Here is a 57,671-nt window from a genome sequence, read left to right on the forward strand (position 1 = left end):
AACTCGCAAAATTTTCAACAGTATTTAGTATGCTATTATCACTTGGGGCATATGCGGCTATATATGGATGGAAATTTGGTGTAGCACTGATTTATCTGCTTTTTGTTCATGAAATGGGACATTTGTGGGCAGCGAAACGAAAAGGTATACCTACGTCTCCAGCAATCTTTATTCCGTTTATGGGTGCTCTTATTGGAATGAAAGAGATGCCAAAAAACGCAAAGGATGAGGCTTACCTTGCTTATATGGGCCCTCTTTTTGGTCTGTTATCATTTTTACCAGCAATTCCGCTCTATATGATAACAAAGGAACCATTTTGGGCTCTTGTTATTTTACTTGGAAGTATGTTGAACTTTTTTAACTTGATTCCAGTTTCTCCGCTAGACGGGGGACGAATTATTTCTGTTGTAAGTACAAAAATTTGGATGCTAGGTCTCGCTGTATTACTTGGATATTCTATTTTCTTTAAGAGTATTATGGGTGGGTTCATCTTTATAATCGGTTGTATGGAGCTCTATCGGGTGATGAAGCGAAATAAACCAATTGAAGAATTAGGATATAAAGTAGATGTGATGAGAGTTTATCTTGCGAAACTTCAAGAAGAACTAGAGGAAACAGAAGCTGTTCACCGAACGCTCTATATGATCCATCATGAAATGAAGCTGTTAAAACAAAAAGAAAAAGAGAAGCAACTAGAAGTAGGAGAGCGTCAAAAGATTGAAGTGTTGGAGTACGTATTACCAAAATTTGAACCGCTTGACTATGTACCATATGAAGATGAAAAAGAAGAATATTTCATTCGGATAAGAGAAGCTTTAGAAGTCTCAGAAAGAAAAATGAACGAATGGGGAAAAGAAAAGAAACAACAAGAAGATTATTATAAAGTAGATGCTAAAACAAGGTGGACGGTGTTTGCTTATTATATTGGTTTACTTGCGATACTTGGTTACACTGCTTATGAAGGATATGCAATTTTACAAGAATATTTGCCACAGCGAAATGTGTAGAAAAACAGTGTCGAAATGGTCAGAAGAATTTATACAGGAATTTTGCTTCTACAAGAGAATGTTACAAATATAACGGCATATAGAAATAGATGTAACATTCATGGTAGAAAAGGAGTTTGGTGTATGAAGAGAGTGTGGGCGATACTTGGAATTGTGATTGTGATGGGCATTACAAGTTATAGTTTAATGAGAGTATTGTTACATTATGCAAGTAAACCTGTTGGAATATCTGCACTGCCGCAAGTAGAAGATGTGCAAGAAAAGAAAAAAGTATTGCAATTCATCCGCACGACACACGAAGATTATAACAATCTCTTAAATTATGGAAAGGCTGAGAGATATACGGAAGGGGATTGGAACCATCTCGTACAGTGGTTTCAAAAACAAGAACCGTCTTTAAAAGATATACATAGGGAAATAAAGGATGAAAAGATAAAGCGGGATGTAAGGAGAAGCTATGAGATATTGAAAAAGGGCATAGAAGTTCGGAAGATTGAATATGTAGTGTATGCTCATCGTGTTTATCACGACTTGGATATTTTAGTAAATAAATATACGGGTGAAACAAATATATGGGGATATACAGAGTTTGGAAATGGAAAAGATATAAAAGTGATTGAACAAATTTTGCAAACTTAGTAATAAGCTAGCTAAGATATTGGTTAGCTTTGTTTCTTTTGGGAAAGATAGGAAAGCATTGAAGATGAGTATTAAATTAGTGTCTCACTAGTGTACGTAATGAAAGTCAAATTTAAATCGTTCATACATTTTTCACAAAAACACCATGTTTATAGTGATTAAAATCACAACTTTCCATTTTGGCTTCGTTTACAATAACAATATACAAGGAAATAGAGGAGTGGGATATAATGTTAAGTGAAAAAACAATTGAAATTGTAAAATCAACAGTACCATTATTACAAGAAAAAGGTGTTGAAATTACAACGAGATTTTATCAAATTATGTTCTCGGAACATCCTGAATTATTAAATATTTTTAATCATACAAACCAGAAAATAGGAAGACAGCAACAGGCATTAGCAAGTGCAGTGTATGCAGCAGCAACGTATATTGATAATTTAGAAACTATTATTCCTGTTGTAAAACAAATTGGTCATAAACATAGAAGTTTAGGAATTAAAGCAGAACACTATTCAATTGTCGGAAAATGTTTACTACAAGCAATTAAAGAGGTTGCAGAAGCACCACAAGAAGTGTTAGATGCTTGGGGAGAAGCGTATGGCGTAATTGCGGATGCGTTTATTAGCATCGAAGCAGAAATGTATGAAGAAGCGGCAAAAAAAGAAGGCGGTTGGAAAGATTTCCGTAACTTTGTCGTTGTGAAGAAAGAGAAAGAAAGCGATGTGATTACATCGTTCTATTTAAAACCAGAAGATGGAGAGGAGTTATCGTCATTCTTACCAGGTCAGTATGTAACGGTTCAAATAAATATAAACGGTGAAACGTATACACATAATCGTCAATATAGTTTATCGGACGCTCCTGGAAAAGGCTACTATCGTATTAGTGTAAAACGGGAGACAGCTGCAGAGACACCGGATGGAAAGATATCTAATTATTTACACGATTATGTTCAAGAGGGAGATATATTGCCACTAAGTGCACCGGCAGGGGACTTTGTATTAAATATGGATTCAAACTTACCAGTTGTATTAATTAGTGGTGGTGTAGGTATCACGCCAATGATGAGCATGTTAAATACATTGGTTAAGCAAACTTCAAATCGAAAGGTATACTTTATTCATGCAGCATTAAATAGCAACGTGCATGCGATGAAAGAGCACGTGCAGGAGATAGAGAAAGATTATGAACAAGTAGAAGCATACACTTGTTACTCTTCACCAACAGAACAAGATTTACAAGCGAAAAACTTTGATAAAGAAGGTTTTGTTGATTTAGATTGGTTACAATCAATTATTCCTACAAATGAAGCGGACTTTTATTTCTGCGGCCCGGTATCATTTATGAAGCATATTAATAAGGCTTTAGTAGAATGGGAAGTTTCACCTGAACACATTCATTATGAATTTTTCGGACCGGCAGCAAGCTTAGCATAAAGCACATAAAAAACGAGGTGTTAGTTCGCCTCGTTTTTTATTTGTTCTCGTAACAAGCGATTTACTGTTTCACGGCGTACGCCGATAAGTTGTCCAATTTCTGTTTGTGTTAAGATCTCATAGATAGGAATTCCATCTAAATACAGTGAGAACCACTCTTGCAAACGATGTAGACGTTCTTTTGGAGAAACAGTTGTTAATTGATCGATTCGCTGTTGCATCATACGTAATTTTGTTTGTAGCTGCAGAGCGACATTCGCATATAATTCTGGATTCGCTTGTAATTTTTCGTACCATGTAGTTCCTATAATAGGTTCGACCTCTGTTTTAATTAAAGCAATTGCTGTACCATGATACTCTTTCGGTGAAATTAAAGAGTGGTGAGGGATTGTCTCACCAGGAACGATAATGTTAAATAAAAATGGTGTTCCATCTTCTTGTAATCGAACGACTTTCAATAGACCTGTTTTAATAAAGTATAAAGGCCCTTCTTCACCTTGACGAAATAATATATCCCCTTTATGTAGAATCAATGTTAGCACCTCTTTTAAGTGTTCCTATTTGTTCATTTTACTGATATATGTTATACATATTAAAAAGAAGAAAAGCCTACAAAACAGCAATTGTATTGACGAAATGTATGCTATTACAGTAGTATACTATTTAGTGTGTAATAGTACTAGCAATAAATACGCTGTAGGGGGTTTAATATATTGTTAGATGCGAAGATGACTGATATGAGAATTCCAGCTAATGCCGTCATACATGTGGAAGAGATGAAGGGTGGAGTTGTTCTATCAGTTGAAATAGAAGGTCAAATTATTTATACAATGGCTTATGATGAAGAAACGGATAGCTACGCTGAATTGTATAATAGAAATGATAAACGAGCACGTCAAGTGCATGAAGATTTTATGGGGTGGTCACTCCTTCATTAGAAAGATGTCAATATGACATCTTTTTTTGTTGAATCGATAGATTATACGAATTTATGTAATAAATAGATAAAATTTGTAATAATTGATTTTGCATTGTTAGCACATTGTAAAGGCAAAGTGTCTGTTTTTTCGCTATTATAGGGATAACAGTCGCAGCTATAGGAGTGATCAACTTGAATAATCTACATATTTCAAACTTAATATTGTTGTGTGTGTGCGCAGTATTATGTGTTGTGTTAGGAACATTTTTATATTCTTGCGTATAAAAAACGCATTCTAAAAAGAACGCGTTATAGAAATGAAGTAATAATTAATCTAGTTCCAAGAATGATCAATGTAATACGTAATAAATTAATAATTGCATTACCGCTTAATTTTGTATTAACGAAAGCCCCAATTTTTCCACCAATCCAAGCGCCTGGAATAAGAATTAATGCATAAATCCAGTTAACATTTCCAAGAGAAATATGAGTCAAAGAACTTACAATTGCTGATAAAAAGACAATAAACATGGAAGTTGCAACAGCAATTTGTGCAGGGAATGCAAAAAGAAGCATCATTGCGGGAACGAGTAATGCCCCGCCACCAATTCCAAATAATCCAGATATGAAACCAACTACAAATGCGATAATAATCGAAAGAAACGGTGGGAATTGATAATGAACAGTATTACCTTCAGCATCTGTGAAAGAACGTTTAATAACAGTTGCATTTGAGAGGGAAAGAGGTTTCAATTTATCACGTAACATGAGAAGGATAGATACAAAAATAAGAAAAATTCCAAAGTATAAAGAGAAAGAATCCTGATTCAAAAATTTGTTTGCCCACGATCCAATGATGCCCCCAGGACCGCTTCCTATAAATAAAATAAGTCCACTTTTATAATCTACTCGCTTATGTTTCATATAAGTAAGAGTAGAGGAGAGACCAGTGAAGACTACGGTCACAATTGATGTTCCAACTGCGAGCTGAGGTGATAAACTATGCAGTCCAATCAGTAAAGGAACGATGATAATTCCCCCACCAAGTCCTACTAGACTTCCGACTGTTCCTGCGATTAATCCAATAAAAAGTAACATGATGTATTCCAAAATTGCCAACTCCTCTGTATAACTAATACAACACTCATTATACACGCTTTTTGAAAAGAAATAAGATTGTTCACAAAAAAGTCGTCTTCCTAGAAAAATAAGGAAGACGACTTTTAATTAGAAAATTAAATGTAATAGGTAGTAGAATAAAGCAGCTAAAGAAGCTGAAATTGGAAGTGTAATCACCCATGTAATTAACATGCGCTTTGCAGTTCCCCATTTTACACCTTTCACACGGTGAGAAGCACCAACCCCTAAAATAGAAGAAGAGATAACGTGCGTCGTACTAACCGGTAAGTGAATGAATGTTGCTCCGAAAATAACAAGTGATGATGATAAATCGGCAGCTACACCATTTACAGGACGAATTTTCATAATTTGTCCACCGACAGTTTTAATAATTTTCCATCCACCGACGGAAGTACCAAGACCCATTGCGAGTGCGCAAGATAATTGTACCCAGAACGGGATATCGCTAGAAGTGTGATAGTTATTTGCCATAAGAGCCATCGTAATGATTCCCATTGCTTTTTGTGCATCATTCGTACCATGTGTAAAAGCTTGTAATGCTGCAGTGAAAATCTGGAATATACGGAAGTTCTTGTTCGTTTTCGTTAAGTTAAAGTTTTTAAAGACCACTTTAAAAATACTATATACGATGTAACCAATAACAAAAGCGACGATTGGTGAAATAATTAAAGCTTCAAGAATTTTTATGAACCCTTTAAAATTTAACGAGCTAAAACCAGCAGCAGCAATTGCTGCACCTGCGATTGAGCCAATGATTGCATGCGAAGAACTACTTGGAATACCATAGTACCAAGTGATCAAATTCCAAGCTATTGCCGCAAGCAAAGCAGCTAAAATTACAAGAGAACCATTTGGTAAGGCAAATGGGTCAACGATATCTTTTGTTATCGTTTTTGCTACACCTGTAAATGTCATTGCACCTAAAAAGTTCATGATAGCTGCCATAATAATTGCATGTCTAGGCTTTAGAGCTTTCGTTGAAACAGCCGTTGCAATAGCGTTTGCTGTATCGTGAAATCCATTGATAAAGTCAAACGCTAAAGCGCAAATGACTACTAAAACAGTCAGTATTAAGAGTGTATCCATGATCAAACTCCTTACGCGTTCTTCATAATAATTGTTTCTAATACGTTTGCAACGCTTTGACAGCTATCAGCAACTTCCTCTAGCTCTTCATAAATCTCTTTGTACTGGATGATCTTAATTGGATCTTTTTCACGAGAGAATAAGTGTTTAATCGCATGACGACGGATATCATCACACTGTGATTCGTAATCCTTAATTTTAATTGCATTTGTGCGAATGTCTACTAATTTCTTATCCGACATAAGTTCAACGGAATTTGCAATCTCAATCGCACATTGATTGATTGCTTCCACAAATTTAATCATGTATTCATCTGCCTCTGTAATAGAATACATTTCGAATAAACCTGCACTGTGATCTAATCCGTCTAGTACATCATCCATGCTCATTGCAAGTTGCAGGATGTCTTCACGTTCGATAGGAGTAATAAACGCTTTGTTTAGCTCCATAATGATTTCGTGAATAAATGAGTCACCTTTTGACTCGTATTCTTTCATGCGCATAGAAAATTCTTTTAAATCGCTAGCATTTTTAATTTTATACTCCACGAAAAATTGCGCGCCTTCTTTTAAATTTTCGGAAACATTCATTAACATTTCAGAAAATTTATCTTTTTTAGATTTAAAGACCATTATTGTTACCCCCACAAAAGTAATATATGTAAAATATATTGGCTAGTCAATTCTAACAAAAAACTGTCGGTTTTTAAAACATTTTATCGAAAAGTTTACAAAAACTTAACATAACTCACGTTGATGTATTAATAATATTAATAATCAATAATGAATATCTTACTTGTAGAATGTCCTTTTCTTGTAAAAAGTATGAATGTGAAAGAAATACTTTACACTTGGCGAACTACTACGTTATTATAATAAATTTAAAAGGAGGGAGTTTCTTCCTTTTTCTAACGAAAGTGTAAACAAATGAAGGAAGTGAATAAATGAAATTGAACAACACTCATTTCAAGAAAATGCTTGAGTGGTTCAACAGGAGGAAGAAACTGCGCAATACATTATACGTTTTTGGTGGTTTTTTCGTTGCCCTATTTATTGTAGTAAATATAATAATCTCCATTCAAGACATATCTGCATTAAAACAGGCTGTTCCACAGCCAACACTTATTTATGATGCAAATAAAGAAGTGGCAGCAAAGTTATCTTCTTCCAAGGCGGAAGGAGTTAAAAGAAAAGATATTCCTGATATTATGGTTCAAGCGATTGTAGCAGTAGAAGACAAAGAGTTTTTTAGCCATCATGGTATTGACTATAGTGGGATTATGAGTGCTATGTTAAAAAATATTACGGCGGGAGAAGTAGTTGCTGGTGGCAGTACAATTACACAACAGCTTGCGAAAAATGTATTTTTAACACAAGAACGTACATTTTCACGGAAATTTAAAGAGTATTTTTTGACGAAGAAGATAGAGCGTGCGTATACAAAAGATGAAATTATTGAAATGTATATGAACCAAATTTATTTTGGTGAAGGGGCTTGGGGGATAAAAAAAGCAGCGAAATCATATTTCGATAAAGAAGTAAAAGAATTAACAATAGCAGAAGCTGCGACAATAGCGGGATTAATTAAGGCACCATCAACCTATTCACCATATAAAAATTTTAATAAATCAATTGAAAGACGTAATGTTGTTTTAGCTTTAATGAAAGAGCAAGGATATATTACAGAAGATCAATATAAAAAAGAAAAAGAAACAGGCCTTACTTTACGTCGAGGCGTTGATGATAAATACAAAGGGAAATATTCACAGTATGTCGATTATATTGTTCGAGAGGCAATGGAGAAATATGAATTGACACAAAATGAAATTTTAGCTGGTGGATATCGTATTTATACAGAACTCGATCCGAAAAAGCAACAAGCGGTAGAAGATGTTGTGAATAATGATAGCTACTTTAAAGGAAGTAGTTCAGATCAGTTATTGCAAACAGGTATTGTGCTCATGGATCCAAAAACTGGTGGTGTTCCAGCATTAGTTGGAGGGAGGGGGACGTATCAATTTCTACAATTTAATCATGCAACGCAGTTAAAAAGACAACCAGGTTCAACATTAAAACCTCTTGCAGTATATGTACCAGCACTAGAGCAAGGTTATGAAGTGTATGATGTTTTAAAAGATGAGCCACTTAGTATAAAGGATTATACGCCTCAAAATAGTGATCATACTTTTCATGGGGATGTTACTATGTATGAAGCAGTTGCAAGGTCTTATAATGTCTCAGCTGTTTGGCTGTTAGAACAAATTGGATTAGAAAAAGGTTTGAAGTCATTAGAGCGTTTCGGTATTCCTTTGCAGGAGGAAGACCGCACTCTCCCTATCGCTCTAGGAGGAATGCATAATGGAACCTCTCCCTTTGTAATGGCCCAGGCTTATGCAACATTGGCAAATGATGGAGTACAAATTGAAGGACATGCAATTCGTGAAATACAGAATGCTGAGGGAGAGATAGTAGGGAAATGGTATAAAAAAGAAACTCGTGTAACGAGTGAGAAGATTGCTCAAAAAATGACGTATTTATTAAAAGGCGTTGTTGAAAAAGGAACGGGCGAAAAAGCAAAGGTGAAAAATATTGATACTGCTGGTAAAACAGGAACCACTCAGCTTATAGATGGTCCAAGCAGTGGAGCGAAAGACTCATGGTTTGTTGGCTATACTCCGGATCTTGTTGGCGCAATTTGGGTTGGATATGATAAAACCGATAGCGAACATTATGTTCCAGGTGGTAGTCAAATTACAACGACAATGTTTCGAGATATTATGAAAAAGGCTGCCGGAAATTCCGCTCAAAAAGCATTTCAGTTGTCCCTTATCTCAGAAGCTGACTATTCAAAACAATTAAAGACAATTGAAGAAGAAAAAAGAAGAAAAGAAGAAGAAAAACTGAGAAGAGAGCAACAGAATGAGTGGATGGATAAAGTAAAAGAGTGGATTCCATTTTGGTAAAATAATAAAAAGGTGAATGATTAAAAGGTCACTGAAAAACGTACGTTTTTCAGTGACCTCGATTTTTTATGAAATGAAAGTTTTTTCAACAGGTGAGTACTATTCAGTGAGACGAACAGTTGCCTTGGAATGAGATTGTGAATTGTAAGTAATCGAAATTGTCCCTTTACTGAGTGGCTCATAAGGTAGGTCTTCTTCGTATCTTCCAGTATTTTTATTGTGAATGGATAATATGATTTCATCGATTTTCTGATTCTCATATTGTTCTTTAATCTTTTTTGCAATCCGACCCAGATCATGAGGAGAAGAAGCTTCTGTAATCATCATTCCTTTGATAACTCTTTTTTCTTGAGATGAGGAAGATAATTGGGGTACTGCATTTGGCGTTGCATATAGCAGCTTATATGGTGCTATACTACTGTTCTCTGCTGCTTTTGATGTAGAAGTGTATTCTAAAGTTAAAAAGAGTCCTGAACATAAAATGATGCATGACATAAGAGCGATCCAAAAGCGAATTGGTAATAAGATTTTCATTTTCATCCCTCTTTCATATCATCGTCTTCAGTATCTATCATACAAAATAAGCATTAAGCTAGAGTAAATTTGAAGTAAAGAAACGTAAAGAAGGAGATTAAGTATTTCACATATAGACAGATTGAAAAAACGAGATAAAACCTTTCCTTTTAGGTGGGAGAGAGTATCCGTCCATGCATAGAAGCGATGAGTTCCTTTTTTTAGCCCTATGCCGTGTGAAACCAAAAGGAGAAAACGAGTGGGAATCTCTTTTTATTTTCATAGCCGTGACTTATATGTCGGAAAATCAAAATGAATATATATAGAATGGATAGTCGCTAGTTATTTCTTACTGTGGAATAGAGGAAGAGCCATTGTTTAAGCGTACGCTTACAGCTAGAGCGGTTATATTGATATGTCGAAATAAATGGAAGAGTTGAAGAGAACGTGAGCCTAATGAAGTTTTATAATACTTCCCATGAAAGAGAATTATAATACATGTTGGTTGGGGTACAGATTAGTGAAGAACTTCGGTCCTATGCTGGAAGTTAATAAATCGTATATTTTGAATATATTTACTTAATTATATCAGTGGGGTTTCATCCCCACTGATGGAAGTTTCTCTTTACTTTTAGGAAAATACTATAAGTCCACGTTTTTTGTTGTTAACGGAATTGAGATGATAAAAGTTGTACCATTTTCCTTACTAGAAACTTTTAAAGTTCCATTGTGATTTTGAATGATTTTTTTTGTTACGGATAATCCGAGTCCAGTTCCTGCATCTTTTGTAGAGAAGAATGGATCAAATATATATTCTTGAATCGCTGGGGGGATACCGGTTCCGTTATCTTGGAAAGTAATGCGAGCAAAATTATCTAAGCGATGACTAGTGATTTGAATGGATAAAGGTTTATCACTTTTTGCATCCACAGCATTTTGAAATAAGTTTAGGAAAACTTGAACGAGCTCATATCGATCAATATTCACTAATATGTCTTCTAAATCAGAGGATAAATTATATTCAATAGAAATGTTATGCAAAAATACTTCGCTAGCTAGTAGTTGTTGGATATATTCACGTAAAAAAGTATTGATGGGAAATGGCTCTCTTTTAAATTCGTGTGCTTTTGAAATAGATAAAAATTTAGTGATGATACTATTTGCACGATCTAATTCAGGAATGAGCAGGTTTTGAAAAAGTTCTTTATTAGAAGGTGAAACACTTTCTTGTAAAAATTGCAAATAACCACGTACTGTTGTAAGTGGATTACGAACTTCATGTGCAATTCCAGCTGCAATTCGACCGGCTAATGCAAGTTTTTCAGCATCGCGCTCGGTATTTAAATAATGAAAGACGCTAATCACACGGAAAATATCCCCATTATAATCACGAATAATGCGATTGTTAGAAATACCATAGTTTGTATCTAATACCTCTTCGTTGTAAATTTCTTTTCCGCTTCTTAATGTTTCTAAAGCTTTAATTTTTTCTTCTGGTAAGTTTAATAACTTTTGAATTGGTTTGCCAATTATATCGTTTCGCAATATGCCAAAATCCTCTGCTGCGGATTGGTTGCATAATGTGATAATGCCCTTATTGTCAATGAAAGTGACATGATGTGAAAATGCATCAAAAATATGGATAAAATGTTTTTCGAGTTGCTCAAATAGAAATAAGGAATCACAAGTTAGCACAAAGCTGGATTCTATATCTTCTTTTGGTATGTGAGTAATGGAATGGGAAGTTCCTTTTTTATGTAACTGTAAACCTAGTTGTGAGTTTTTGTATGTAAAATGATGTGGTAATTGATTCACCAACTGCCCATAAAACTGTACTTTTTTTTCTAATTCTTTTATTTGCTTTTCATGAGATAAAGTAGTATTCTCTTGAACCATACATAAATAACTCCTCAATTTAAAAATTCTTCCATTTAGTATATCATATTTTATAAAGATGCTCTTGAAGAAAATTGAAACTTTGTTCAGTAGGCTGGAGTGTTTTCTTTAATTAGGTATGTACTGATTAATAGAAATGAGATAAGGAGGGGTAAGAGTGATTTCTATTGGATTAACAGGATGGGGAGATCACGATTCTTTATATACAGGTTCCTATGAAAATAGAAATAAATTGCGAACATATAGTGAGTATTTTCCTATTGTTGAAGTCGATAGTTCGTTTTATGCTATGCAACCAGTTCGTAATTATATGAAATGGGCTGGTGAAACGCCAAAAGATTTTTCGTTTGTTGTTAAAGCATATCAAGGGATGACGGGACATATGCAAGGAGAGATTCCATTTTCAAATATGGATGAGATGTTTGAAATATTTAAACAATCCATTGTTCCCCTTCAAGAAGCGTATAAATTAAAGACGATATTATTTCAGTATCCGCCTTGGTTTGATTGTCAGAAGAAAAATGTAGATTTACTTCGTTATACAAAAGAAAAAATGGAAGGATTGCCGTGTGCCATAGAGTTTCGAAATCAAACGTGGTTTCATCCGAATATGCATGATAAAACATTACAATTTTTAGAACAAGAAAAGTGGATTCACACGATTTGTGATGAACCACAAGCTGGAATTGGTTCTGTTCCACTTGTATTAGAAGCAACGGATTCAGAAATGACGCTGATTCGATTCCACGGTCGCAATATTCATGGATGGCTTGATAAAGGGGAAAATTGGCGAGCAGTTCGCTGCTTATATCGCTACAATAAAAAAGAGCTTGAAGAATGGGTGGAACGATTAGAGAAATTACAGAAGAAGACGAAGAATATATATGTTTTATTTAACAATAATTCAGGTGGGGATGCTGCGGATAATGCCAAGCAACTCATGGAAATGATGAATATTCCATATGGAGAACCAAAGCCGGAACAGCTCAATTTATTTGAATAAATATAAAGTGAAACTTAATCAGTAGGGGATCCGCCACTGATTATTGCCCCTCACCAATTGAACTTTTACGAACAGTAGCAGGATAAAAAGAAAAACACTGTACAAACAGGGGGAATGTACAGTGTTTTTCTATATGAAAAAGAGGGGTAACAATGTTACTGAGCGTTTGGTTGATTCATCAATTGTTGGCTTCATAATAAATGATAATGGTTATCATTATCAATGTCAATAGTTTTTCAATAATAAAATAAAAAAATATTTTATCCCACGTTAATCGGCAGTAAGATTTCCATCTCAAGGTTCAGAGAGAAACAAGGAAAGTAGGTGGTGGTAGTTCAATTTGCATACGTAAATAAAAATAAGAGGCTAGGTAAGAAGTGAGAAAAAGAGGGGAATATATAATGGATTATGTACGCAGCGAGGGAAGAAATTGAAAAAGAACAGCTTCTAGCGCTGTTCTTTTTCAATTACATATTGTTGTAAATCAAATGGAGTTATTTCTTGAATAAACTCTTTTGAAATAAGAGTTTGAACGAGTGTGCTTTCTGAAATTGTAGTACCCGTTTTCTTTTGATAGGCTTGTGTTAACAATCCAAGTTTTTCTGCAGTTTCTTTTGGTAATTCAATTGTGAATGTGTTCATAATTTCTCCCCCTTATTACTAGAGTACCACTACAAAATAGGAGAAACAAGAAAAGAGAATATGAAACATAAAAAAGGTTACCAGCTTTAAACTTGGTAACCTTTTTTATGTATAAGAATGTATATTTTTTTATGCAATCCCGATATACTTTAAAGTTTTTGATGGGGTGCTATGATCAAAAAAGTGTTGTAAAAATGCAATATCAACACCCGATTTGTATGCACAATATCCCCAAGTTTTACGAAGTGTATGTGAGCTAATCCCTTCTAAACCAACTTCTTTTGCAGCTTTGTTTAAAATATACCATGCATGCTGTCTTGTAATGGATTTTGTTCCTTTTTGTGATTTCAATAAAGGTTCATTTCGTTTCCACGTTTTACGTTCTCTCATATAATCTTCGATTGCATGTTGTAAGTCTTCATTTACAGCAAACCATTTATGTTTTTTTACTTTTTCATTGTAAAATAAAATGGAGTGACGAACATTTTCATTTTCATCGATAACATCACCGACTTTTAATTGTAAAATCTCACTTACTTTTAGACCGGAATTTACAGCTAATACGAATAGTAAGCCATCACGTTTCGAAGATTGTAAGAGTATATTTTTGATTTTTTCTAATTGTTTTTCATTTTGAATAGGTTGTCCTGCTTGTTTCATTTCACGCACTCTCCTCTTTATATGTGTGTAAAGGAAAGGATTAACTTGGTTACTACTATAAAGGGAGAGTGTGAATTTCATGTGAACTCCTCGTGAAATTAAGACAAATTATTTGACTTCTTTTACTTTTTGTAAATCAAAATAAAAAACGACGCTATCATCGGTATTGTATACGCCGTATTCAGCATGATGAAGTTCTAATATGTTTCTGACAATGGATAGGCCAAGTCCAGTTCCTCCAGTATGACGACTACGGGAAGCGTCTAAACGATAGAAGCGATCCCAGATTTTTTGTAAACTTTCATCTGGAATTGGGTTACCCGTGTTTTCAATTTCTACTTTAACTTTTTCTTCATTTTCGATGACACGAATAAAAATTTCTTTGCCATCAGGTGTATAGCGAATTGCGTTGCTAAGTAAATTCACAACAACTTGCTCAACACGATTGCGATTCGCTTCAACATATATAGAAGGGTTTGCATTGATTTCTACTTGTAATTGTTTCTCTTCCATACTAAATAATAGCTTCGTATACACTTGTTGAACGAGTTCACCAAGTGAAAAAGTATTCATTTCTAGTTTATATGTGCCCGATTCTAGTTTGGCTAATTCTAGCATCTCAACAATGAGTCGGTTCATGTTTTCTGTTTCTTCTAAAATAACATCGGTATAGTAAGTAGTATCTTTGCTCACGCCATCTTTAATCCCCTCTGCAAAGCTTCTAATCACACTCAGTGGTGTTTTTAATTCATGAGATACACCAGAAATAAATTCCTTTCTCGTTTTTTCTAATTGACGTTCTCGTTCGATATCTTGTTGTAATTTTGTATTTGCGACGTTTAATCGATCTATTCGGTCTTTTAAGTTTACTGATAATGTATTAATGCTGCTAGACAAACCGCCAATTTCATCATCTGCTGAAACAGGTAATTTTTCAGTGAAATCAAAATTAGCCATTTTTTTTGTAACACGATTCATTTTAATAAGCGGTTTAACAATGATTTTTGAATAATAAAAGGAAAATAAAATAATAACAAGAAATACGATAATTAAGGCATAAACGTAATAATCTTTTAAAACGAGCATTGCTTCATTAACGGGCTGTAGGGAAGTCATTGCGAAAGCAAATTCTTTAATTTCTCCTTTTTCAATAACTGGTTGTACAAAAATTTGACTTTTGACTTCATCGTCTCCACCTATTTGGTAAGTAGTTAATTTATTTGAATTTGTTTTACCAAGTATGACAGACAATTCCCAATGCTGAACGCCTTGTAAAGTTTCCAAATTATTCGCAAGGCGAATGTCATTTTTTGAAGGTAGGTGTATTTTAGATACAGTACCTTGAAATTTATGAATACCAAGTTTTGTATACCTGTTTCTTTTTAAGTCGCCCCAATCGATATTAAATAATTTAAAGTCAGAAATGATATTATCATTTTGCCATGAATTATAGCGATTTGTTAGTGTAACAGGAATAATCACATTTTTCTTTAAAATGCCTTCTATGAGAAGAACATCATTCACTTTTAACTGTAGATTCATAAATTTCGTGTATTCATCGTTTGTTAAAATGTTGTTGAGTGGAATTGAATAGGTTTTATTTGCTTCATCTACAATTTCAATATAGTAATTATTTTCATCTTTTATAATTCCATATGGATCTAATAAAACGACATCAGCGTTTGTTTTCTCATGAAATTCTTGTTTGAGTTTTCTTATTTCCTCAAATGTCTTGTCACCCTTTTCGTAACTGGATAAAAACTTTTCAAAAGCAGTTTGAACGGTTTGAACTTTTTTGTTGATGTAAAATTTTTCTAAAAATAATGATTGTCCTAGAAAAAAAAGGAGGAAGGTAACCGTAAATAATGTTGATGTTAATAAAAATAGTTTAAAGACAATACTTCTTTTTTTCACTTCTTCACCTCACAAAAGAGTGCTCGCATAAATATTTTCTTTATTATAACAAACGATAATAGACAGTAGGGACTGAAAATCTGTCTCTATCTGGAGCAGTTTTTTATAAAAAGTCATATAAAGTGATTATTTAATTTAGAAATGATAAAAAAGAACCTGCCAGACGTATGACAAGTTCTCCTGTGCATTATTGTTGGATTGCAGCATCTAAAGCGATTTCAATCATTTCGTTGAATGTAGTTTGACGTTCTTCAGATGTTGTTTCTTCTCCAGTGAAAATGTGATCACTTACTGTTAATACAGATAATGCATTTACACCGTATTTCGCTGCTAATGTATAAAGTGCAGTTGTTTCCATTTCTACAGCTAATACACCGTATTCACCAAGTTTTTTCACCATATCCATGCTCTCACGGTAGAACACATCGGCTGTTAAAACATTACCAACACGAACGTGTAATCCCTTTTCTGTTCCAGCATCATATGCTTTCTTTAAAAGATCAAAGTTTGCCGATGGTGCAAAGTCAAATCCAGGGAATGTTAAACGGTTCATGTTAGAGTCTGTACAAGCCGTCATTGCGATAATTACGTCACGCACTTTTACATCTTTTTGAATCGCTCCACATGTACCTACGCGAATTAAATTTTTCACTCCATAGCTTTGGATTAATTCGTTAACATAAATAGAGATAGATGGAACACCCATGCCTGTCCCTTGAACAGAGACACGCTTTCCTTTATAAGTTCCAGTGAATCCTAACATGCCGCGTACGTTGTTATAGCAAGTTACGTCCTCTAAAAATGTTTCTGCAATATATTTCGCACGTAGTGGATCGCCAGGTAGTAAAATAGATTCAGCAATTTCACCTTGTTTTGCTTCAATATGAACGCTCATAAAAAATCCTCCTTGTTATGTATAGATATAAATTAACACCATCTGCATTATACACTAGGAATCCTACCAATTAAAATCTTTTTCTTGTTTGTAGTATATACAAGATACACTGCTTTCAGTAATTCTTTATTCGTTTCCCGATTTATGGTTATTTTTTCTTTAAGTGAGAACTTTCCTTTATTTTATAGAGGATTTTTATAGAAAAAATAGAATGAATTTTGTAACAATATTCTATTTACAGGCATAGTTGTACGAATTATTTCACGACTTATAAAAAGTATGGCAGGTGATGATTTGAAAAATCTTGTCATTGGACTAGTTGCTTTACTACTTATTGTGGCTGGTGGATTCTACATGCAAAAGTTTAAAGGAACAACAGAAACAGCAGGGGACATTCGAGAAGTAGAGTGGGAGATAAAAAATAGAAAAGGAAATGAAGAAATAGATATTACCTTTCAACTGTTTAATAAGAATAACAATGAGATTCGTGGAGTAAATGATCGTATTCGGGCTATTATTGTAGATGAGCAGTTCAAGGAAATCCAGCAAATAAACCCTGCATTCGCTGGAAGTGGTTCTTATAAGCTGTCTTTAAACGGAATGAAAGATAAAGGTTATACGATTTTCTTATATGAGGATCACGGTAAAACAGAACAGTCCTTTTCTAAGAAAAACTTTGGGGAAGAGGAAAAAGAGAAGAAACAAAAGAATTTAATAGAAGACACAGTGCTTACAAAAAAAATTGGCGATTACCAAATGTCGCTTTTATTTGGAGCTTTACATCCAAATGAAGCAGCTACATTGACATTTCAATTGCAAATGAAAAAAGGAGAAAGGGTGAAGTTTAGCTCAGGCACTGGAGAACAGGGGGCACTTTATATAGTCGATGAAAAACGAGAACATTTTTTATATGCAGTCCCTATAAATGAAGAAGAGCAATTGCAATATCGTATTACCTTCCCAGAAGAAGGAATATATAAAATATGGGGCACATTTTATATAAACGGAAAAAAGTATGAAAAAGAGTTTATCCTCCAAGTTCAGAAACGAAAAAGCAGCTAGTGATGCTAGCTGCTTTTTCGTTTTCCTATTAATTTTGTTACAGCAAGCATTGTAATCGGTAAGGAATGATTTTTTCGGAATGCTAAATATTTGCCGCTCCACGTAGGCTTATACTTTTCTTTAAAGTGCCGTAAACCACTAAAACTATACGTATAACGAACATTATTGAAAATGGCTGCAGCGACGCGCTCGGACCAGAAGGATTGTGTAGATAGACCAACATTAGAGAGCGGAGCCATACCGATATTGAAAGAATGATAATCGTTTTCTTTTGCCCATTGGAATAAATGGATAAAAATCGCATCCATAATTCCACCAGGTGCATCAGGGTAATAGCGCATTAAATCAACAGAAAGTTCACCAGTTTGGTAAACAGGCATAAAGGTTGTAAATGCGATGATTTTTCCTTCAGCATCAGATAAAGTTGCAATAGGAGCACGATTTATATAGTCACGATCAAAGTATCCAAGAGAAAAACTTTTTTCTTTTTTTCCTCCAAGCCAAGCATCTGAAACTTTTTTTAATTCCTCATATAACTCGTCTGAAAATGGTGGTTGATGAATGGAAAATGTATAACCTTCACGCTCAAAACGGTTAAAAGTTGCACGTAATCCAGCACGTTTTTTACCTGATATAGTAAACGTATTTAAATCAACAACAGCCTCTTCACCAAGTTTAAAGAAGTTATAGCCAAAATCGTGATATAAGCTCATCCATTTGCTTTCAATTTGATAGAAAACACAAATGTATCCGAAGCGATCTGCTTCAGCTAGAAATTCTTGTAGTACCATGCGGAAAGAAGACGAATCCCCAATTGGATCACCGAGTATAACAAGACGTTTTCCTGTTGTTGAAAATAAGAGAAGTGCTTTTCCATCACTACTGAAGAAAAATTGTTTATCTCCTAAAAAACCTAAATGGCTTAGTACATTTCCGCCATATTCATCTAAGAAGTTTTGCAAACGTTTATCGTTTGCTGGTTGCCCAGGAAATACACTACGGTAGCGATTTGCAATAAGGGAACCGATAAGTAAAAAGGTTGGGACAAAGAAAGCTGCTGCAAGTGCGCTACGTTTTACTTGGGTAATGTTACGAACAACAAAATCTGGTTTAAAAGCTTCTTTTGCTCCAGCAAATAAAATACCTAGGTTTTTGTACAAATATAATGTTAGTAGTAAAAATATAAATAATTTGACTACATCAGAGAGCGATACTTCCATTTTCTCACGCACAAATCTTTTACGGAGCATATATAATACGGCAAGTACAATTAATAAAATAAAGGTTTCTTCAATATCAATTCCTTTTAATGTGTTAAAGATTGCTGCTCCAATTAAAGAAACAATCGTCATATAGTAAGAGCGTTTCGTTCCGTAATAAATCCCTCGTGACAGAATAAGAAGAAGGATACCAAAGGTTAAAGATAAACTAAAAGAAAATTGTATGAGATGTTTTGGAGCTAAAATATGTAACGCGTGAGCACGGTTTATGCTTGTTGGTAAAATGGTTGATAAGATAACCATTAAGCCAGCAAAAACAGTTAATGCAGCGGATGCCCATGATCCTAATTTCCCTAAAAAATCACGTTGCAATGTCCAAATGACACCTGTTGTTTCTAAAGCAGGTGCGATAAATGGCTTATCTTCAATTTTTTTCAGTGCAGCTCCTGTCATTTCAAAAGCTGCAAAAATTAAACCGAGGCAAAACGGTAAAATATAGTATACAAGGCGGTATAGTAACATAGCGGGTAGTAATACGCCTGTATCGATACCGTATTGTCCTAAACCAGTCAAAAAGACAAGATCAAATGAACCAAGACCACCTGGTACAAGACTAACAACGCCAGCTAAAGCCGCAATGACATAAACTCCTAAAAACTTCCGAAAATCGATCTCAATTCCAAATAATATTAAAATAACATACATGACGATACCGGCAGATAGCCATTCCACTAAAGAAACAATGGAGTATAAAACGGTTGGGTTTTTCTCTTCTTCTTGTCCGTCTACGTTTTTTTGTTTTCGATTTTTAAGTTTAGAAAACCCGATATATATCGGTACAAAAAGAGCAAAGAAGACGAGTACAGGCCATAGCCAAGGTTTTTCATGCAGAATAAAACGTGTATCTAGTATTCCGATAAGACCGAGGAATGAGAGAAGAGCTAATCCGTTAATAAAGGCGGTTGTCATCCAAGCGATACTTTTGATAAGTTTACCATTCTCTTTTACGTGAGGCCGATATAACATTGTTCGTACGCCCGCTCCAACAAGGCCACCAAAGCCGAGAAATCCATTTAAAGTGTTGGCAGTCCATGAAACACGGAAAATCTTTTGAATAGGTACATCTGCTTTTAAATAGCGGAGCATAACAAAGTCATAAAAGAACATTGTTGAAACAGCAAATGCACCGAGCGTAATAGCTAAAAAGACTCCTCCAGTTGGAATGTTTTTAATTGTTTCAATTGCTTCTCGAAATGAAATACCAGACAATTCTTTTCGAGCTTGAAAGAATACAATTGTCAAGACAACAAATGGGAAAATAATTTTTCCAATTTGTAAGAAACGTTTCCACGAAAACGACATAAATACAACTCTCCTTGCATAAGAAAACTGAGACAATATTCTTATTATGACAAACTTCATGAAAAATAAAAAGATAAATTGCAGGATATAAAAGCTATTTTTTATATAAATATGGAAATATCATATATATGTTTGTTAAGAATTAATGATGAATTAAAATTTTGTTTATTCAGAAAAATAAGTTAAAATAGAACAAAATAAGGAAGAGAGGGAAAGCGGATGGTTATAATAGGTTACGGAGGCTATGAACTAGAAAAAGCACAATCTAATACATCAGAAGATTTCTTTAATCGATCTGAAGTAACTTATATTTTGAATGAACAAGAAAAAACATTTTCTGTATTATATGTCCGTTATTTTGAAGAAATTTTGCAAGAAATTACTCCGTTTGAAGGAAATCCAGTTTTTAAAATAGAAGAACAAGACATATATTTACGTGATATCGTTGCTCTAGCTTGCTTTGTTAAAAATAAAGAACTTCGTGGGCAAAAGCGTGTGTATATTAATGTAATAGAAGATTTCCAAAAATATTTTGATGATAAAACAGTGGTAAAAGTACAAAACATAATGGCTGAGTTACATAAAAATAAAAAAGTAGAAATAGCGTAAAATGGCAAAGGAGAGAAAAGGATATGTCTAATTCAATGGTTGAAAATCAAACGCATCAAATTTCGGGATTTTTAGAAGAGGTTATTACTTTAATGACTGATTTTGTAAATTATCATACATTACCTTCTTTATTAGAAGAGTCACCAGAAGGTAATAAGCATTATTATGAAGGTCTATTATCGGCATTAAGACGATTACTTGTATTTTGTGAAGAAGGGTTGGATGCGTGCCTTGTTTTATTGAGTAGTCAACCATTTCGAAAAGCGGCTGCTGAGAAAACATTATATAAAATCTATCATCAAGTAATTGCTGAATTCTTTTCACCAAAGAGTGATCAATGGTATGAAAATAGTCGCTCAGCATATACAGGGAAAAATTCCATTGCTTTTCAACAAGTACCACCTCACTCAATTGAAAAAGTAATGCAAGAATTAGAAGGTAAGTTTCAAACAATGCGTGAGGAATTGGAATATTATGAAACTGACTATCAAACGAAGATGTTACACAAGTATTAAAATAAGATTGAAAGAAACCCATTCTTTTTAGATGGAAGAGAGGATCCGGCCGTGGATAGAAGCGGTCAGATCCTTTTTTAATCCCATGCGATGTGAGAACAAAAGGAGAGAAAGAGTGGAGGATTCTTTTGCTGTTTTGTACGGTATATACAATGCGGGAACTGAATATAGTTAAAGTGGATAGCATCAAGGAGGTGTCACGTTGTATGAACCAGCAAAGTGTATTTACAGATTACTTTCATGAAGTAGAAAATTGGTGTGAAAGTGTTCTTCACGTACTAGATAGTCGTGCAACTGAAGTGTATGACGTCCATATGCTTGCCTATAAAATCCAAATGCTATTAGACCGTATGAAAGAAAATGAATATGAAACAGATGCTGAATTACTGTATGAGATAAGTGAAGATGTGGAGCACATTCAAAATCATTTACAAGAAGTATTTATGTACGAGAATGAACAATATGAATTGTACGAAAGAGAGTATACTGAACGATCTGTTCCGATCGGAGGTCACACGCTCCCGCCGTTACCCTATCCATACAATGCTCTAGAACCATATATTTCTCGAGAAATTATGATGCTGCATCATGATAAGCATCATCGTAGTTATGTAGAAGGACTGAATAAAGCAGAAAAAATGATGGAAGAAGCAAGGAAAACAAACAAATTTGATTTAATAAAGCATTGGGAAAGGGAAGCGGCTTTTCACGGTTCAGGCCATTATTTACACACGATATTTTGGAATAACATGAAAAAAGATGGGGGCGGAAGTCCAAGAGGTGCATTATCTCGACAAATTGAGAAAGATTTTGGAAGCTTTTTACGTTTTCAAAAGCATTTTACAGAAGCTGCATCGAAGGTAGAAGGATCTGGATGGGCGATTCTTGTGTGGGTACCTCGTTCGGGAAGATTAGAGATTTTACAGAGTACCCTTCATCAATTATTCACACAGTGGGATACGATACCGTTACTTGTGCTTGATGTATGGGAACATGCATATTACTTGCAGTACCAAAATCGAAAAGATGAGTACATTAAAAATTGGTGGAATGTTGTAAATTGGCCAGATGTGGAAAAGCGATTTGAAAGTGCGAAGCAGCTTGAGTGGACACCGTACTAGACGCATATTTGTGCGTCTTTTTTGCTGGTATAGAATAGAATATTTCGTTCATATTTTATAGGGCCAAGCATACACTTGTACAAAAAGTGCCAAAAGGACGTGGTGGGGGAATATGAGACGAACTTGGATTGTAATTGCACTTATTGTAATGTGTGCAAGTATTATACCGATTCATACATATGCACAAATGAATGATGTAAGCGCCCATAATGCTATATTGATGGAAGAACATTCAGGACGAGTTTTATATGGGAAATTAGAACATGAACCACAGAAAATCGCTAGCATCACAAAAATTATGACTGCCTTGCTTGCTGCTGAATCAGGAAGAATGAAAGAAGCTGTACCTATTAGCGATAAAGCTGTTCGAGTAGAGGGCTCGGCCATTTATTTAAGACCTGGAAACAAAGTGCCGCTAGAAGATTTAGTTTATGGTTTAATGCTTCGTTCAGGTAATGATGCAGCCCAAGCAATTGCTGAAAATGTTGGAGGAAGCATAGAAGGATTTGTTTATTTGATGAATGAGAAAGCGAAACAAATCGGAATGAAAGATACACATTTTTCAAATCCACATGGTTTAGATGGAGACGGTACGCACTATTCATCTGCATATGATATGGCGCTTTTAACACGGTATGCAATGGGAAATGAAACGTTTCGGAAAATTTTCGGAACAAAAACATATCAATCGAAAGCATGGGATTATCCATGGAAAAACAAGCATAAACTTGTAACCTCTTATTATGAATTTGCAACAGGAGGAAAGACGGGATTTACAAAGAAAGCTGGGCGTACACTTGTTACAACAGCTTCGAAAGATGGTTTAGATTTAATTGTAGTGACGCTTAATGCATCCAGTGATTGGGATGACCATATGTATTTATTTGATCAAGGATTTAAACAGTATGAGTTAACGAAAGTTCTAGAGCAAGGAGCACTCTCTGGACTGAAAGAAAAGAAGTATACAAATCATGTTTATACCCAAAATGGTTTTTCGGTACCTTTAACAGTAAATGAGAGAAAAGAAGTCTTGCTAAAAGTTGAACTTGATAAAAATGCGAAGTTAAAGAGTGGAGAAAAAATTGGGAAAACAATTATTTATGTAGGTAACGAGAAAGTAGGCGAGCGCAATTTATTTTATAGTAAACGAAAGCTAGTTGCCACAACGGGAGTATATTGGAATGATGTGAGAGAGATTTTCTCTCATATGTTAGGTGTCGGAACAGATGGTTAACCTCGTATGGGTGGCGATGGCGGTCATTGGGATTGTATATGCGATGGTAAACGGAACGATGGAGGAAGTGAATAAAGCAGTTTTTGAAGGGTCAAAAGATGCAGTAACAATTTGTATTGGGCTAATTAGTGTTTTAGTCTTTTGGCTCGGTTTAATGAAAATTGCTGAAGAAGCAGGCTTATTAAAGAAATTAGTCTCATTTTTTATGCCAGTTGTAAAAAGGTTGTTTCCAGAAGTACCAAAAGATCACCCTTCGATGGGGTTTATTTTATCAAATATGATGGCAAATTTTTTTGGGTTAGGAAATGCAGCGACGCCACTTGGTATTAAAGCCATGGAACAGCTTAAGGAATTGAATGGGGGAAAGGATTCTGCAAGTCGTTCTATGGTGACATTTTTGGCTTTAAATACATCTGCAATTACATTGATACCGACTACTGTAATTTCAATTCGGATGACGTATGAGTCGGCGAATCCGACTGAAATTGTTGGTGTTACGTTTATTGCACAAGTGTTATCAATGATTGGAGCGATTTGGATTGACCGCTATTTTTACCGAAGACGGAGTAGAAAGGGGCGGAAAAAGTGAGTATTGTTAATACAATTTCATTATGGGTGATTCCATGTGTTATTGGTTTTATTCTATTGTATGGGACGATAAAAAAAGTTCCAACGTACGAATCATTTGTAGAGGGCGGAAAAGAAGGAATCCAGATTGCTATTTCTATTTTACCATTTATGGTAGGGATGCTTGTATCTATTTCTATTTTCAGGGCATCAGGGGCACTAGATGCCATGATTTCCGTCATGAAGCCAATGTTAGATATGATTCATGTGCCAGCAGAAATTGTGCCGCTTGCGCTTATACGTCCCATTTCTGGCTCTGCAGGATTAAGTATTACTACAGATTTAATTGCTACATATGGGCCCGATTCATTTATTGGTAGGCTTGCTTCCACGATGCAAGGAAGTACAGATACAACATTTTATATTTTAACAGTGTACTTCGGAGCTGTTGGGATTCGTAAAATGGGAGATGCCTTAAAGGTAGGATTGTTTGCAGATTTAATTGGGATTATTTGTTCTATTGTGTTCGTTTCTTTATTGTTTCAGTAATCGGTATTCATTTTTTACGTCAATTCGCTTATAATACGTATACGACCGCTATTAAGAGTAGGCTTAATAGTGGTTTTTTTTTTGGAGTATTTTTGACAAAATAATGAACTTTTGTTGTGAACAACTATATGAACGTAAACAATAATAAAGGATAAAACTAGCATTTAGCCTTTAAAAGTTTGCACTATAGCTATGTTGTTTATGATAGACGAGGAAAATCGCTGTAAACCTTCGGCGGTTGCCAAGTCTTTCTAATGAAGGTAAGATAAATTTGAGGTGAATTAAGGAAATGGAACGATTACAAAAAGTGATTGCGCAAGCTGGAATTGCGTCAAGAAGAAAAGCTGAAGAGCTTATTCAGCAAGGAAAAGTGAAAGTTAACGGTAAAGTAGTGACTGAGTTAGGAACAAAGGTAACTCCTCAAGATAAAGTAGAAGTAAATAATATCCCTCTTGAAAAAGAAGAACCTGTGTATTTTTTACTATACAAACCAACAGGTGTTATTTCGAGTGTATCAGATGACAAAGGAAGAAAAGTTGTTACAGACTTTTTCCCTGAAATCACACAGCGTTTATTCCCAATTGGTCGTTTAGACTATGATACGTCTGGTGTACTCCTTATGACAAACGATGGTGACTTTGCAAATATATTAATGCATCCAAAATATAAAGTTGAGAAAACATATGTTGCAAAAGTAAAAGGACCATTAACAGGAGAAAAAATTCGCGTGTTAGAAAAAGGTGTTGAACTAGAAGATGGAAAGACAGCACCAGCACGTGTGAAAATTCTTTCTTGGGATAAACGTAAAGAAATGGCAATTGTTCAATTAACAATCCATGAAGGACGTAACCGTCAAGTTCGCCGCATGTTCGAAGCGCTTGGCTGTAAAGTAATGAAATTAAAACGTGAACGTTACGCTTTCTTAGAAGCAGGAAGCTTACGTCCTGGTGATGCCAGAGAGTTATCACCTCATGAAGTAAAACAACTACGTGCGCTTGCTTCTACAAAACCAAGATAAGTGGTAAAGTCAAACTTTCATCCGTGGGGAGTGTTATCTCCCGCGGGTGATTATAGAGATATATACACGAAAATAAACAAATGCTCGAAGTAAGGGACAAGTTAGTAGTTACAGAAATTGTTTACATACAAATTCATCAAAGAGAGGGGAGCGAGTATGAATAAGAATCGCTTACTATTTCGCATTCTCATTTTGCTTATTTTAAGCGCAGCAGTAGGATTTACACTCTATCAAGGTTTTTTTGTTGAGAAGGAAAAAATGCAAATTGGGAAAAAAGCGCCTAACTTTGTTGTTACAGATTTAGAAGGAAAGAAAATCGAGTTAAATGACTTGAAGGGAAAAGGAGTATTCTTAAACTTTTGGGGAACATGGTGTAAACCGTGTGAAAAAGAGATGCCTTATATGAATGAATTATATCCTAAATATAAAGAAAAAGGCGTTGAAATCATTGCGTTAGATGCAGATGAAACGAATATTGCAGTGAAAAATTTTGTGAATCAATATGGATTAAAGTTTCCTGTGGCAATTGATAAAGGGCAAGAAATAATCGGTACATACGGCGTGGGACCACTGCCAACATCATTTTTAATTGATAAAGACGGAAATGTAATTGAAAAAATCACGGGTACACAAACGAAGGATCAAATAGAGGGATATTTAACGAAGATTACTCCTTAATAAAGAAAGCCTTTACATAATGTGATAGTTAATGTGTTTGCTAGATGAAGGTGCTTTGCTTTGTCTTAGTACCCCTCTTGAAAATTCTGAGTATTGCGGTAACTTACACTTGGAAGATACAATGATAAATAGAAACAAAAGGCGGTGAGAATATTGGAACAAATAAAATGTGAATGTGGGCATGTAAACCCAATTGGCACAATTTTTTGCGAAGCTTGTGGGAAACCTTTTGAAAGTAAGGAAGGTACAAGATTATTAGATATGCGATATGAGGGGAGTGCTCGGCGCTCTCTTACTCATACGAAAACAATCGTGGATAAGATTTGGAGCTTTTTTTCTTCTGTAAAAGTAGGAGTATGGCTTATAGTTATCACTCTATTAGCATCAGCAGTTGGAACAATATTCCCACAAGAAATGTACATACCTCCAGGTGTTACGCCGAGTGAATATTATGAGCAGGAATATGGTTTTCTAGGGCAATTATATTATCAACTAGGTTTTAATAATTTATATAGCTCATGGTGGTATATGATTTTAATTGCTTCGATTGGTGTATCACTTGTGATATGTAGTTTGGATCGTGTAATCCCGCTGTATAAAGCTTTAAAAAAACAGGGGGTAAAAAGGCACCCAAGCTTTTTAAAGAGACAACGATTGTATGGGACAGGAACTCCAAAAGAAGGAGATTTAGAACAGATTCAAGCTAATTTAAAGAAAAAAAATTATACTGTAAGAGTTGATGGTGAAAATATTTTAGCAGAAAAAGGAAGATTCTCTCGCTGGGGTCCATATGTCAATCATATCGGTCTTATTATTTTTCTATTTGGAGCAATGCTACGGTTTCTTCCGAGCATGTATGTGGATGAATCGCTATGGCTGCGTGACGGTGAAACAAAAGAGATACCAGGGACGGATGGCAAGTATTATTTAAAAAATGAAAAGTTTATAAAAGAAGTTTATGATAAAAGTAAAGATGATCAAGTATTTAATGATGCGATTGAGCGTGTGGGCGATAAAATGATTGCTAAAAACTATCAAACGAATGCTGTATTATACAAAGCGGTAGGGGAAAATGTTGCCGGACAAAAACCAAAGTTAGAGAAGGTAAAAAAAGGTGAGATTCGGGTAAATGAACCGCTCAAATTTGATCAATTTGCCTTATATCAATTAGATTTTAAAGAAAATGAATTTAGTAGTATGTCTTTTTCCTTACAGAAAAAAGACAATCAACAAAAATGGACACCTATTAAAGTGAATCTAGAGAATCCAAAGGAAACGTACGATTTAGGAGATGGATATTCTATTAAACTATTAAGTTATTTCCCTGATTTTTATTTTGATGAGAATGGTCAGCCGAATACAAAAACAAAGATTCCGAATAATCCAGCTTTCGTATTTAAAATGTTTACGCCAGAGACACCAAAAGGAGAAGTAAGCTTTGTAGGGATACAACAAAATATTGAACCAGAAGGAAATAATCAATATAAAATGACTTTTGCGGGAGTAGAAATGCGAAACGCTACAGGGCTGATTGTAAGAAAAGATTTGACGCTATGGATTCTTGGTATCGGAGGATTTATCTTCATGGTTGGTGTGATTCAAGGGATGTATTGGAATCATCGTCGCATTTGGATACAACGTGTTAAAGATGAATGGTGGATTGCGGGCCATACAAATAAAAATTGGTTTGGCTTGCGGAAAGATATTGAAAAAGTACTTGAAGGAACAACAATTCCACAACCATACGACAAAGTAAATGACCAAAAAATTAGTTAAGGTGGGGAGAGAGAATAAATGGTACAAATAAGCAGTAATTTTCTATTTACCGCTTTTATTTTATATTTAATTGCAACACTGTTCTTTGGAGGAGCAATTAAAGAGAAAGGACGGAAGTGGGCAAATATAGGTATAACCATAACAATTTTAGGGTTCGCCGCTCAAACTGTATACTTTGTAACAAGATGGATTGCTTCCGGGCATGCCCCAGTAAGTAATTTCTTTGAGTTTGGTACATTCTTTGGCATGATGCTTGTTGGTGCTTTTATTGCTATGTACTTTATGTATCGTGTTAGTATCGTCGGATTATTTGCTTTACCAGTAGCGCTGTTATTAATTGCATATGCAAGTATGTTTCCAAGAGAAATTTCACCGCTTATTCCATCGCTGAAAAGTAATTGGCTACATATTCATGTAACAACAGCGGCAGCTGGACAAGCTATTTTAGCAATTAGTTTTATTACAGGTGTTATGTATTTACTTAAAAATGTAGATCAATCCAAAAAATCGAAACGAACATTTTGGTTAGAAACAGTGGTGTTTACACTCGTTTGTACTGTCGGATTTATCGCTGTAACAACGGTTTATTCAGCGACAAAATATGAAGCGAAATTTCAATGGGTGGATAAAAATGAACAGAAAGTAGAGATGAAATATAATCTTCCTGCGCTAGTTGGCCCACATGAAGGAGAATTACTAACAACTGGGAAACTTGAACCAATTGCAGAAATGCCTGCTATTATAAATGCAAAGAAATTAAATACAGTCATTTGGTCATTGCTTGTTGGAACAGGACTTTATATTGTATTAAGATTAATTTTACGAAAAAGGGTATCTGCGGCTCTTCAGCCAGTAGTGAGAAATGTTAACAGTGATTTACTCGATGAAATTGGATATCGCTCTATTGCGATTGGATTCCCAGTCTTTACGTTAGGGGCACTAATTTTTGCGATGATTTGGGCACAAATTGCATGGACTCGTTTTTGGGGATGGGATCCAAAAGAAGTATGGGCACTTATTACATGGCTCTTTTATGCTGCAGTTTTACATTTACGTTTATCTAAAGGGTGGCATGGTGAGAAGTCAGCATGGCTTGCGGTAATTGGATTTGCGATTATCATGTTTAATTTTATAGTGGTAAACTTAATTATTGCTGGTTTACACTCATATGCATAAGGAAGCGCATGATGCGGTTCAGCATGATAAAATAGGAGAGTGGTGGTCACTTTCCTATTTTATTTTTGTCAATTTCTTTTCTTTTTTGAGAAAAACATGGCAAAATAAAGGTTGATTTTGTAAAATGATGTCGGGGCCTAAATGTCCTGTTCAAGGAAAATACATATTTTTGGAAAAGAAATGAACAAACTTTATTATTCTTGTGAAGCATAATGTCTAAGGTGGAAGACTAACATTTTAGAATTATCTATTATGAGATAAGAGCAAAAACAGTATTACATTATAGAAGGGTAGGTGTGAACCGTTGTCATATTTTTTACGGCAGCGGGAAGCAATGGAAAACGAACCAAGAATTTTAATTGTGGATGATGAAGATCGTATTCGTCGTTTATTAAAAATGTATTTAGAAAGAGAACAATATACGATTGATGAGGCTGATAATGGTGATACAGCTTTAGAAAAAGCATTGCAAAATGACTATGATTTAATCTTATTAGATATCATGATGCCTGGAAAAGATGGAATTGAAGTATGTAAAGGGATTCGTGAGAAAAAAGCAACACCAATTATTATGCTGACAGCTAAAGGCGAAGAAGTAAACAGGGTGCAAGGATTTGAAGTTGGCTCCGATGATTATATCGTAAAGCCGTTTAGTCCACGTGAAGTAGTTCTTCGTGTAAAAGCAGTATTACGCCGTTCTGTAACAACAACATTCTTTACACAAGATACAACAACAAAAGATGTTATTGTATTCCCACATTTAACAATTGATAACGATGCGCATCGCGTTACAGCGGATGGTGATGAAGTTAACTTAACACCAAAGGAATATGAATTATTGCTATTTTTAGCAAAGGCTCCTGATAAAGTGTTTGATCGTGAACAATTGTTAAAAGAGGTATGGCAATATGAATTCTTTGGAGATTTGCGTACAGTAGATACACACGTAAAGCGTTTGCGTGAAAAATTAAGTAAAAAATCATCTGAAGCAGCAAAGATGATTGTAACTGTATGGGGTGTTGGTTATAAGTTTGAGGTTGTGAACGACTGATGCTTTGGAGAAGTGTAGTAGGAAAGCTATGGATGACAATATTGCTGCTCGTTTCGTTTGTTCTTGGCTTTGTTGCCATTTTGCTTTCACAGTTTTTTGATAATTACTATATTGAAATGAGCGAAACAAGGCTTACCAAAGTAGCAACGAGTGTTTCAGAATTAATTGAAGAGGGTGCAGACGAAGAAACGATTGAGAATATCGCATATAAGTTTGCTGATCCACTCTCACGAATTATTATTGTGAAGGGGGATCATGAAGTTTCTTCTTCACCGAAACAAGAAGGATTGGTAGATCTTACAATAGAAGATCTGAAAAAGGATAAAGATTTAGCAGCTGTTTTTATCGATAAAAAAGAAAATAAAGAAAAAATAAAAAAAGTGTCTGATGACAAAACGAATAAGAATTCCGAAAATGATATTATGATTGTTGGTAAACCACTCCAATCATCAAATCATAGTGCGGTGTTTGTATATCAATCATTGCAAGTTCCAAAACAAGGGATGGAAAAAGCGACTGATTTCATTTTTCTATCAGCGGGAATTGCAATTATTTTAACAACGTTCTTTGCCTTTTTCTTATCGACACGCATTACAGCTCCTCTTCGTAAAATGCGTGAAGTGGCCTTTGAAGTGGCGCGCGGAAAATTTGATACGAAAGCACCTATGGTTTCGCAAGATGAAATAGGAGAGCTAGCAACGGCATTAAATCAAATGGGAAAACAATTGAAGTTTAATATTAATGCGCTGCAACAAGAAAAAGAACAACTCTCTAGTATTTTAAGTAGTATGGCAGATGGGGTTGTAACACTGAATCAAGAAGGTGAAGTTGTTGTTATCAATCCACCAGCGGAGCACTTTTTACAAGTTTGGCAAGAAGAAAAAGAGTTAGAATTAAGTAGAAATTTACCACCTGAGCTTGTTGAGCTGTTCCATCTTGTAGTAGAGAGTGAGCAGCAGCAAGTTTTTGAAATTAATTTACAAAAGGGTAATTACGTTGTCCTTATGACTCCACTATATAATCAAACAAAAATTCGTGGTGCTGTTGCAGTCCTTCGAGATATGACGGAAGAACGTCGTCTTGAGAAAATGCGTCAAGATTTTATTGCGAATGTGTCTCATGAATTGCGTACTCCAATGGTTATGCTTCAAGGTTATAGTGAGGCAATCTTAGATGATGTTGTTCAAACGAAAGAAGAGATAAATGAGTTTGTACAAATTATTTATGACGAGTCTGTTCGTTTAGGACGCCTTGTAAATGAACTTTTAGATTTAGCTCGGATGGAAAGTGGTCATGTAGAACTGCATATATCTGAAGTCGATATTCATCCGTTTGTTGAGAAAATTGGCCGTAAGTTCCAAGGGATTGCGCAGGATAAAGAAGTGCAGTTAACCGTTGATTTCCGTAATCCGATTGAGGAGCATCCATTTGATGCGGATCGTATGGAACAGGTATTAACGAACTTAATAGATAATGCAATTAGACATACAAACGCAGGTGGTCATGTTAAGCTTATTATTGATACGAAAAATAATGGACTAGTCTTTGAAGTGCAAGATTCAGGTGCAGGTATCCCTGAAGAAGATATTCCATTCTTATTTGACCGCTTCTATAAAGCTGATAAAGCAAGAACACGTGGGAAAACGGGCGGTACTGGTTTAGGGCTTGCAATTGCTAAAAACATTGTGCAAGGTCATGACGGGAAAATCTCCATATCAAGTGTTGTTGGAGAAGGGACAACATTCTCTGTATATTTACCAGGTCAATCCATATAAGTGATATTGTTGTGAGTGAATACTGAAGTTCTAATATTTTTTATTCTATTTGAGTTTTAATATTTTCTCAATGGAATGAAGGATATTAGAACTTTTTATTTTAATGTGCTATTAGTAGAGGATAGTCCCTTTATGAAAATTGATTGGAAGATAAAAAGGTTACACTATGGAAAGGATAAATCCATAGTGATTTGCTGGTATATCATTCGTGTCTATGAAAACAAAAGGTAATCACTACTCATTTTCTCCTTCTGTTTTCACATGGCATGGGGCTGAAAGAGAGCCTGACAGTTCTTACGCACGGCTGGTTCCTCTCTTTCATCAAAAAAAGGTTTATACCGTTTTTCAATGTATATAAATCTATTTTAACTTTCCGCCATATAAGTCGCGGCTATGAAAAAAAGAAGGTCCCCACTCATTTTCTCCTTCTGTTTTCACATGGTATGGGGCTGAAAAAGGAACTGACCGCTTCTACCCATGGCTGGATGCTCTCTCACCACAAAAAAAGAAAGTTTTTAATTCGTTTTTAAAATGTATACTTATATTTGTAATAACTAGTGTAATGAATAAAGCTTAAAAAGAGAGGTGTAGAAGATTTGAAACTATATACAAAAACAGGAGATAAAGGACAAACAAGTATTATCGGTGGGCGAGTTGATAAAGATCATATTCGTGTAGAAGCATATGGAACAATTGATGAGGCAAACTCTCATATTGGATATGCGATGACTATGATTCGAGAAGAACGCTTTCAGGACATATATGATGAGCTTGAAAAGATTCAGCATGAGTTGTTTGATTGTGGTGGTGATTTAGCAATTATGCAGCAAACAATGCCGTATAAAGTAACGGAAGAGATGGTTATATATTTAGAAGAACGAATTGATAGCTACATAGAAGAAGCTCCACCGCTGGAGCGATTTATTTTGCCTGGTGGGAGCGCAGCGTCTGCGATGATTCATGTTGCACGTACGATAACGAGAAGAGCTGAGCGTCATATTGTATCGTTAGGAAAGCAAGCAGAAATAAATGAAGTTGTATTGCAATATGTTAATCGATTATCTGATTATTTATTTGCAATAGCTAGGGTGATAAACGCTCGTCTTAATGTAAGAGATGTTGAATATAAACGAAGTGCAATTGTTTTTCGTAATAAGGAAGAGAAGGAAGTGGAGTGATTCACTTTCTTTTTTTGTATACTTTTTTCCGTAATATACCACAATAGAGAAAGTGTGACGGTTATCAAAAAACGGAGGATGTATATGAAAGTCTTAAAAATCGGTATACTTGTCGTTGGGATGTTTTTTAGTTCTCAAGTATACGCTTATGCTGAGGATGAACGATGGATATGGCCTGTAGATGGAAGAATTAGTGATTATTTTGGAACAAGGAATGGAAAGCACTACGGTATTGATATAGCTGCCTCAATCGGAACACCGGTTGCGGCGATTCGGGGTGGAACGGTAACAAAATCCTATTTTTCAAATAGTTATGGACATGTAGTGTTTATTAAACATGGAGAATATGAAGCTGTTTACGCTCATTTAAATAAGAGATATGTACTGCAGGGGGAACATATTGCAAGAGGTGAGGTAATTGGTGAAGTAGGTAATACAGGTGAATCACGAGGAGCGCATCTGCACTTAGAAGTTCATAAGGGTGCTTGGACGTTCGGGAAAAGAAATGCAATGGATCCTTTGCTTGTTTTAAAGGAAGAGATGAATCAAATAGCATCAGCATCACTATATATTGTGCAAAAAGGAGACACTTTGGTAAGTATTGCACATAAGTTCGGTATGACAGTTCGTGAAATAAAAGTGAAAAATGAATTGAGGCAAGATCGGATTTACCCAAATCAAAAATTATATATAAATTAAAAAAGAGCTAGCAAAACTAGCTCTTTTTTACCAAAAAATAAAGACACATATAAACCCAGAAATGGCTAAATAGCTATAATAATAAAAGACCTTCGCCCTCGTTTTTTCCGTTGTTCGAAATAATACTATGGTTGGTTCAATTAGTCCAATTGTCAAACACAGTAGACCAAGGAGCATACAACCGATAGAAAAAGAATACAAGGCAACTTGTATTTGTTGGAATGGAATAATCCATTTTAATAAACATGCAATAAGTGCGGTATAACATATGCTGCCAATGTATTTGTTTAAAATTGTATTAGAACGAAAACCAGGAAGCTTTTTCAAAAAGGATCGAGAAACAACTTCTGTTTGTAAAGAAGTATGATCTTCGATTATTTTTTGTGCTTCTTTTCCTTTATGAAAGAGAGAGAGAATCCAATTACGCTTTCCTTGGAAAATAAATTGCGATGTTGTTAAATAGTGATCAATTTTCACTTTATCCCAACTGTTCCATGGATGACGTTCACATAGCTTTAGTTTACTTTCTGTTGTTTTATCATACTGATAAATACTAATTCCTTCTTCATCAAAAGTAGCATAGTATGTTTCTCTTGAAAATGCGCCTAAATCAATTGGACAGTAGAAAAGCAACTCTTTTTTTAAATAAAAGTATTCTTTTCTTAAGTTTTTTTTCATCGTTTCTTGAATAGAGTGTCTTTTTTCTTTGCTCATGACATTTCCTCCGTATTAAGAAAATGCTCTTATCTTAACAATTCAACATCTTATCACTTTTCTGTATGGATGACTAGGGAATTGCGAAGGAAAAAATCGAATTGTAAAAAATATGGATTATGTTGTCATATAATCTAATGACTGTTTTTATATTGTATGTATCCCACTATTCATGGGCAGTAAGGCCCCGCCTCAAGATTCAGAGGAAAACAAAGAAGGTAGGAGGGATCGAGCTGATTAAGGTTCACTTTATAATAAAAAAATTACTTACTATTTATAAGTTATAAACATTTTTGTTCACAACTGTACGATGATGTTGTATAATGGTGGAGAAAATAGAATATCGGTCTATCTTCGGGGCAGGGTGAAAATCCCGACCGGCGGTGATGAACAGTTGCTTTTCGTTCTAAGCCCGCGAGCCGTTAAGGCAGGATTTGGTGAGATTCCAAAGCCGACAGTATAGTCTGGATGGGAGAAGATGGAGGTTCAAGCGTTCAAAAAAGATAAGTATTTGAACGTCTGTTTGATGTGCCTAAAAAATTCTCCCTTTGTGTAAAACACAAAGGGTTTTTTCATGATAGGAAAAAAATAGGCATAGCAGAACCTTTCCACTTTCCATGAGATGATCGATGGAAAAGGAGAGAGAAGGATGAAACAAAAAAACAGTGTAGTACAAATGGTGAGCGTAGCGATGCTTAGTAGTATTGCGTATTTGCTTATGATGTTGGATTTCCCATTCCCAGGACTTCCGCCGTTTTTAAAAATTGACTTTAGTGATGTGCCAGCTTTAATTGCAGCGATTATTTTTAGTCCAATTGCAGGTGTAGTTGTAGAAGCGATAAAAAATATTCTTCACTACGGAATTCAAGGCAGTTTAACGGGAGTTCCAGTTGGAGAAATAGCAAACTTTATTGCAGGGTGTCTATTTATTGGACCAGCAGCTTTCTTATTTCGGAAGTATCGCACAGTAAAAAGTTTAACAACAGGGTTAATGTTAGGGACAGTTACTATGGCGGTAATTATGAGTGTGTTAAATTATTTCATCATTTTACCGGCTTACACTTGGTTTTTAAATCAGCCTGCTATGTCTAGTAGTGGTATGCGACAAATGATTGTAGCGGCAATTCTCCCATTTAATTTAATTAAGGGAATTGTTGTAACAGTTGTATTTGTAGCACTGTTCTCACGCTTAAAAGTGTGGGTATTTGCAAAAATGAAAAATGCATAGAAACTTTGGTCATCAGCGGGAGAGTATCGCTGATGGCTTTTTTTATTTATGAGTTAGATGAATAACCAAAACCCCCCTCATAAAAATGAGAGGGGTTTTTGAAGTTAATAAAAAGACTATTCGAATTTTAAAGCGTCGCCATCGAATGCTTCGTCAGCAACTTTAATTGAGTCAGTTGGACAACCTTCAAATGCATCCATCATGTCGTCAATTAATACGTCTGGAATTTCAACGATACCTTGGTTATCATCTAGTGTTACAAATGCAATACCTTCATCATCGTAGTCATAAATGTCTGGTGCAGCAGCTCCGCAAGCTCCACATGCGATGCAAGTGTCTTTATCAACAATTGTATATTTTGCCATATTTTTTTCCCTCCTGATAATATGTATGTGAAAATAGTCGCTATAAAAATTATAATCTTATTGTAAAACGGTTTTTTAAACTTTTCAACATAAAATTATAATGATAATGCTTATCAATTAGGGTGTCAACTTATTTTTGATTTATTTCATAAGATTTTCAAAATGCCTAAATGCTGTACAGTTTGATACAATAGAAAATATAGATGGAATTGAAAGGTGGAAGCGGCGATGCAGTTACAATATACTTTATTATATTGTATAAAACAATTAAATGGTGAACGAACTGTTTCTTCCATTTATCACCTTTTAAAAGGGAAACGTTCTTCACAAACATTACAAGACGGAAATATATTTCATATTTCTTTTCTGTTTGGGATATATAAATCATTACAACGTTCTGATTATGATCAGGAAATTGAACATGTATTACATAAAGAATGGATTCAGAGCGTGCATGAAAATACGTACATTTTAACTGACACAGGAAAACGACAGCTGGGAACTTGGGAAGAAACACTTTTTTTCCCGCAGTATTTACACGGTTTGCACTATGGTGATCTTGGTGAAATGTTTTGGAAACGACTTTCGTTAATTATTCAAACCGTATCAAATTTACAACAGCAAAATGCAAAGTTTATTCCAATCCAACAAGATACAGAGGTAATGATGTGGGTTAAGCAGTTTCTCATCGGGATGCCATATGCAAGAAGTGAACTTGCAAAAAGGTTATGGAAAGAGATGCATACGCTGTTACAAGATACTTTACCGATAGAAGCAACAATTTTTACATATCGATTAACTGGATATGAAAGAATTGGATATACATTAAAGCAACTTGCGGAAATTACAAGTCAAGATGTATTTCGCGTACATCTTTTATTTTGGGGCACCGTTCATTTCTTTATTCAATCTGTTCGAGATAATGAAAAAGAATTCCCGCTATTAACAAAAATTATTGCTTATCCGAATGAAAGGGCAGATTTGTTTAGTTTATCAACACAAAAAACATATCAACTTTGGAAACAAGGGCGTTCTTTGGATGAAATTGCAACAATTAGAAATTTAAAGGTTGCAACAATAGAAGATCATTTTGTTGAAATTGCATTACGAGAAAGAGATTTTTCTATTGAAATGTTTATGGAAAAAAATAAAATCAAGCATGTGCAGCGCATTATTGAAACGTTACAAACACGGAAGTTACGTGTGTTAAAGCAAGCAGTAGGAGAAGCGGTTTCTTATTTTGAAATTCGTCTTGTGTTAGCGCAGATGGGGGTTGTAAATGAGGCTTGAGGATTATTTGCATAAGTGGTTTGGTTATAACGAATTTCGTCAAGGGCAGAAAGAGGTTATTGCGGATTTATTACAAGGAAAAGATGTTGTAGCAATGCTTCCAACTGGAAGAGGAAAATCAATGTGTTATCAGCTTCCAGGCCTTATGCAAGATGGAACAGTAGTAATTGTTTCACCATTACTATCCTTAATGGAAGATCAGGTAGCGCAGCTTAAATATGTAGTGAAGGACCGTGTGATCGCGTTTAATAGTTTTCGTACATTGATTGAAAAAAAGAAAGCGATAAAAAGATTATCTTCTTATAAATTTGTCTTTGTCTCACCTGAAATGTTGCAATCTGAAGTAATAGTAAGAGAACTAAAAAAGATTCATATTTCACTATTTGTGATAGATGAAGCACATTGTATTTCGCAATGGGGCTATGATTTTCGAACAGACTATAAAAAATTAGACCAAGTTATAGCAGGTATTGGACGTCCTCCTGTGTTGGCATTAACGGCTACTGCAACAAAAGAAGTATTGCAGGACATTATAAAAAGTTTAAAACTTACGAATGTAGCAGAACATTTGTATTCGATTGATCGCCCAAATATTGCAATGGAGGTACAATTTGTACAAACAATAGAAGAGAAAAAAGAAGCGCTTCTCAAGCATGTTACTTATTTGCAAGGACCAGGAATTATTTATTGTTCGAGCAGAGCTTGGACGGAGCGTCTGGCAGAATATTTAAGGAGTAAAGGTATAGTAGATGTTGCATTTTATCATGGCGGAATGGAACATGAAGAGAGAATGTTAATTCAGCAGCAATTTATGAATGATCAACTGCAACTTGTTATATGTACAAGTGCATTTGGTATGGGGGTAAATAAGCCGAATACAAGGTATATTATTCATTTTCATTATCCAGCAAATATTGCTTCTTATTTACAAGAGATTGGTAGAGCGGGAAGGGATGGAGAGTCGAGCATTGCAATTCTACTTTGTAGTCCACTAGATCACGATTTACCGGTTTCTATCATTGAAGATGAATTACCAAATAAACAACAAATTCAATTTTTATTTTCCTTACTACAAGAAAAGATGTTTCACACGAAAGTATTGCCAATAGAAGATGTGGAAGAAATTTGTTATAATGCTGCAAGGTTTAGTGAGCAACATTGGCGTTTTGTACGTTATCACTTAGAAAAGATGAAAATCATACAACAGAAGAAGCTCATTATGGAATCCTTGTCAGATGAAACAAGGGGAAAAATAATGTTAGAAGTAGATGAGCGTCTTCGGAATAAATATAGTCAACTAGAAAATATGAAATCATGGCTACAGTATAAAGGATGCAGACGGGAACAGATGCTACATCTATTTGGATATAAGAAGGAAGCGCAGGTGAAAAATTGCTGTAACTACTGTGGTATTTCAAAAGAAGATTACAAAAAAAGACGAGCAAGACAATCAATTTTCGACTATAATTGGGAAGCAGAGTTACAATTTCTCTTTGGTATGAGAGAACGGAGGAATGATTAACATTCAAAGACGTAGTATTGAAGACATAGGTCCGAAAGAAATACGGCTGAATCTCTATATAACACAATTAATAATTATAGGTGTTGGCTGTGTGTTAGCCTATATATTATTTCCAAATAGGAGTGAATTTTATGATTTGTGGAAATGGGAACCCATTTCAATTCTTGTAATAGGTAGTGTGGTTGCGGGCATTGTTGTGTTATTTGATTATATTGCAATGCAAGTGCTGCCAGAATCGTGGTTTGATGATGGGGGAATTAATGATCGAATGTTCCAAGGAACTTCTGTAATACAATTATTTGGTATTACGTTTGTTATTGGATTTGCTGAAGAATTTTTATTTCGAGGTGTATTACAGACGCATTTTGGACTTGTAGTTGCAAGCCTTATTTTTGCTGTTTTACATATTCGATATGTGAGAAAGCCATTTCTGTTTTGCTTTGTATGTATGATTAGTTTTCTGTTTGGATATGTGTTCCAATGGACAGAGAATTTATTTATAACAATATTTGCACACTTTCTTGTTGATTTTATTATGGGACTTCAATTAAGAAAATAAGTGGAAGGTGGTGGTGAACAACATGAGAAAACAAATTCCTGATTTTGAAGATGAGTTGGAAGAAGAGTTGGAAGAAGAGCAAACAGAAGAAGGTTTACCGCCGCGAAGTGAGATTCATAGAAATAAAGAGAAGAAAAAATCTAAATTTAAGATTAACCACTTTTTTGTTCGGGTTTTAACATTTTTATTTATTTTGTTACCGCTTAGTATTTTATGGTATACGGATAAGTATATCGAAGTAAAAAGTGCCAACAAGAATGATACCTCTGGAAAAAACGCGTTTGAAGTGATTTTTTTCGATTCAAATAAACACGGTGAAGGAGAAAAGAAGCAGCTTGAAAAATTTGAAACGCACATTGTAAAAGAGGGGGAGACATTTGAAAGTATTGGGAAACAGTACTTTCCGAATGAAGATGGGGCTACAATTATTAAAAACTATAACAATTTACAAGATGACCAATTAGAAGTAGGAAAAGAATTAAAAATTCCTATTAAAGAAAAGATAGAGAAGGAATAGCAACAGTAAAATAATTGTTGTAGGAGTGAACTGAAAAAGGTGAATGAAGCCGTTCATATTTGATAAGGCATTATTCGCCTTTTCGGCAATATAGCCTGATGGGATAATATTTTTGAGAGGGAAGTTGAGAAACGTATATGTTATGGATTGGATTAGGTGGCACATTCATATGTATTGGTTTCATTTTTCTTTTTTGGATGTATAGAGAAGCAGTGCGTAATACGTTGCTAGAACATACTTTATCATTTGTGAATTTCCCAGAAAGTTTTGGGAAAGTTAGGATATTTTTTATTTCAGATATTCATAGGAGAGTTATCTTACCTTCCTTAATTGAAAATGTAAAAGGAAACGCTGATTTTGTTATTATTGGTGGTGATTTAGCTGAGAAGGGGGTATCGTTATCACAAATTGCTGCTAATATTCAAACATTAAGCGAAATTGGTCCTATATATTTTGTATGGGGAAATAACGATTATGAAATTGACTATCATGAATTAGATGCGTTATTACTAGAACATGGTGTGAAAATTTTAGATAATACACGAGTGCTGTTTGAATCAGAGAGTGGCGATAAACTGTGTTTATTAGGGGTGGATGATGTTGGATTAGAACGAGATCGTTTAGATTTGGCGCTAGCGGATTGTCAAGAAGATGGTTTTCGCATTCTTATTAGCCACAACCCTGCTATTGTAAACAAAATGTCTGGACAAGAGAAAATTTCTCTCGTATTAAGTGGTCATACTCATGGAGGGCAAATTCGTTTATTCCATTCTAAACGTTATCTAAAAGGCGGTGTATATGAGTATCCATGTACAACTCTATTTGTGAGTAATGGATATGGAACGACATTACTACCACTACGTTTTCGAGCTCCAGCTCAAACACACTTAATTACATTGCAAAAAGAAAATTAAGAGATATTCGGTTTAAAGGTGGGGAAAATATGCCAACTTTAAAAGGGAAATATAATATAAAAGCTGTTTCGAATATGCTTGGGATTCAGCCAAGTACACTGCGGGCTTGGGAGAGACGATATCATATTATTGCTCCAAAGCGCAATGATGCAGGGTACCGTCTATATACAGAAGAGCATGTGAGAATCTTAAAATGGTTAATGCATAAAGTAAATGAAGGATTTACAATTGGTCAAGCAGTCCAGTTATTAGAAAGCAACCGATTGCAAAATCACAATCCAGCTGAGATGACGTATAGCAAAGAAATTTTATTAGTGGACGATATCCTTGGTTATTTGTTAAAATTTGATGAAATACATGCCCGTGAATTATTAAACGAGGCATTTGTTATTTATACAATAGAAAAAGTAATCACTCATATATTTATCCCGATTGCTGATAAGTTAGAGACTATGCAGAAAAATGATGAGATAACAGCTGTACAAGAACGATATGTGGATTCGTTTTTATGTTCACGCGTTGGAATGATTTATCATAATACGCAAACTAATTTTATTTTGCCAAAAGCCTTGGCTATTTGTGCACCAGGAGAAATGAATGCATTACATTTGTTTCTTTTTACGATATATTTACGTTTGAAAGGCTATCAAGCAATATATTTGGGGACAGGCCTAGAGGAAAATGAGATCTGTGCAGCCATCAAGCAATTCACACCTAAATATGTATTTATATCATGTTCAAAAGAACGATATTTGAAAAGCGCGCTGAATTTGATTGTGAAGTTGCAAAGTCAGAATCCGAAAATCTGCACTGGACTTATTGGGTTTGCAAGTCAGCTTGTTTCAGATGAAGACAAGGTTGAACTTCAAAATATATGTATTGGCGATACAAAAAAAGAATGGGATGAATGGTTAAAAATGTCGGAATAGTTGTTCGAAAAGAACCATCTATTTTCTATTTCATATAATAAAAATTAGATACAACGGTTACGTAGGGAGGTTACAAGATGAGGTTGGAACGATTGAATTATAATAAAATTAAAATTTTCCTAACATTTGACGATTTATCTGAGCGAGGGTTGACTAAGGAGGATTTATGGAAAAATGCTCCAAAAGTGCAACAGTTATTTCGTGATATGATGCAAGAAGCAAATAAAGAACTTGGGTTTGAAGCAGATGGTCCAATTGCAGTTGAAGTTTTTTCTTTACAGGCACAAGGAATGGTTGTGATTGTTACAAAAGAAAATCATGAAACAGATACAGAAGATGAGTTTCGTGATGAGTTTATTGAAATGCAAGTAACTCTAGATGAGAGTGAGCATATATTGTATGAATTTGCAACGTTTGAAGATGTGATTACTTTGGCAAGTCGTTTGTATAATCTCGGTGTAACCGGGGGAAAACTTTACACATGGGATGGACGTTTTTATCTTTGGATAGAAGAAGAACCAGCGTTATTAAAGGCGGATATTATTGCAATTTTAGCGGAATACGGTAATTCTTCTACAGCAACAATTTATCGTATTATAGAATATGGAAAAGAATTAATGGATTCTCAAGCAATTCAGCAAATATACAAGTATTTTATCTTAAAACAAAACCTCAGCTAATGTAATTGGCTTGAGGTTTTGTTAGTGTTTTACGATATTCGAGAGATTAAAATACATTATAGTATAAAAAATATTTAAATATTTAAGTATTTTACTTTTCTAAAAGTGATAAAAGGACTATAATGATATTGAAAACGCTTGCAATAAAAATAAGTTTGTATATATTTGTTAGCGTTTTCTATTGCATTCCAAATTTAACGGTGTATACTAGGCAATGAAGGTTTACTAAACAAGTGAAATTACAGGGGGTTTACTTACTATGGTAGCCGAAAAGGGAGCTCAAACACAAACACAACAAAGGGAACAACACTTTGAATTATTAAATTCAACACAAATTGTTATTAGTGAAGCCCTAGAAAAATTGGGTTATCCAAACGAGGTATATGAATTACTTAAAGAACCAATTCGTATGATGACAGTGAAAATTCCAGTTCGTATGGATGATGGGACTGTTAAAATATTTACAGGATATCGCGCGCAGCACAATGATGCTGTTGGTCCAACGAAAGGTGGAATTCGCTTCCATCCAAACGTAACAGAAAACGAAGTGAAAGCACTTTCTATTTGGATGAGTTTAAAATGTGGTATTGTTGATTTACCATATGGTGGAGGTAAAGGTGGTATCATTTGTGATCCACGAGAAATGTCTTTCCGTGAATTAGAAAGATTAAGCCGTGGATACGTACGAGCAATTAGTCAAATTGTTGGTCCAACAAAAGATATTCCTGCTCCAGATGTATTTACAAACTCACAAATTATGGCATGGATGATGGATGAATATAGCCGCATCGATGAATTCAATTCACCAGGATTTATTACAGGTAAACCACTTGTATTAGGTGGATCTCATGGCCGTGAAACAGCGACTGCGAAAGGTGTAACAATCTGTATTCGAGAAGCTGCGAAAAAACGCGGTATCGACATTAAAGGTGCTCGCGTTGTTGTCCAAGGGTTTGGGAACGCTGGAAGCTTCTTAGCTAAATTTATGCACGATGCTGGTGCAAAAGTAATTGCAATTTCTGATGCTTACGGTGCACTGCATGATCCAAATGGATTGGATATCGACTACTTACTTGATCGTCGTGATAGCTTCGGAACAGTAACAAAATTGTTTAACAATACAATTTCAAACAAAGAGCTATTAGAACTTGATTGTGATATTCTAGTTCCAGCCGCAATCGAGAACCAAATTACAGAAGAGAATGCTGCGGATATTAAAGCGAAAATTGTTGTAGAAGCAGCAAATGGTCCAACTACATTAGAAGCAACTAAAATTTTAACAGAACGCGGTATTTTACTTGTTCCTGACGTATTAGCAAGTGCTGGTGGTGTTACTGTATCTTACTTCGAATGGGTACAAAATAATCAAGGTTATTATTGGACAGAAGAAGAAGTAGAACAACGCTTAGAGAAAGTAATGGTAAGATCATTCGATTCCATTTATGAAACATCACAAGTTCGTAAAGTGAACATGCGTTTAGCAGCTTATATGGTTGGTGTACGTAAGATGGCAGAAGCTAGTCGCTTTAGAGGTTGGGTATAATAGAACGGAAAGTTTAGAGAGAACGTGGTTTCCTTCAAGGGAACCGCGTTTTTTTATTGAGGTACATTATAAGGATTATAGAAAAGGAGGGATAAGATTTGCAAAGGAAGAGTGATGTAAGTGAGCGAGTAGCTGAGTTGAAAAAGAGAATTGTATATTTAGAAGGAAGTTAAAAAAGAAATTCAAGTGAAAAGGTAAGTGTACTACAAATCTTTGGAGAAGGAATTATATCTTTATTGTTTGGAATGTGTATTGTTGGACCAGTGATTGCTATAGTTTGGGGAATTATAATATTACTTTTAAAGTGGATGGATAAAGTGAAACTTTCATCAGTGCGGGCCTTACTGCCTGTTAATACGGGATAAATTGTGACTGTTAATATAAGGGGATATGTTAAGAGTGGAAGTGCAATCATAAAAAATAAAAAGAACACTTGTTCTGCACGAACGTTTGTGCTATACTTTCCTTAGATAAACAAAACGGAAACAAAATAAGGAGAGATTAATAATGAAAATGACAGCAAACCAACGATTTATGATGCCAACAGATGTTATGGAACGGGTAGAAGTTTTACGAGAAAAACATGTGAAACGCTCATCTTTGTTACAATCCGTGAATAAATTTTTCGGTTTAGATACAAAAGAAGACTGTGTTTGGTTTTATGGGTTTTATGGAACTGCTGTAAGTATTTTATTATTTATGGTCTTTACTTCAAATATTTTTGATTTTCTCTTTGCGTGAGAAATATGCCATATAGATATCAAGGTTGAATACATATATAAGGAAGAAAGGTAATTTTCTAGAGCGGAGTTGATAGACATGGTGATGTTCCCTATAGAGCGAAATTATATTGGGTACGGAAGCTCGCGACCAGGAATCCGCCTTTCAAAGGTAAGATTTATTGTAAGCCATGATACGGGGAATCCTGGTAGCAATGCGATAGGAAATCGTGATTACTTTAATGAAGTACAACCGAAAGCATCGGCACATACTTTTGTAGATGATACAACTATTTTAGAAATTATTCCAATTAATGAGGTAGCATATCACGTAAGATATGGCGTACCGACAGATAATGACTTGTTTGGTTATGATGCAAATAAAGCATCAATTGGTGTTGAAATGTGCTACGGAGGTAATGTTAATTTTTGGGATTCTTACACGCGGTTTACATGGTACCATGCTTATTTATGTCACACATTCAATTTAAATCCTAAAACGGATATTGTATCTCATAAAACACTAGATCCGGCAAGAAAGATTGATCCAGAAAATGTATTGGGGCAACAAGGGATAAGATTCAGACAGTTTTTAGCGGACGTCTATCGAATGTATGTATCGTTTAGATGACAAATATATGAAAAATGAATACAATAAAGATAGGTGCCTACTGCTGAAAGTAGGTTTTTTCTTGTTTTTTAATAAATAGAGATTGAAGCATAGGACTAGGAGTGAACCGAGTATGCAAAAAGAAACAGCTATAATAATCGGGGGCGGACCATGTGGGTTAGCAGCGGCGATTTCGCTGCAGCAAGAGGGAATCAATCCACTCGTAATTGAAAAAGGAAATATTGTGAATGCGATTTATCATTATCCAACTCATCAAACATTTTTTTCCTCTAGTGAAAAGCTTGAGATTGGTGATGTTGCGTTTATTACAGAAAATCGTAAACCGTTTCGCAATCAAGCGCTTGCGTACTATCGCGAAGTGGTAAAACGTAAAGGTGTGCGTGTTAACGCATTTGAACGTGTAGAACAAGTGCAAAAGGACGGGAATTTCTTTAGAGTAAATACGACGAAGCGTGATGGGAACAAGGAGACATATACTGCAAAATATATTGTAGTGGCAACGGGATATTATGATAACCCCAACTATATGAACGTTCCTGGAGAAAACTTAGACAAAGTATCTCATTACTTTAAAGAGGCACATCCGTATTTTGACCGTGATGTAGTTGTAATAGGAGGGAAAAATTCAAGTGTAGATGCGGCGTTAGAACTTGTAAAAGCTGGAGCGCGTGTAACGGTGTTGTATCGCGGGGGAGAATATTCACAGAGTATTAAGCCGTGGATTTTACCTGAATTTGAAGCATTAGTGCGTAATGGTACAATTCAAATGCAGTTCCATGCTCATGTGAAAGAAATTACCGAACATACACTTACGTATACTAGTAACGGGGAGTCATTTACAATTCAAAATGATTTTGTATTTGCGATGACGGGATACCACCCAGATCATAGTTTTCTAACAAAAATGGGAGTAGAAATTGATAAAGAAACAGGGCGCCCACTATTTACAGAAGAAACAATGGAAACGAATGTTGAAAATATCTTTATAGCGGGTGTTATTGCAGCTGGCAATAATGCGAATGAAATTTTTATTGAGAATGGAAGATTTCATGGTGGAGCAATTACACAAACAGTTGTATCAAGAGAACAAAAATAAGCTGTCGAATTTCGACAGCTTATTTTTTAATCCTGCATAAACATTTGTTGAATTTTGTCTTGCGAGTGCGCACATTCTAAAGCGACAAGTAGTTTAATACGGGCTTTTTGGGCGTTCAAACCGTATGTGAAAACAATACCCATATCTTTTAATTGTTTCCCTCCGCCCTCATAGGAGTATATGTCTTGGACAATTCCGTTAAAGCAGCGGGAAACGAGAACAATTGGAATGCCTTTATTTATTAAGCGTTGTAAACTAGAGAGTGTCCTTGGTGGTAAATTCCCTTGACCAAGTGCTTCAATTACAATTCCGTCTACTGGTAAGGTTTCAATTGCTGCTAATAGTGTATCATCCATGCCAGCGTATGCTTTTAACACAACAACGTTTTTAGAAATTTGTCCGACTACATATGTTTCATGATGTACGAGAGCGTGATGAAAGACAACGCCACGCTTTGTCACCATACCGATTGGTCCGTATTGAGGGCTTTGGAATGTTGCGACATTACTTGTATGCGTTTTTGTTACATTTGTTGCACAATGAATTTCATCATTTAATACGACAAGAACACCTTTTCCGATTGCTTCATTACTATTTGCAACCTTTACAGCAGATAAAAAGTTATATAAACCGTCAGCACCTAATTCGTTGCTAGAGCGCATTGCTCCTGTTACAACAATTGGAATGTTCGCTTGTACAGTTAAATCTAAAAAGTATGCAGTCTCTTCTAGTGTATCTGTACCATGTGTAATAACAACACCATGGATGCCTTCGTTTTTTACTCTTTCGTCAATAATGACTTGTAATTGTAACATCTCACTAGGAGTCATATGAGGTGATGGAAGATGAAAGACATCTTCGACGATTAAATCAATATCATCCTCTAAATCAGGAATGAATTTTAAAAGAGGATTTTGTTCCCCTGGTTGTACAACCCCAGTTTCTTTATCTTCCTCCATTGAGATTGTTCCACCTGTGTGTAAAACTAGAATTTTTTTCAATGCTTATACTCCTTTCCATTCGAAAAAATACATTTAGAACATACCATGTTTTTGCTAGATTCGACAATGAAAATGTATAAAAGTTTGTATTAGAAATGAAAATAAAGTTAGTTACTTTATACTTGGAAAGAATTGAAGTGATAGTTTTCTATCATAAGGTGTTGGAATGAGTGAGGAAAAATGAAAAGAGGATATTTTTTGAAAAAGATTGAGGGAGTTTTAATTCGTGTATTATTGGTTCAATTTATTTGTCTCTGCATTATTCAATTGCTCTTTATGCAAGAATCCACAGTGAAATATTTATCGAAAATTGTATATTATGAAGGAGTTATAAGTAAAAACAAAACGGATATTTTACAAGTGAATAAGTAGTTTTCATTTCCTTCTAGTAAGGATTATGCTACAATAATTGAGGATTTAATCGACAGGAAACAAGCGCAGAGAAGCAGGGGATTTGTACCTGCTTTTCATTTTGTTTTATAAGTGAAAAATGAGGTGTTACAATGGAAAAACGAATTTCAATTGCGATAGATGGTCCAGCTGCTGCTGGGAAAAGCACAGTTGCAAAGATTGTTGCGAAAGAACTTTCCTATGTTTATATTGACACAGGTGCAATGTATCGTACACTTACATACGCTGCTCTGGAGAAAAGTGTAGATATTGAAAATGAAAAAAGCCTAATGGCAGTTTTAAAAGATGTAAACATTGAGTTTCAACAAGGTGAAAATACACAATTAGTTTTCTTGAACGGCCAGGATGTATCTGAAGCGATTCGTACACCGAATGTAACAAATCGCGTATCAATTGTTGCCAAGCACCGTCTTGTTCGTGAAGAGATGGTACGTCGCCAACAGGCTCTAGCAGAAAAGGGCGGAGTGGTAATGGACGGTCGTGATATTGGTACACATGTGTTACCTAATGCGGAAGTGAAAATTTTCATGCTGGCGTCTGTTCAAGAGAGAGCGGAGCGTAGACATCTTGAAAATACGAAAAAAGGTTTTGCTTCTAGTTTAGAGCAATTGAAAAAAGAGATTGCTGAGCGTGATAAGTTGGATTCAGAGCGTGAAGTTTCTCCGCTGAAAAAAGCGAATGATGCATTGGAATTAGATACAACATCTTTATCAATTGAAGAAGTTGTACGAAAAATTATGGATATTGTTTCTGGAGCATTTGCAAAGTAAAGAAAGGGGAGCCCCCTTTCTTTTTTTTGAATCGTGGGGAATGGTAGGACACTTTTCTTGACAAATAAGTCAATTTGTAAGAAGTTAGTAAAAGAAGAGGAACTGTCAGAATATATTCGCTATTATATTTTAAAACATACTTTATTCAAGGAGATTTTGCTGTATACTATTTATATAGGTTTCTATACATTCTATGAAGTGTAGGACAAACAATAGGTTAGAATCGAGTATGCACTAAAACATTCTTATAACATGCAAATGAAAACATTTGTTTTCATTTCGTATATACATAAAAAAGCTTTGTCAATTCTGTAGGGAGGTATTTCCATGGTAGAGAAAATGAATGAAGAAGTTGTGAATTCAAAAGCATTACAAGTGGGTGACGTTGTTACAGGTTCTGTAACGAAAGTTGAAGAAAAGCAAGTTCTTGTAAATGTTGGATACAAAACAGATGGCGTTATTCCAATTAGTGAATTAGCTAACGTTCATATTGAAAAAGCGAGCGATGTTGTAGAATTAGATCAGACTCTTGAATTAAAAGTTATTAAATTAGAAGATGATGATCTTGTATTATCGAAACGTGCTGTTGATGCAGAAAAAGCATGGATAGAATTGCAAGAAAAATTCACTTCAGGTGAAGTGTTTGATGTTACTGTAAAAGATATTGTGAATGGTGGTTTAGTTGTAGATCTTGGTGTCCGCGGATTTATTCCAGCTTCACTTGTAGAAATGCATTATGTAGAAGATTTCACTGAATACAAAGGAAAAACATTAGCGGTGAAAATCGTTGAATTAGATCGTGAAAAGAATCGTGTTATTCTTTCGCATAAAGCAGTTGTAGAACAAGAATTAGAATCGAAGAAAAAAGAAGCGATCTCTTCTTTAAAAGAAGGAGATGTTGTGGAAGGTACAGTTCAACGTTTAACTGACTTCGGAGCTTTTGTGAATGTTGGTGGCGTAGATGGTTTAGTGCACATTTCTCAAATCTCTCATGACCGCGTTGAACAGCCGTCTGATGTGTTAACACAAGGACAAAGTGTAAAAGTCAAAGTGTTATCGGTTGATGCTGATACGCAACGTATTTCTTTATCGATTAAAGCTGCAGAGCCAGGGCCTTGGGAAAATGTTGCTGCTGAAGTTAAAGCGGGTGATGTTCGAGAAGGTAAAGTAAAACGTATTGTTACATTCGGTGCTTTCGTTGAAATTTTACCAGGTGTAGAAGGACTTGTGCACGTATCGCAAATTGCAAATCGCCACGTGAAAAATCCAAATGAAGTATTGGAAATGGGGCAAGAAGTGAAAGTGAAAGTACTTGAAGTACATGTAGCAGAAAAACGCATTTCTTTAAGTATAAAAGAAGCTGTTGAAGAAAATAATGAAACAGAAGATTACAGCCAATATGAGCCAACTTCTGAGTCTGCAACTTTCCAATTTAGTGATATTATTGGTGAACAACTGAAAAAATTAAAGAAATAAAGAGGGGTACAAGTGGTAAGGGCAAAACGAAAATTAGAACATATTGAATACGCTCTTTCTACCGGACAGTCTCGTATACATGGCTTTCATGACATTGCTTTTGTCCATCAAAGCTTGCCAAATTCAAGTTATGAAAGCATTACATTTGAAACGGAAATCGGCGAACTTTCATTAAGTTCGCCGATTTTTATCAATGCGATGACCGGTGGTGGTGGAGAGCATACATTACATATTAATGAACAGTTGGCACATGTAGCCAAGCATCATAACCTTGCGATGGCTGTTGGTTCTCAAATGGCTGCGTTAAAAGATGAGAGAGAAGCGTCTTCTTATCGAATCGTTCGAAAGGTAAACCCAAATGGCATCGTTTTTGCAAATTTAGGTAGTGAAGCGAACGTTGAACAGGCAAAGCGAGCGGTTGATATGATCGAGGCGAATGCTCTGCAAATTCATTTGAATGTCATTCAAGAACTAACGATGCCAGAAGGTGACCGGGATTTTACAGGTGTATTAGAGCGGATTGAGCAAATTGTTATAGGTTCTCAAGTTCCTGTTATCGTGAAAGAAGTAGGGTTTGGTATGAATAAAGAAGCGGTACAGCAACTAGCTAATGTTGGTGTTACAGCTGTAGATATTGGTGGTTATGGTGGTACAAACTTTGCTGCAGTTGAAAATGAGCGAAGGCAGCGAATGCTTTCTTATTTTAACGATTGGGGCATTCAAACGGCAGCCTCTATAATAGAAGCATCCTCTACAAACAATAACCTCTCTCTCATTGCATCTGGTGGTATACAAACAGCACTTGATGTAGCAAAAGCGATTGCTCTAGGAGCGCAGTCAACTGCTTTTGCCGGATATTTTTTACGTATATTGATGAATGATGGTATTGAGAAATTAATCGAAGAAATAGAACTTTTACATACGGATTTGCAATTTATTATGACGGCTCTTGGAGCGAGTACGCTTTCTGAGCTTCAGCGAGTGCCGCTTATTGTGAAAGGTGATACGTATCATTGGTTGTCGCAGCGTGGAATTGATACGAAGAATTACAGTATAAGATAAGATTTAATAGGAGATATAAAGGGGAAAAAATCAACCATTTGGTTGGTTTTTTCTTTTATATGTGCGGAAAATGCATCTATATAAATTATTTTATACTATCATTAATTTATAAATTTGGAAAAGGATTTGAGATAAAGTGAAACATAGAGGTTGTTTATTTTAAAATTAAGTAGTTTAAAATACAACGCATTTAAAAAGTTAAATGAGAAGTTTTCTAATATTTAAGTAATAAAAAGATGGTTTTGGTGTTATACCGAAACCATCTTTTTTTTGCGTTCATTGAGAATGTAATCTTACACTGGATTTTCGTAAAGTAAGAACTATTTTACTTTTAATGCTGATTTTGCTTACGTGCTTGCTCTGGTGTATCAAGACCCGTTGCACCAGGATATTGTAATGATTGATTACGATCCGATTCAACGCGGCGTGATTGTTTCAATTTTTTTTCTTGGCGGTCTTTTCCCATTGCTACATGCACCTCCTCAATAGAAAGTGTTGCTGTTATTAGAAAAAACTATGCAAAAAGAAGAAAAGGATTAGTTTTCATAAAAAGTTCCCATAATGGAAATGATAGGAGGAGAAAATATGGAGGGAAGTTATTTTTATTTCATAGCGTGGATGGGCTGGATTGTTACAACATTTTTTTTGAAAAAAGATGAAATTCGTTGGAAAGTAAGTGCTGTTATATTGGTATTTATTATTTGTTCACAAATTACTGTATATATTGCTTCTTTCACCGTATCAGTAAATGCTCTTATACTGGGTGTTATTTCTTTTTTAGGGATTGCTCTATATTCTATATGGAAAAAAATATACGCTTTATTGTCGGCACTTATTATTGCTATGTTATACACAAGTTTTCATTTATTAGGGGTGTATGATCCGGTTTGGATTGTTATTGATCGAACTTGGATGTTGGGCGGTGCTCTTGTTTATGCATCAATTTTATTACATCGAGATCGTTTATTGCGTCTATGTTCTTTATACGCGGGAGCATTACAAGGTGAAATACTGGTAACATTTATTTTTCGCAGGCTTCATTTTCCATATGAATTTGGTAGTTTGGCATTTTTTGATAGCATTGCTGTTTCTACACTACTTGTTATGGTCACGTCTTATATCGTAAAAATATCAGCATATAGAGGACAATTTAGAAAAAAACATGTAAAAGAAAGGCAAGGATAATACATGACTGAATATACATCAGCCATTTTATGTGGCGTCATTGCTGGAACAGTAACGCGAATTTTGATGCTTCGTACAGATACAAGGCAGTATCCGACACGTTTACATGGAAAAATCATTCACATTGCTATGGGGTTAATAGCAGCAGCCTTAGGTGCAATTGCTATTCCATCTATTTTGAAGAAAGATTTTTCCGCAATTACTTTCTTGACTTTGGCTGCGTCTCAATTTCGAGATGTTCGAAATATGGAAAGAAATACATTGCAACAACTTGATGGATATGAACTTGTACCACGTGGAAACACGTATATTGAGGGAATCGCATTAGTATTTGAAAGTCGTAACTATTTAGCGATGTTAACATCATTTGCGACAACATTTGCATATATAGGATTTCATTCATGGATTGCTGGGGTAGTGGCTGGATTAATAGGTTTTTTTATTGCCAAAACATTAATGTCTGGTAAAAGGTTACGTGATCTTGTGGACGTTGAGCATGTGCCTCTTCGTTTTGAAGGAGCAGGATTATATATTGATAACATTTATATTATGAATATTGGATTACCAGCAAGGCAAGATGAAATTATGAAGTACGGAATGGGCTTTATTTTAAAACCTAAGTCTATCGATGCAAGGGTAACAATTTCGAATCTTGGACAACGACAGGCAATTTTGCATGATGTCTCTGTTGCATTAGGTATATTCAGGGATTCTGGAACCCCAGCGTTAGTCCCGTTAGCTAAGCGTGACTTAGAAGATGGAAGAGTAGGGATATTTGTACTCCCACAAGATCAAGATGTAAAAAAAGCGATTGCTGTAATAGGAAATGTACCAACACTAGAAAGTGCAGTTCATATGTCATCAGAGGCTCCAAAAGGAAGGGGAGATTTACGATGATGTTAGAAAGCTATATTCTTGCTGTAATTACAACGACGCCAGAAAAATTTGGTGGGGGAGCACCTTTATTTATATGTGAATCGAAAGAAGAAATGGAGTTTGTAGCAAATAATTTAGAAGCGATTCTAGACGGGATTGCCCATCGCTTACAAGAGAATGTATATATTATTGTGAAACATTAGTAACATGTGATATAATATGAGGTGTTTTGATATGATGAGAAATATTCTGGAATGCAAATCCCTTCTTGCACAAAGAAGGGTTTTTTACATAATAAACAGAAGCAAGTTGAAAGGATGAAATGATATGCCGAAACCAGTAGTTGCAATAGTAGGGCGCCCGAACGTAGGGAAATCTACTATTTTCAATAGAATTGTTGGAGAGAGAGTTTCAATTGTAGAAGATATCCCTGGGGTAACACGAGATCGTATTTATAGTGCCGGTGAATGGTTAAATCATGAATTTAACATTATTGATACAGGTGGAATTGATATTGGAGACGAGCCGTTTTTGACACAAATTCGTCAACAAGCAGAAGTTGCGATTGATGAAGCGGATGTTATCATTTTTATGACAAATGGCCGCGATGGTGTAACAGCTGCAGATGAAGAAGTGGCAAAGATTTTATATCGTTCTAAAAAGCCGGTTGTACTTGCAGTAAATAAAGTGGATAATCCTGAGATGCGTAATGATATTTATGATTTTTATGCATTAGGATTTGGTGAACCATTCCCAATTTCAGGTACACACGGATTAGGTTTAGGTGATTTATTAGACGAAGCAGCAAAGCATTTTCCAAAAATTGAAGAAGAAGCATATGATGACGAGACAATTCGTTTCTCATTAATTGGCCGCCCAAATGTAGGGAAATCTTCACTAGTAAATGCATTGCTTGGTCAAGAACGTGTAATCGTAAGTAACGTAGCGGGAACAACACGTGATGCTGTCGATACACCATATAGTAAAGATGATCAAGATTACGTTATTATTGATACAGCTGGTATGCGTAAAAAAGGAAAAGTATATGAGAGTACAGAAAAGTATAGTGTACTTCGTGCACTAAGAGCGATTGAACGCTCTGACGTTGTCTTAGTTGTTTTAGACGGTGAAGAAGGAATTATTGAGCAAGATAAAAAGATTGCTGGTTATGCACATGACTCAGGACGAGCTGTTATTATTGTTGTGAATAAATGGGATGCAGTTAAAAAGGACGAAAAGACAATGAAAGCATTTGAAGAAAATATTCGTGCGCATTTCCAATTCTTAGATTATGCACCGATTGTATTCTTATCTGCGAAAACGAAGAAACGTACACAGACATTATTACCAGTTATTAATGAAGTAAACGAAAGTCATAGCATTCGCGTACAAACGAACGTATTAAATGACGTAATTATGGATGCGGTAGCAATGAATCCAACACCAACACATAACGGTAGTCGTCTGAAAATCTTCTATGCAACACAAGTTGCGGTGAAACCACCGACATTTGTTGTCTTTGTAAATGATCCAGAATTAATGCATTTTTCATATGAACGTTTCTTGAAGAATCGTTTACGTGAGTCATTTGGCTTTGTAGGAACGCCAATTCGAATTATTTCTAGAGCAAGAGACTAATGGAGAGGATGTGATTTTATGAAAAAAATCACAGTAGTAGGAGCAGGTAGCTGGGGAACAGCGTTAGCGATGGTATTAGCTGACAATGGTCATGATGTACGTATTTGGGGAAATCGTTCTGAGCTAATGAATGAAATCAATATGAAACATGAGAACAGTCGATACCTTCCAGGAATTACATTGCCAAGCACAATCGTAGCCTACTCTTCTTTAGAGGAAGCATTAGTAGATGTAGATACAGTACTTTTAGTTGTACCGACGAAAGCGTACCGAGAAGTATTGCAAGACATGAAAAAATTTGTTTCAGGACCGATGACTTGGATTCATGCAAGTAAAGGGATTGAACCAGGAACTTCGAAACGTATTTCGGAAATGATTGAAGAAGAAATTCCAGCGCATCTTATTCGAGATGTCGTTGTTTTATCAGGACCGAGTCATGCAGAAGAGGTAGGACTTCGTCAAGCTACAACGGTTACTGCTGCAGCGAAGCGTATGGAAGCGGCTGAAGAAGTACAAGACTTATTTATGAATAGTTATTTCAGGGTGTATACGAATCCAGATATCGTTGGAGTAGAACTTGGTGGAGCGCTAAAAAATATTATCGCATTAGCCGCCGGCATAACAGATGGCCTCGGATTAGGGGATAATGCAAAAGCAGCTCTTATGACACGTGGTTTAACGGAAATTGCGCGTTTAGGAAGAAAAATGGGCGGCAATCCGTTAACATTTGCTGGTTTAACAGGAATGGGTGACTTGATTGTAACTTGTACAAGTGTCCATAGCCGAAATTGGCGCGCGGGAAATATGCTTGGTAAAGGATATTCATTAGAAGAAGTATTAGATAGTATGGGTATGGTAGTTGAAGGTGTACGAACAACGAAAGCGGCATACGAAATGGCTGAGAAAATGGAAGTGGAAATGCCGATTACGTCAGCTTTATATGATGTGCTATTCAATGGGAATAATGTGAAAGATGCAGTAGGATCATTGATGGGGCGTGTTCGTAAACATGAAGTTGAAGCAATACCCGATTTATTATAAGTAAAAGCTGTATGCGTGCAAAAAAAGCACGTATACAGCTTTTTGTTTTTCTGGGGCTTTTCACCATTTGTTTCTTTTTGCATAGGATGGAGTGTAAATTGAAGAGAGGGTGAAGGGAATGGATAATAACATTTTCAATAATATTGAGAAAGAAGCGAAAGTAAATAAAGATGATATTTTTAAATTAGCATCATCTGTACAAAACGCAAATTTACGTGATGAAAAAGTACTACGTCAATTAATTCATCAAGTTGCAACAATGGCGGGAAGAGAGGTACCAAAAGAACAAGAAAATCAAATTGTAAAAGCAATTATTAATAATAATATGCCGGCGGACTTTAGCTCGTTAAGTAAGATGTTTAAAAAATAAAGTTTGAGAAACAAAGGATTCGAGGGTTGCATACGATAGCTATGAAAATGGAAATGGAGCTGTTTGTGGGCATATTTGGTCAACCGAAGCGAATGGGATACATTCGCTTCGGTTTTATTTTTGTTTTCTCATGGCGTGGGGCAGAAAAAGGATTTGACCGCTTCTATGCATGGCCGGATATTCTCACCCACCCTAAAAAGAAGAATCTTATATTATTTTCTATTTGTTTAAAATTTTTAATTTGTTAAAATAATATAAAAACAGATTAATAATTAAGGAGTGTGCCTATGTCTGAAGGACTGATAAAAATGTGGTTTTCTTTAGGAGCTATGGGATTTATGTTTATTGCGGTAGTTTTTATTTTATTAAGTAGACATAAAATGAAGAATAAAATTTTGAAAGGGATTACAGCAGGTATTGCCTATACACTTATGATTGTATCTGGGATTGTTATTTTCCTTGTAGTGTTTAGTGGACCGGTTGAACAATAAGAATGAATGGTCAGCACGCTTTATTTTCGGATAGAATGTGAGGAGATAGGCGGAGATGTGTAAACGAGTTGTAATGGATGGGATTGAGAAAATAAAGGATGGATTGCCTGTGAAAAAACCCTATATTATTTTAATATTTTGTTGTATAAGCCTTTTATCAGGATGTATGTATCCTAGTGAAAATATGAAACAAAATGCTGTCCCTTATGAAGATCAGTTACAAGCTGTTCAAAAGGCAGTCAATACATATAAGGAACAAAATGCGGGCTTATTACCGATTAAAACGCGTGATATGAATACACCAATTTATCAAAAGTACCCCATTGATTTTCAAAAAA

At 35.2% G+C, this 57,671-nt stretch carries 60 protein-coding genes, 1 pseudogene and 1 riboswitch (2 of these 62 cut by a window edge); of the genes and pseudogenes, 46 read left to right on the top strand and 15 right to left on the bottom strand.

Annotated features, from left to right (window positions below; genetic code table 11):
- From HRG09_RS04605 to hmpA, 3 genes are all read left to right on the top strand, one after another.
- A protein-coding gene (locus HRG09_RS04605; protein WP_174099573.1) for a site-2 protease family protein crosses the window boundary here: on the top strand, positions 1-1,007 show its 3' portion. Its footprint begins 91 nt before the window's first position; 1,007 of the gene's 1,098 nt are visible here — the last part of the coding sequence; its start codon lies beyond the left edge, outside the window; its stop codon occupies positions 1,005-1,007.
- A 123-nt stretch (positions 1,008-1,130) separates the two neighbouring features.
- Positions 1,131-1,646 carry a hypothetical protein gene (locus HRG09_RS04610; protein ID WP_174099574.1) on the top strand — a complete coding sequence of 172 codons (516 nt, stop codon included), beginning with the start codon at positions 1,131-1,133 and terminating at the stop codon, positions 1,644-1,646.
- Between the two features lie 230 nt (positions 1,647-1,876).
- Positions 1,877-3,085: an NO-inducible flavohemoprotein gene (hmpA, locus tag HRG09_RS04615; protein ID WP_174099575.1), complete on the top strand. Its 1,209-nt coding sequence runs from the start codon at positions 1,877-1,879 to the stop codon at positions 3,083-3,085.
- Positions 3,086-3,105: 20 nt separating this feature from the next.
- Here the strand turns inward: hmpA and HRG09_RS04620 are convergent, their stop codons facing one another.
- Positions 3,106-3,618: a Crp/Fnr family transcriptional regulator gene (locus HRG09_RS04620; protein ID WP_174099576.1), complete on the bottom strand. Its 513-nt coding sequence runs from the start codon at positions 3,616-3,618 to the stop codon at positions 3,106-3,108.
- A 180-nt stretch (positions 3,619-3,798) separates the two neighbouring features.
- On the opposite strand from HRG09_RS04620, the gene HRG09_RS04625 reads away from it, so the two are divergent.
- Positions 3,799-4,023, top strand: coding sequence for a hypothetical protein (locus HRG09_RS04625; protein WP_174099577.1), 225 nt, complete (start codon positions 3,799-3,801; stop codon positions 4,021-4,023).
- Between the two features lie 290 nt (positions 4,024-4,313).
- On the opposite strand, the gene HRG09_RS04630 is transcribed toward HRG09_RS04625, so the two are convergent.
- From HRG09_RS04630 to HRG09_RS04640, 3 genes are all read right to left on the bottom strand, one after another.
- Positions 4,314-5,114 carry a sulfite exporter TauE/SafE family protein gene (locus HRG09_RS04630; RefSeq protein ID WP_174099578.1) on the bottom strand — a complete coding sequence of 267 codons (801 nt, stop codon included), beginning with the start codon at positions 5,112-5,114 and terminating at the stop codon, positions 4,314-4,316.
- Positions 5,115-5,231: 117 nt separating this feature from the next.
- Entirely contained in the window at positions 5,232-6,230 is a 999-nt protein-coding gene (locus HRG09_RS04635; protein ID WP_174099579.1) for an inorganic phosphate transporter, read from the bottom strand.
- A gap of 11 nt (positions 6,231-6,241) precedes the next feature.
- Positions 6,242-6,862 (bottom strand): DUF47 domain-containing protein, encoded by a 621-nt coding sequence (locus HRG09_RS04640; protein ID WP_174099580.1) that lies wholly within the window; start codon positions 6,860-6,862, stop codon positions 6,242-6,244.
- 311 nt (positions 6,863-7,173) lie between these two features.
- Here HRG09_RS04640 and HRG09_RS04645 point away from each other — a divergent pair, with 311 nt between their 5' ends.
- Positions 7,174-9,192, top strand: a complete 2,019-nt coding sequence (locus HRG09_RS04645) for a transglycosylase domain-containing protein (protein ID WP_174099581.1) — start codon at positions 7,174-7,176, stop codon at positions 9,190-9,192.
- Between the two features lie 99 nt (positions 9,193-9,291).
- Here HRG09_RS04645 and HRG09_RS04650 read toward each other — a convergent pair whose 3' ends face one another.
- Both HRG09_RS04650 and HRG09_RS04655 read right to left on the bottom strand, forming a co-directional pair.
- On the bottom strand, positions 9,292-9,726 hold the full coding sequence (locus HRG09_RS04650) for a hypothetical protein (protein ID WP_174099582.1): 435 nt from the start codon (positions 9,724-9,726) through the stop codon (positions 9,292-9,294).
- Positions 9,727-10,347: 621 nt separating this feature from the next.
- The gene (locus tag HRG09_RS04655) at positions 10,348-11,601 is read right to left on the bottom strand and encodes an ATP-binding protein (protein WP_174099583.1); all 1,254 of its coding nucleotides are present in this window, start codon (positions 11,599-11,601) and stop codon (positions 10,348-10,350) included.
- A 157-nt stretch (positions 11,602-11,758) separates the two neighbouring features.
- On the opposite strand from HRG09_RS04655, the gene HRG09_RS04660 reads away from it, so the two are divergent.
- A complete protein-coding gene (locus HRG09_RS04660) occupies positions 11,759-12,604 on the top strand; it encodes a DUF72 domain-containing protein (protein WP_174099584.1) in 846 nt (281 codons plus the stop codon).
- 447 nt (positions 12,605-13,051) lie between these two features.
- Here HRG09_RS04660 and HRG09_RS04665 read toward each other — a convergent pair whose 3' ends face one another.
- From HRG09_RS04665 to deoD, 4 genes are all read right to left on the bottom strand, one after another.
- On the bottom strand, positions 13,052-13,246 hold the full coding sequence (locus HRG09_RS04665; RefSeq protein ID WP_174099585.1) for a DUF3924 family protein: 195 nt from the start codon (positions 13,244-13,246) through the stop codon (positions 13,052-13,054).
- 129 nt (positions 13,247-13,375) lie between these two features.
- On the bottom strand, positions 13,376-13,906 hold the full coding sequence (locus HRG09_RS04670; protein ID WP_018764243.1) for a tyrosine-type recombinase/integrase: 531 nt from the start codon (positions 13,904-13,906) through the stop codon (positions 13,376-13,378).
- Positions 13,907-14,014: 108 nt separating this feature from the next.
- The gene (locus HRG09_RS04675; RefSeq protein ID WP_174099586.1) at positions 14,015-15,820 is read right to left on the bottom strand and encodes a sensor histidine kinase; all 1,806 of its coding nucleotides are present in this window, start codon (positions 15,818-15,820) and stop codon (positions 14,015-14,017) included.
- A gap of 187 nt (positions 15,821-16,007) precedes the next feature.
- Positions 16,008-16,715 (bottom strand): purine-nucleoside phosphorylase, encoded by a 708-nt coding sequence (gene deoD / locus HRG09_RS04680; RefSeq protein WP_174099587.1) that lies wholly within the window; start codon positions 16,713-16,715, stop codon positions 16,008-16,010.
- Between the two features lie 279 nt (positions 16,716-16,994).
- Here deoD and HRG09_RS04685 point away from each other — a divergent pair, with 279 nt between their 5' ends.
- Positions 16,995-17,777 carry a hypothetical protein gene (locus HRG09_RS04685; protein WP_174099588.1) on the top strand — a complete coding sequence of 261 codons (783 nt, stop codon included), beginning with the start codon at positions 16,995-16,997 and terminating at the stop codon, positions 17,775-17,777.
- 5 nt (positions 17,778-17,782) lie between these two features.
- Here the strand turns inward: HRG09_RS04685 and mprF are convergent, their stop codons facing one another.
- Positions 17,783-20,359, bottom strand: coding sequence for a bifunctional lysylphosphatidylglycerol flippase/synthetase MprF (gene mprF / locus HRG09_RS04690; RefSeq protein WP_174099589.1), 2,577 nt, complete (start codon positions 20,357-20,359; stop codon positions 17,783-17,785).
- Positions 20,360-20,578: 219 nt separating this feature from the next.
- Between mprF and HRG09_RS04695 the strand changes: the two genes are divergently transcribed.
- The 14 genes from HRG09_RS04695 to HRG09_RS04760 all read left to right on the top strand — a co-directional run bounded on the left by HRG09_RS04695 (position 20,579) and on the right by HRG09_RS04760 (position 34,305).
- Positions 20,579-20,968 (top strand): hypothetical protein, encoded by a 390-nt coding sequence (locus HRG09_RS04695; RefSeq protein ID WP_174099590.1) that lies wholly within the window; start codon positions 20,579-20,581, stop codon positions 20,966-20,968.
- A 23-nt stretch (positions 20,969-20,991) separates the two neighbouring features.
- Positions 20,992-21,483 (top strand): YpuI family protein, encoded by a 492-nt coding sequence (locus HRG09_RS04700; RefSeq protein WP_174099591.1) that lies wholly within the window; start codon positions 20,992-20,994, stop codon positions 21,481-21,483.
- Positions 21,484-21,689: 206 nt separating this feature from the next.
- On the top strand, positions 21,690-22,604 hold the full coding sequence (locus HRG09_RS04705; RefSeq protein WP_174099592.1) for a superoxide dismutase: 915 nt from the start codon (positions 21,690-21,692) through the stop codon (positions 22,602-22,604).
- Between the two features lie 112 nt (positions 22,605-22,716).
- Complete coding sequence (locus tag HRG09_RS04710) at positions 22,717-23,838, top strand: D-alanyl-D-alanine carboxypeptidase family protein (RefSeq protein ID WP_174099593.1); 1,122 nt, start codon at positions 22,717-22,719, stop codon at positions 23,836-23,838.
- Positions 23,831-24,427, top strand: coding sequence for a spore maturation protein SpmA (spmA, locus tag HRG09_RS04715; protein WP_000247813.1), 597 nt, complete (start codon positions 23,831-23,833; stop codon positions 24,425-24,427). The genes HRG09_RS04710 and spmA overlap by 8 nt, the downstream gene beginning before the upstream one ends.
- Positions 24,424-24,954 carry a spore maturation protein SpmB gene (gene spmB, locus HRG09_RS04720; RefSeq protein WP_033796016.1) on the top strand — a complete coding sequence of 177 codons (531 nt, stop codon included), beginning with the start codon at positions 24,424-24,426 and terminating at the stop codon, positions 24,952-24,954. Before spmA ends, spmB begins: the two co-directional genes overlap by 4 nt.
- 289 nt (positions 24,955-25,243) lie before the next feature.
- Entirely contained in the window at positions 25,244-25,972 is a 729-nt protein-coding gene (rluB, locus tag HRG09_RS04725; protein WP_174099594.1) for a 23S rRNA pseudouridine(2605) synthase RluB, read from the top strand.
- 156 nt (positions 25,973-26,128) lie between these two features.
- Entirely contained in the window at positions 26,129-26,650 is a 522-nt protein-coding gene (gene resA, locus HRG09_RS04730; RefSeq protein WP_174099595.1) for a thiol-disulfide oxidoreductase ResA, read from the top strand.
- Positions 26,651-26,800: 150 nt separating this feature from the next.
- Positions 26,801-28,426 carry a cytochrome c biogenesis ResB family protein gene (locus HRG09_RS04735; protein ID WP_174099684.1) on the top strand — a complete coding sequence of 542 codons (1,626 nt, stop codon included), beginning with the start codon at positions 26,801-26,803 and terminating at the stop codon, positions 28,424-28,426.
- Positions 28,427-28,444: 18 nt separating this feature from the next.
- Positions 28,445-29,602, top strand: a complete 1,158-nt coding sequence (gene ccsB / locus HRG09_RS04740; RefSeq protein WP_174099596.1) for a c-type cytochrome biogenesis protein CcsB — start codon at positions 28,445-28,447, stop codon at positions 29,600-29,602.
- Between the two features lie 334 nt (positions 29,603-29,936).
- Entirely contained in the window at positions 29,937-30,653 is a 717-nt protein-coding gene (resD, locus tag HRG09_RS04745; protein WP_174099685.1) for a DNA-binding response regulator ResD, read from the top strand.
- Positions 30,653-32,428 (top strand): ATP-binding protein, encoded by a 1,776-nt coding sequence (locus tag HRG09_RS04750; RefSeq protein ID WP_174099597.1) that lies wholly within the window; start codon positions 30,653-30,655, stop codon positions 32,426-32,428. Before resD ends, HRG09_RS04750 begins: the two co-directional genes overlap by 1 nt.
- Before the next feature lie 596 nt (positions 32,429-33,024).
- Complete coding sequence (locus HRG09_RS04755; protein WP_174099598.1) at positions 33,025-33,606, top strand: cob(I)yrinic acid a,c-diamide adenosyltransferase; 582 nt, start codon at positions 33,025-33,027, stop codon at positions 33,604-33,606.
- An 84-nt stretch (positions 33,607-33,690) separates the two neighbouring features.
- Positions 33,691-34,305 (top strand): peptidoglycan DD-metalloendopeptidase family protein, encoded by a 615-nt coding sequence (locus HRG09_RS04760; RefSeq protein WP_174099599.1) that lies wholly within the window; start codon positions 33,691-33,693, stop codon positions 34,303-34,305.
- Positions 34,306-34,332: 27 nt separating this feature from the next.
- Here HRG09_RS04760 and HRG09_RS04765 read toward each other — a convergent pair whose 3' ends face one another.
- Complete coding sequence (locus HRG09_RS04765; RefSeq protein ID WP_174099600.1) at positions 34,333-35,019, bottom strand: hypothetical protein; 687 nt, start codon at positions 35,017-35,019, stop codon at positions 34,333-34,335.
- A 346-nt stretch (positions 35,020-35,365) separates the two neighbouring features.
- Positions 35,366-35,503: riboswitch (FMN riboswitch) on the top strand.
- 165 nt (positions 35,504-35,668) lie between these two features.
- Between HRG09_RS04765 and HRG09_RS04770 the strand changes: the two genes are divergently transcribed.
- Positions 35,669-36,247, top strand: coding sequence for an ECF transporter S component (locus HRG09_RS04770; RefSeq protein WP_174099601.1), 579 nt, complete (start codon positions 35,669-35,671; stop codon positions 36,245-36,247).
- A gap of 116 nt (positions 36,248-36,363) precedes the next feature.
- Here HRG09_RS04770 and HRG09_RS04775 read toward each other — a convergent pair whose 3' ends face one another.
- Positions 36,364-36,612, bottom strand: coding sequence for a ferredoxin (locus HRG09_RS04775; protein WP_017152544.1), 249 nt, complete (start codon positions 36,610-36,612; stop codon positions 36,364-36,366).
- 228 nt (positions 36,613-36,840) lie between these two features.
- Here HRG09_RS04775 and HRG09_RS04780 point away from each other — a divergent pair, with 228 nt between their 5' ends.
- From HRG09_RS04780 to HRG09_RS04830, 11 genes are all read left to right on the top strand, one after another.
- Positions 36,841-37,902 (top strand): YpbB family protein, encoded by a 1,062-nt coding sequence (locus HRG09_RS04780; protein WP_174099602.1) that lies wholly within the window; start codon positions 36,841-36,843, stop codon positions 37,900-37,902.
- A complete protein-coding gene (locus HRG09_RS04785; protein WP_174099603.1) occupies positions 37,892-39,424 on the top strand; it encodes a RecQ family ATP-dependent DNA helicase in 1,533 nt (510 codons plus the stop codon). Before HRG09_RS04780 ends, HRG09_RS04785 begins: the two co-directional genes overlap by 11 nt.
- A complete protein-coding gene (locus HRG09_RS04790) occupies positions 39,420-39,983 on the top strand; it encodes a CPBP family intramembrane glutamic endopeptidase (RefSeq protein ID WP_174099686.1) in 564 nt (187 codons plus the stop codon). The genes HRG09_RS04785 and HRG09_RS04790 overlap by 5 nt, the downstream gene beginning before the upstream one ends.
- A 22-nt stretch (positions 39,984-40,005) precedes the next feature.
- Positions 40,006-40,500: a LysM peptidoglycan-binding domain-containing protein gene (locus tag HRG09_RS04795; protein WP_174099604.1), complete on the top strand. Its 495-nt coding sequence runs from the start codon at positions 40,006-40,008 to the stop codon at positions 40,498-40,500.
- Between the two features lie 137 nt (positions 40,501-40,637).
- Positions 40,638-41,414 (top strand): metallophosphoesterase, encoded by a 777-nt coding sequence (locus tag HRG09_RS04800; RefSeq protein ID WP_174099605.1) that lies wholly within the window; start codon positions 40,638-40,640, stop codon positions 41,412-41,414.
- A 29-nt stretch (positions 41,415-41,443) separates the two neighbouring features.
- On the top strand, positions 41,444-42,343 hold the full coding sequence (locus tag HRG09_RS04805) for a MerR family transcriptional regulator (protein WP_174099606.1): 900 nt from the start codon (positions 41,444-41,446) through the stop codon (positions 42,341-42,343).
- 77 nt (positions 42,344-42,420) lie between these two features.
- A complete protein-coding gene (locus HRG09_RS04810) occupies positions 42,421-43,023 on the top strand; it encodes a genetic competence negative regulator (RefSeq protein ID WP_174099607.1) in 603 nt (200 codons plus the stop codon).
- A 259-nt stretch (positions 43,024-43,282) separates the two neighbouring features.
- On the top strand, positions 43,283-44,566 hold the full coding sequence (gene gudB / locus HRG09_RS04815) for an NAD-specific glutamate dehydrogenase (protein WP_174099608.1): 1,284 nt from the start codon (positions 43,283-43,285) through the stop codon (positions 44,564-44,566).
- Positions 44,567-45,070: 504 nt separating this feature from the next.
- A complete protein-coding gene (locus tag HRG09_RS04820) occupies positions 45,071-45,307 on the top strand; it encodes a DUF3961 domain-containing protein (RefSeq protein WP_174099687.1) in 237 nt (78 codons plus the stop codon).
- Between the two features lie 78 nt (positions 45,308-45,385).
- On the top strand, positions 45,386-45,916 hold the full coding sequence (locus HRG09_RS04825; RefSeq protein ID WP_174099609.1) for a peptidoglycan recognition protein family protein: 531 nt from the start codon (positions 45,386-45,388) through the stop codon (positions 45,914-45,916).
- A gap of 112 nt (positions 45,917-46,028) precedes the next feature.
- Positions 46,029-47,012: a YpdA family putative bacillithiol disulfide reductase gene (locus HRG09_RS04830; RefSeq protein WP_174099610.1), complete on the top strand. Its 984-nt coding sequence runs from the start codon at positions 46,029-46,031 to the stop codon at positions 47,010-47,012.
- Positions 47,013-47,038: 26 nt separating this feature from the next.
- Here the strand turns inward: HRG09_RS04830 and HRG09_RS04835 are convergent, their stop codons facing one another.
- A complete protein-coding gene (locus HRG09_RS04835; protein ID WP_174099611.1) occupies positions 47,039-48,013 on the bottom strand; it encodes an asparaginase in 975 nt (324 codons plus the stop codon).
- Positions 48,014-48,211: 198 nt separating this feature from the next.
- Here HRG09_RS04835 and HRG09_RS04840 point away from each other — a divergent pair, with 198 nt between their 5' ends.
- The 4 genes from HRG09_RS04840 to fni all read left to right on the top strand — a co-directional run bounded on the left by HRG09_RS04840 (position 48,212) and on the right by fni (position 51,732).
- Entirely contained in the window at positions 48,212-48,385 is a 174-nt protein-coding gene (locus HRG09_RS04840; RefSeq protein ID WP_174099612.1) for a DUF5359 family protein, read from the top strand.
- A gap of 131 nt (positions 48,386-48,516) precedes the next feature.
- Positions 48,517-49,194: a (d)CMP kinase gene (cmk, locus tag HRG09_RS04845; RefSeq protein WP_174099613.1), complete on the top strand. Its 678-nt coding sequence runs from the start codon at positions 48,517-48,519 to the stop codon at positions 49,192-49,194.
- A gap of 327 nt (positions 49,195-49,521) precedes the next feature.
- Positions 49,522-50,670, top strand: coding sequence for a 30S ribosomal protein S1 (gene rpsA, locus HRG09_RS04850; RefSeq protein ID WP_174099614.1), 1,149 nt, complete (start codon positions 49,522-49,524; stop codon positions 50,668-50,670).
- A gap of 12 nt (positions 50,671-50,682) precedes the next feature.
- A complete protein-coding gene (gene fni / locus HRG09_RS04855; RefSeq protein WP_174099615.1) occupies positions 50,683-51,732 on the top strand; it encodes a type 2 isopentenyl-diphosphate Delta-isomerase in 1,050 nt (349 codons plus the stop codon).
- A 331-nt stretch (positions 51,733-52,063) separates the two neighbouring features.
- On the opposite strand, the gene HRG09_RS04860 is transcribed toward fni, so the two are convergent.
- Positions 52,064-52,198 (bottom strand): YpzI family protein, encoded by a 135-nt coding sequence (locus HRG09_RS04860; protein ID WP_174099616.1) that lies wholly within the window; start codon positions 52,196-52,198, stop codon positions 52,064-52,066.
- Between the two features lie 119 nt (positions 52,199-52,317).
- Between HRG09_RS04860 and HRG09_RS04865 the strand changes: the two are divergent.
- From HRG09_RS04865 to HRG09_RS04905, 9 genes and pseudogenes are all read left to right on the top strand, one after another.
- Positions 52,318-52,928, top strand: a pseudogene (locus HRG09_RS04865) (YphA family membrane protein).
- Positions 52,921-53,814, top strand: a complete 894-nt coding sequence (locus HRG09_RS04870) for a YIEGIA family protein (RefSeq protein ID WP_174099618.1) — start codon at positions 52,921-52,923, stop codon at positions 53,812-53,814. The pseudogene HRG09_RS04865 and the gene HRG09_RS04870 overlap by 8 nt, the downstream one beginning before the upstream one ends.
- A complete protein-coding gene (locus HRG09_RS04875; RefSeq protein WP_174099619.1) occupies positions 53,811-53,996 on the top strand; it encodes a capping complex subunit for YIEGIA in 186 nt (61 codons plus the stop codon). The genes HRG09_RS04870 and HRG09_RS04875 overlap by 4 nt, the downstream gene beginning before the upstream one ends.
- Before the next feature lie 124 nt (positions 53,997-54,120).
- Positions 54,121-55,431 (top strand): ribosome biogenesis GTPase Der, encoded by a 1,311-nt coding sequence (gene der / locus HRG09_RS04880; RefSeq protein ID WP_174099620.1) that lies wholly within the window; start codon positions 54,121-54,123, stop codon positions 55,429-55,431.
- A gap of 18 nt (positions 55,432-55,449) precedes the next feature.
- Complete coding sequence (locus HRG09_RS04885; protein WP_174099621.1) at positions 55,450-56,472, top strand: NAD(P)H-dependent glycerol-3-phosphate dehydrogenase; 1,023 nt, start codon at positions 55,450-55,452, stop codon at positions 56,470-56,472.
- A 118-nt stretch (positions 56,473-56,590) separates the two neighbouring features.
- The gene (locus tag HRG09_RS04890; RefSeq protein WP_174099622.1) at positions 56,591-56,842 is read left to right on the top strand and encodes a stage VI sporulation protein F; all 252 of its coding nucleotides are present in this window, start codon (positions 56,591-56,593) and stop codon (positions 56,840-56,842) included.
- Positions 56,843-56,868: 26 nt separating this feature from the next.
- Entirely contained in the window at positions 56,869-57,090 is a 222-nt protein-coding gene (locus HRG09_RS04895) for a hypothetical protein (protein WP_174099321.1), read from the top strand.
- 39 nt (positions 57,091-57,129) lie between these two features.
- A complete protein-coding gene (locus HRG09_RS04900; protein ID WP_174099623.1) occupies positions 57,130-57,333 on the top strand; it encodes a DUF2768 domain-containing protein in 204 nt (67 codons plus the stop codon).
- Between the two features lie 109 nt (positions 57,334-57,442).
- A protein-coding gene (locus HRG09_RS04905) for a hypothetical protein (protein ID WP_174099688.1) crosses the window boundary here: on the top strand, positions 57,443-57,671 show its beginning. The gene runs 482 nt beyond the window's last position; the window shows 229 of its 711 coding nt (coding positions 1-229); it begins with the start codon at positions 57,443-57,445; the stop codon falls past the right edge of the window.

The sequence above is a fragment of the Bacillus sp. Xin1 genome, assembly GCF_013314535.1.
In the GTDB taxonomy this organism is placed as follows: Bacteria; Bacillota; Bacilli; order Bacillales; family Bacillaceae_G; genus Bacillus_A.

What these genes read in the sequence shown, in the direction of transcription:
- HRG09_RS04610 (WP_174099574.1), top strand. Translation starts at nt 1,131, where the DNA reads ATGAAGAGAGTGTGGGCGATACTTGGAATTGTGATTGTGATGGGCATT.
- hmpA (WP_174099575.1), top strand. Translation starts at nt 1,877, where the DNA reads ATGTTAAGTGAAAAAACAATTGAAATTGTAAAATCAACAGTACCATTA.
- HRG09_RS04635 (WP_174099579.1), bottom strand. Translation starts at nt 6,230, where the DNA reads ATGGATACACTCTTAATACTGACTGTTTTAGTAGTCATTTGCGCTTTA.
- HRG09_RS04640 (WP_174099580.1), bottom strand. Translation starts at nt 6,862, where the DNA reads ATGGTCTTTAAATCTAAAAAAGATAAATTTTCTGAAATGTTAATGAAT.
- HRG09_RS04645 (WP_174099581.1), top strand. Translation starts at nt 7,174, where the DNA reads ATGAAATTGAACAACACTCATTTCAAGAAAATGCTTGAGTGGTTCAAC.
- HRG09_RS04650 (WP_174099582.1), bottom strand. Translation starts at nt 9,726, where the DNA reads ATGAAAATCTTATTACCAATTCGCTTTTGGATCGCTCTTATGTCATGC.
- HRG09_RS04655 (WP_174099583.1), bottom strand. Translation starts at nt 11,601, where the DNA reads ATGGTTCAAGAGAATACTACTTTATCTCATGAAAAGCAAATAAAAGAA.
- HRG09_RS04665 (WP_174099585.1), bottom strand. Translation starts at nt 13,246, where the DNA reads ATGAACACATTCACAATTGAATTACCAAAAGAAACTGCAGAAAAACTT.
- HRG09_RS04670 (WP_018764243.1), bottom strand. Translation starts at nt 13,906, where the DNA reads ATGAAACAAGCAGGACAACCTATTCAAAATGAAAAACAATTAGAAAAA.
- deoD (WP_174099587.1), bottom strand. Translation starts at nt 16,715, where the DNA reads ATGAGCGTTCATATTGAAGCAAAACAAGGTGAAATTGCTGAATCTATT.
- HRG09_RS04685 (WP_174099588.1), top strand. Translation starts at nt 16,995, where the DNA reads ATGGCAGGTGATGATTTGAAAAATCTTGTCATTGGACTAGTTGCTTTA.
- mprF (WP_174099589.1), bottom strand. Translation starts at nt 20,359, where the DNA reads ATGTCGTTTTCGTGGAAACGTTTCTTACAAATTGGAAAAATTATTTTC.
- HRG09_RS04695 (WP_174099590.1), top strand. Translation starts at nt 20,579, where the DNA reads ATGGTTATAATAGGTTACGGAGGCTATGAACTAGAAAAAGCACAATCT.
- HRG09_RS04700 (WP_174099591.1), top strand. Translation starts at nt 20,992, where the DNA reads ATGTCTAATTCAATGGTTGAAAATCAAACGCATCAAATTTCGGGATTT.
- HRG09_RS04705 (WP_174099592.1), top strand. Translation starts at nt 21,690, where the DNA reads ATGAACCAGCAAAGTGTATTTACAGATTACTTTCATGAAGTAGAAAAT.
- HRG09_RS04710 (WP_174099593.1), top strand. Translation starts at nt 22,717, where the DNA reads ATGAGACGAACTTGGATTGTAATTGCACTTATTGTAATGTGTGCAAGT.
- spmA (WP_000247813.1), top strand. Translation starts at nt 23,831, where the DNA reads ATGGTTAACCTCGTATGGGTGGCGATGGCGGTCATTGGGATTGTATAT.
- rluB (WP_174099594.1), top strand. Translation starts at nt 25,244, where the DNA reads ATGGAACGATTACAAAAAGTGATTGCGCAAGCTGGAATTGCGTCAAGA.
- resA (WP_174099595.1), top strand. Translation starts at nt 26,129, where the DNA reads ATGAATAAGAATCGCTTACTATTTCGCATTCTCATTTTGCTTATTTTA.
- ccsB (WP_174099596.1), top strand. Translation starts at nt 28,445, where the DNA reads ATGGTACAAATAAGCAGTAATTTTCTATTTACCGCTTTTATTTTATAT.
- resD (WP_174099685.1), top strand. Translation starts at nt 29,937, where the DNA reads ATGGAAAACGAACCAAGAATTTTAATTGTGGATGATGAAGATCGTATT.
- HRG09_RS04750 (WP_174099597.1), top strand. Translation starts at nt 30,653, where the DNA reads ATGCTTTGGAGAAGTGTAGTAGGAAAGCTATGGATGACAATATTGCTG.
- HRG09_RS04760 (WP_174099599.1), top strand. Translation starts at nt 33,691, where the DNA reads ATGAAAGTCTTAAAAATCGGTATACTTGTCGTTGGGATGTTTTTTAGT.
- HRG09_RS04765 (WP_174099600.1), bottom strand. Translation starts at nt 35,019, where the DNA reads ATGAGCAAAGAAAAAAGACACTCTATTCAAGAAACGATGAAAAAAAAC.
- HRG09_RS04770 (WP_174099601.1), top strand. Translation starts at nt 35,669, where the DNA reads ATGAAACAAAAAAACAGTGTAGTACAAATGGTGAGCGTAGCGATGCTT.
- HRG09_RS04775 (WP_017152544.1), bottom strand. Translation starts at nt 36,612, where the DNA reads ATGGCAAAATATACAATTGTTGATAAAGACACTTGCATCGCATGTGGA.
- HRG09_RS04780 (WP_174099602.1), top strand. Translation starts at nt 36,841, where the DNA reads ATGCAGTTACAATATACTTTATTATATTGTATAAAACAATTAAATGGT.
- HRG09_RS04785 (WP_174099603.1), top strand. Translation starts at nt 37,892, where the DNA reads ATGAGGCTTGAGGATTATTTGCATAAGTGGTTTGGTTATAACGAATTT.
- HRG09_RS04795 (WP_174099604.1), top strand. Translation starts at nt 40,006, where the DNA reads ATGAGAAAACAAATTCCTGATTTTGAAGATGAGTTGGAAGAAGAGTTG.
- HRG09_RS04800 (WP_174099605.1), top strand. Translation starts at nt 40,638, where the DNA reads ATGTTATGGATTGGATTAGGTGGCACATTCATATGTATTGGTTTCATT.
- HRG09_RS04805 (WP_174099606.1), top strand. Translation starts at nt 41,444, where the DNA reads ATGCCAACTTTAAAAGGGAAATATAATATAAAAGCTGTTTCGAATATG.
- HRG09_RS04810 (WP_174099607.1), top strand. Translation starts at nt 42,421, where the DNA reads ATGAGGTTGGAACGATTGAATTATAATAAAATTAAAATTTTCCTAACA.
- gudB (WP_174099608.1), top strand. Translation starts at nt 43,283, where the DNA reads ATGGTAGCCGAAAAGGGAGCTCAAACACAAACACAACAAAGGGAACAA.
- HRG09_RS04825 (WP_174099609.1), top strand. Translation starts at nt 45,386, where the DNA reads ATGGTGATGTTCCCTATAGAGCGAAATTATATTGGGTACGGAAGCTCG.
- HRG09_RS04830 (WP_174099610.1), top strand. Translation starts at nt 46,029, where the DNA reads ATGCAAAAAGAAACAGCTATAATAATCGGGGGCGGACCATGTGGGTTA.
- cmk (WP_174099613.1), top strand. Translation starts at nt 48,517, where the DNA reads ATGGAAAAACGAATTTCAATTGCGATAGATGGTCCAGCTGCTGCTGGG.
- rpsA (WP_174099614.1), top strand. Translation starts at nt 49,522, where the DNA reads ATGGTAGAGAAAATGAATGAAGAAGTTGTGAATTCAAAAGCATTACAA.
- HRG09_RS04860 (WP_174099616.1), bottom strand. Translation starts at nt 52,198, where the DNA reads ATGGGAAAAGACCGCCAAGAAAAAAAATTGAAACAATCACGCCGCGTT.
- HRG09_RS04870 (WP_174099618.1), top strand. Translation starts at nt 52,921, where the DNA reads ATGACTGAATATACATCAGCCATTTTATGTGGCGTCATTGCTGGAACA.
- HRG09_RS04875 (WP_174099619.1), top strand. Translation starts at nt 53,811, where the DNA reads ATGATGTTAGAAAGCTATATTCTTGCTGTAATTACAACGACGCCAGAA.
- der (WP_174099620.1), top strand. Translation starts at nt 54,121, where the DNA reads ATGCCGAAACCAGTAGTTGCAATAGTAGGGCGCCCGAACGTAGGGAAA.
- HRG09_RS04885 (WP_174099621.1), top strand. Translation starts at nt 55,450, where the DNA reads ATGAAAAAAATCACAGTAGTAGGAGCAGGTAGCTGGGGAACAGCGTTA.
- HRG09_RS04890 (WP_174099622.1), top strand. Translation starts at nt 56,591, where the DNA reads ATGGATAATAACATTTTCAATAATATTGAGAAAGAAGCGAAAGTAAAT.
- HRG09_RS04900 (WP_174099623.1), top strand. Translation starts at nt 57,130, where the DNA reads ATGTCTGAAGGACTGATAAAAATGTGGTTTTCTTTAGGAGCTATGGGA.